The sequence below is a fragment of the Paraburkholderia steynii genome (assembly GCF_900100565.1).
GTDB lineage: Bacteria > Pseudomonadota > Gammaproteobacteria > Burkholderiales > Burkholderiaceae > Paraburkholderia > Paraburkholderia terrae.
The window spans coordinates 57672-114190 of record NZ_FNDI01000011.1; the positions used below are offsets into that span (position 1 = coordinate 57672).

Sequence of the window (56519 nt, forward strand, 5' to 3'; positions counted from 1 at the left end):
CGCATGGCGTACTGAACGCACGGCGCGGCTGACGAAAGCGACAAGTAAGCGGGAAAGCGAAAGGCGGAAAGCGCCTGGCGACATGGCGCGAACGGACGGAGGGTGCCCCTGTCAAACCAGCATCATCCGATCCGCCATAGAATAGAAGTAGCGGGCGGCGTTCCACGGTAACATCCCCGGTTTCAGACGTGGACATCGCAGATGACGCGCCTGCGCGGCCGCTCACGTGGCAAAGCGACGGCAAAGCGAGGTGCATGGCGGCCTCGCGCCGCGTCATCATTTCCTGGACCATGGCGCGCGTGCGCCTCGAAGCGAAGGCTCGACATGACTACTGCACTCGATCAACTCAAGCAATACACCACGGTCGTCGCGGACACCGGCGACTTCCAGCAACTCGCGCAATACAAGCCGCAGGACGCGACGACGAACCCGTCGCTGGTCCTGAAGGCCGTGCAGAAGGACGAGTACAAGCCGCTGCTCGAAAAGACCGTGCGCGATCACGCGTCGAAGCCCGTCAGCACGATCATCGACAACCTGCTGATCGCCTTCGGCACCGAAATCCTCAAGATCGTGCCGGGCCGTGTATCGACGGAAGTCGACGCACGTTTGTCGTTCGACACGAAGGCGTCGATCGAGAAAGGACATGAACTCATCAAGATGTACGAGGCGAAGGGCATTGGCCGCGAGCGCGTGCTGATCAAGCTTGCTTCGACGTGGGAAGGCATCCGCGCCGCCGAAGTGCTGCAGAAGGACGGCATCCGCTGCAACATGACGCTGCTGTTCTCGCTGGCGCAGGCTGTCGCCGCCGCGGAAGCGGGCGCGCAACTGATTTCGCCGTTCGTCGGCCGCATCTACGACTGGTACAAGAAGAACGCCGGCAGCAACTGGGACGAGGCGCGCGACGGCGGCGCGAACGATCCGGGCGTGCAATCGGTGCGCCGCATCTACGCGTACTACAAGAAGTTCGGCTACAAGACGGAAGTGATGGGCGCGAGCTTCCGCACCACCAGCCAGATTCTCGAACTGGCCGGCTGCGATCTGCTGACCATCAGCCCCGATCTGCTGCAAAAGCTGCAGGACAGCACCGACAAGGTCGAGCGCAAGCTGGTGCCGGAAGCGTCCAAAGACGCCGACATTGCCCGCGTGCCGACGGACGAAGCGTCATTCCGCTTCCTCGTCAACGACGAGGCAATGGCCACCGAGAAGCTCTCCGAAGGCATTCGCGTATTCGCAGCGGATGCCGTCAAGCTCGAGAAGGTGATCGAAGGTCTGCGTTAAGACCGGCTCGCCTGATTCACTGCGCAAGCAAGGCGCGCGGGGCCCGCAAGGCCCCGCGCGCTTTTTTGTTTGTCGCCCGTTTTGCGCCGCTTTTCTCTACCGCTTCGCGCGCATTCTTTTCCCAATGTGTAAGCGCACTGTCTGCGCTTCGGCACGTTTTACTTCGGTCAACACAGTTTCACATTCGACGCTGCAGCGGCGACTACAATCGTTGGCACGCGTGCGTTCAGTCGCACTCCGTCACTGCGCGTCCGCGCGAAACGACGTCTCAATTCCATTGACAGGAGACAACGATGCAAGTCCAGCCCTATCTGTTTTTCAATGGCCGTTGTGAAGAAGCGCTGAAGTTCTACGGCGAGAAGCTCGGCGCACAAGTGCTGTTCCAGATGCGTTTCCGGGACGCGCCGCCGAACCCGCAGCAACCCATCCGCCCCGGCACCGAAGACAAGATCATGCACGCGTCGGTCAAGATCGGTGCGACGGAACTGATGGCGTCGGACGGCAACTGTGACGACACGCCCGGCTCCGGCACGCACACGGGCTACGGCCTGTCGATCACCGTCGACGATCCGTTGCAAGGCGAAAAGACCTTCAACGCGATGTGCGAAGGCGGCAATGTCGTGATGCCGTGGCAAGCGACGTTCTGGAGCACGGGCTTCGGCATGGTCGTCGACAAGTTCGGCGTGATGTGGATGGTCACCAACCCGCACGAAGGCGACAAGCACGCAAGCTGATTCGTCATTGCCGCGCGGACGCATCGCTCGCGCCGCGTTCGATGTTCCAGTTCGGCTCGCTCGCCGCGAGCAGCGCGCGCAAGCGTTCCACCTGCTCGGCGAAGCGCTGCGCGAGCCAGTATGGCCCCTGTAAATCAGGGGCCATTTCTTCGCACGGAGTCTGCGCGCCCTGCTTCGCTTCCGGCGTCGATGATGTCGCCGCGTCCGGCATCCGGAACTGTGTCGCACCTGCGAAGCGCAACGCACGCGCCGCAGCGAGCAGCGTCAGGCGCACCGCGTTCGCCTCTTCGCCGCAGCGTTGCGCGAACGCGTCGCGCCGATCCGGATGCGCGAGCGTGCCCGTCGACAGCATTTCGAGCGCGCTCAGCATCGAACGATGCAAGCGCTGGATCTCATCTAGCTTCCCAATGGGCAGATCGATTTCCTTGGCCACCGACGGCATCAGCGATCGCAACTGCACCAGCCGCTTGCCCATGCGAATGAACGTGGCAATCTGCTCGTCGCTGCCGACGGGTACGCCCGTCGTCATCCGCGTGTAGATGCGCGCGCATTCGCGCAGATTGTCGGCGAGCAGATAGCGCCATGAGTACGTCGCGTGCAACGGCAGCGCAAACGAAAACGCCAGCGCGATCGCAATGCCGATCAGCACGTTCAGCGTGCGCCAGAGCCCCGTTTCGATCATGTTGTCGCCGTGTCCCGCGACGATGCACATCGTGATCGCCGTCAGCAGCGCGACGTAACCCGCGCTGCCGATCGCAAACCACGCGCAAACGGCGGCAATCACCGACATCAGCACGTAGGTAAGCGTCAGCGAATCGAACAGGTTCTGCTGCAGGATCAGCGCAAGACCGAGCGTCGCGCCGAGCAGCGTGCCCGCCGCGCGCTCCGCCGCTTTCTTGCGGATGTTGCCGTGATGCTGCAAGCCGCCGATCACCACCAGCAGCGTCACCGACGACCAGATGCCGTGCGGAATATCGATGCCCGTCGTCGCGAGGATCGACACGAGCATCGCGAGGCCGACGCGCAGGCTGTGGAAGAACTTGGCGTGGCGATAACGGTAATAAGGCGACGTGACCGCGCGCACGAGCCGGCCGATGCGCGTGCGACGCGGCGCAAGACGCGCGGCGACGGCGTCGTTCGTTCCCGGCGGCGTGCCGGTGACCGGCTTGCCCGGCGGCTTCGGTTGCGGGTCGGCGAGAGCCATCGGTCATCCCAGTTTGGGGTTGCGCGGCAAAGACAGCGACCACACGAGCATAAACGATGTCGGCCCAGGACCGCACTGGCATCCGGCCATTCGCGTCCACAGATCCCGCGCGCCGCGCCAGAAAAAAAGCCCGCAGCATTCGCTGCGGGCTTTCCTGTCAGGCAATCAACCGACGCAAGATCAGGCTTCGTGTACGTCCAGATAATCCTCCGGACGCGTGCGGTCTTCGGCGTGCTTCATGCCGATTCCGCGCACCACGAGGCTGGCGACGACCGACACCACCAGATTGACGATCAACGACCACACAGCCGCATAACCCGGAATCGCGAGGCCACCGACATGGATCGTGTAGATCGAGCCCGCGAGCTTCAGCGAAATCGCCATCCACGTGCCGACGGCGATGCCCACCGCCCAGCCGAGCAGCAGTCCGCGATAGTCGAGCACGCGCGTGTAGAGACCGAGCACGATGGCGGGCAGCGTCTGAATGATCCAGATGCCGCCGAGCAGTTGCAACTGGATCGCATACGTCAGCGGCAAACCGAGAATGAACGCGACGGCGCCGACCTTCACGATCAGCGACACGAGCTTGGCGATGTTGGTCTCCTGCTCGTGCGACATGTTGCGGTTAACGAACTCCTTGTGGATGTTGCGCGTGTACAGGTTCGCGGCAGCAATCGACATGATCGCGGCGGGCACCAGCGCGCCGATGCCGATCGCCGCGAACGCGACGCCGACGAACCACGACGGGAAGAAGTGCAGGAACAGCGCGGGCACCGCGAAGTTCGGGCCGAAGGCCTTGAAGTACGGCGCGAACTCCGGCATGTCCTTCACGCCCGCAGCGAGTGCCATGAAGCCGAGCAGCGCGAGCAGACCGAGCACTAGCGAGTACGCGGGCAACATCGCCATGTTGCGGCGGATCGTGTTGCCCGACGACGACGACAGAACGGCCGTGATCGAGTGCGGGTACAGGAACAGCGCGAGCGCCGATCCCATCGCCAATGTCGCGTACGCGCTATAGCCGTTCAGACTCGACACGTCCGGTGCCTTGAGCAGCAGCTTGGCAGGCGGCACGGCGCTGAAGATATGCCCGAAGCCGCCCAGTTGCGGCGGAATCACGATGATTGCCGCAGCGATCGTGATGTAGATCAGCACGTCCTTGACGACGGCGATCATGGCCGGCGCGCGCAGACCCGACGTGTACGTGTACGCGGCGAGGATCGCGAAGGCGATGATCAGCGGCAGATCGCCGACGAAGCCCTTCGTATCGAAGCCGAGCGCGCCGATCACCACTTCGATGCCGACCAGTTGCAGCGCGATGTACGGCATCGTCGCGACGATGCCCGTCACGGCGACGGCAAGCGCGAGCATGCGGCTGCCGTAGCGCGCGCTGACGAAGTCGGCGGAGGTCACGTAGCCTTGACGCTTCGAGATGCTCCACAGCTTTGGGAACACGACGAACGCGAACGGATAGATCAGGATCGTATAAGGCAGCGCGAAGAAACCCGTTGCGCCTGCGCCGAACACGAGTGCGGGGACGGCGATGAACGTGTAGGCGGTGTACAGGTCGCCGCCCAGCAGGAACCACGTGACGACCGTGCCGAAGCGCCGGCCGCCGAGGCCCCACTCTTCCAGATGCGCGAGATCGCCTTTACGCCAATGCGCGGCGATGAAGCCGAGAATCGTGACACCGATGAAGAACAGAACGAAGACGAAGGTTGCGGTGGCGTTCATCGAGCACCTCCCTTCGAGCGGTTTTTCGTTTTGAAGTACACGACGGCCGTAATCACCGCGCTGATCAGCACCCACAGGAGCTGATACCAGTAGAAGAACGGGAAGTCGAATAGCACGGGTTCGATCTTGTTGTATGACGGCACCCAGATCATCGCGATCCAGGGTAACAGCAACAGCCACAGCCAGTGCTTGCTGGCCTTGTTGGCGTCGGCGTCGTGAGCCATGACGTCTCCTCTTACCTTTTATTGAATTGTGTCCCGCGTCTGGCGGGCAGATGGACCCGGCTGCGGATAGCAGACTGGGCGCCCCGAAAGCCCCGAAAGAGTATCGGAGTGGCGAACGACCGGTCAAGCAGGGGTGACCCTAAACGCAACGGTGTTGTCAATACACGAAACGTCGCAGAGTGTGAGATCGGATACGAAAGCAGACATCTCCGCTGCTTCGTTGAGACGCGCGGCGCGATGCCGGCTGAATGAATGTCGAGGCCGCCGTGCCGGGCGAGGCACGGCGGTTGCGCGAGCGCACGCACTGGCGTGGCACCCGCGCGGGGATTGTCAGATCGCGAACGTGTCGTTCTGGCCCGTCGATTCCTGCAGGCCCTTGACCCACTTGCGTGCGGGCAATGCGAGCTTTGCCTCGATCAGCTTCGCGCGCTCCTGCAACTGCGCGAACGGCACGTCGATTGCCGGGCCCGAGAATGCGATCGCGATGCGGTTGCCATCGTGTACTTCGGGCAGCGCGATCACGCGTCCATCGAAGGCTTCGTTCAGGCGCTTCATATTGCGCACGAAGCTCGGATGATCGCCGAACAGGTTGACGGTGACGACGCCCGCTTGCGTGAGACACGCGCGCGCGGCGCGATAGAAAGCGACGCTGTCGAGCACGGGGCCACGCGCGGTCGCGTCGTACAGATCGATCTGCAATGCGCCGATCGTGTCGTGGTTCGCGCGGTCGTTGACGAATTCCCATGCGTCGGTTTCACGCACGGTGAGGCGCGCGTCGTCGGCAGGCAGGCTGAACATCGTGCGCGCCGCAATCACGACGGCGGGATTCAGTTCGACGGCTTCGACCTGTGCGCGCTTCAGGTAGCGGTGCGCGAACTTTGTCAACGAGCCGGTGCCGAGGCCTAGCTGCACGATACGATTCGGCGTTTCGAGGAACAGCAGCCAGGCCATCATCTGCTGCGCGTATTCGAGTTCGATATGATCGGGCTTTGACAGACGCATCGCGCCTTGCACCCATTCCGTGCCGAAGTGCAGGTAGCGCACGCCGCCTTCTTCCGAGAACGTCACGGGCGCGAAGCGCGGCTTGCGCGGGGCTTCGATCACCGACGCTTTCGCGACGTCGCTGAAGTCGTCTTCGTCGCGCGACGCGCGGGTTTTTGCGCGCGAAATGCGTTGCTTAGGCGCAGCGGATTGATTGTTGCGGAAAGCACGCGCCTCGGCCGAAGCACGCTTGATCAGTTTCGTCATGTGAGGATCTCGCGCCACAGGCGCAATTTTTGGTCGAACGAGAGCATAGCATTGGCGGGGCTGGAGGACGGGAGGACCAGCGTCTCGTAGCCCGCCTCCGCGATCACAGGCGCAAAGCGCCCCGCCGTCTTGCCGTTGAAGCAAACCTTCTTCAGCTTCGGCGCGTACTCGCGAAACGAAGCGAAGTCGTTTGGCGTCGCGTTGCGGATCGCCACATCGAGACTACCCTCACGCGTACATGCGGCCAGCACGTCCCACACGCCGATGCCATGCTTCAACACGCGCTCGAGACGCGTCGGGTAATCGAGTTCGTGCAGCGGTTCGCCGATCACCGCGCCGAGCAAACGCCAGAACTGGTTACGCGGATGCGCGTAATACTGTGTCGCCACCAGCGACGCTTCACCGGGAAAGCTGCCGAGTATCAGCGTATGTGTACACTCGGCGACGACGGGTGGAAAGCCGCGCAGCATCAGCGCACCTCGCCCTGCTTGCCGGCACGTTTCGCGTTGACATCAGCACGCGATGCCGTGTGGTCGAGCGCCTGTCCATGATCGCGCGGCACCGGTTGCGCCGCCGCGTGCTTGTGATCGCGCATCGCGAGACGCGTCCACAGCGCGGGCAGCATGACTTCCGTGACCATCAATGGCTCGCCGTAGCGCTCGAATACGGAACGTCGCGCGAGCAACGCGTGGATATGCGCGTCACCCATTTCTCGCAAAGCAAGACGATGCAGCGGATGCCGCGCCGTCAAGCGTCGGCTGACCAGCGACGAACGCGACACACTGCTGTCGCTATACAACAGTTCCGCAAGCGGACGCGTGCGCAGACGGCGCATCGCCTGCCACACGCCCGTGCTCGCCGCGAGCGGCACGATGCTGTGCGCGGCGACGAACGGCTTTCCATCGACCGATAACACCACCTCACGCACCCACACGGGCGTGCGCGGCGCGATGGCGAGCGCGGTGGTTTCGTCGTCGAAGGGCAAATCGACGGCCTCGCGCGTCACGCGCACCGTGACGGCGCCGAGCGTGCGCAAGTGCGCCGTCAGCGAACCGCCACGTGTGAGCCAGTCTTTTTGATCAGGCGAGAACACTGGAAGGGGCGCGACGCGCCAATGCGCGTCGGCAGCATCGAAACGGATAGGCATGGGCCGCATTATAGGATGCGCGGCACATCCGCTCCTTTCAGCTAGAAATCTCCTTACTCACGCGCAGACTAATCCGGTATGCAGTTCAGAACGGTCTGCTACCCATGCGAAAAGCCGCCGTTGAAGATAAGGGCGAGTCGATCCATCCCGTCGATGGCAATCGCTCACTCAACCCACTTGCACTACGGAGGTTCGTATGACCCCTCACGACAAAGCCACATCGGATCGCATTGCGCATCTCGCCGCTATCGTGTTGAAACGCGCGAACGTATTGGAGACAGAAAAAGAACTCGCGGGCTCTGCGCTCGCGCAGCATCACACAAGCAAACATACGAGCGCCCGGATCGGCAAGGTTGCCGGACACGTGCTCGGCGATCCGCACGCGTGCGCCGAGGCGAAGGAACTGGCGGGTTCGGTACTCGCTCAGGTGCGGCAGCGTGAGCGCGCTTCGATGGAGCGCTGACCTGGTCGGACGCGAAACCGCAGGCAAAAAAATGCGCTGCCGAAGCAGCGCATTTTTATCATAGCGAGCCGGTTAGTCGGCCACGTCTATCACCGCGCCAACAACAACGCATTCGTCCGCTTTACAAAACTCGCCGGATCTTCCAGCGAACCGCCTTCCGCCAGCAGCGCCTGATCGAACAACAGATGACACCAGTCATCGAAGTTCGCGTTATCGGTGCTCAGGTTCTTAACCAGCGCATGCTCCGGATTCACTTCAAGAATCGGATGAAACGCCGGCGCATTCTGCCCTGCCGCCTTCAGCATGCGCTGCAGATAGCCGCTCATATCACCTTCATCAGCGACGAGGCAAGACGGCGAATCCGTCAGGCGGAACGTCAGACGCACGTCCTTCGCCTTGTCCTTGAGCGCTTCCTTCATGCGCTCGACGAGCGGCTTCAGTTCTTCGCCGACCTTTTCCTGCACCTGCTTTTCTTCATCGTTCAACTGGCCCAGATCGAGGTCGCCGCGCGCGACGCTTTGCAGCGGCTTGCCGTCGAACTCGTTGAGGAACGACAGCATCCATTCGTCGACGCGATCCGTCAGCAGCAGCACTTCGACGCCCTTCTTGCGGAACACTTCGAGGTGCGGGCTGTTCTTCGCGGCCTGATACGTATCGGCCGTGACGTAGTAGATCTTCGACTGCTCGGGCTTCATGCGCGCGACGTAATCGGCCAGCGACACCGTCTGCTCTGACGAGTCGTTATGCGTCGACGCGAAACGCGCGAGCTTCGCAATACGCTCCTTGTTCGAGAAGTCCTCGCCGATGCCTTCCTTCAGCACCTGGCCAAACTCCTTCCAGAACCCCGTGTACTTTTCCTTTTCGGCAGTTTCTTCCGAGTTCGCCAGTTCTTCGAGCATCGACAGCGCGCGCTTGGTCACGCCTTCGCGGATCGCCTTCACGTCGCGGCTTTCCTGCAGCAGTTCGCGCGACACGTTCAGCGGCAGATCGGCCGAATCGACCACGCCCTTCACGAAACGCAGATACGCGGGCAGCAATTGCTCGGCGTCGTCCATGATGAACACGCGCTTCACGTACAGCTTCAGGCCGCCGCGATGATCGCGATTCCACATGTCGAACGGCGCGTGCGACGGCACATACAACAGTTGCGTGTACTCGCTGCGGCCTTCGACGCGGTTGTGCGTCCACGTCAGCGGGTCTTGATGATCGTGCGAAAGATGCTGGTAGAACTGCTTGTACTGCTCTTCGGTGATGTCGCTCTTCGCGCGCGTCCACAGCGCGCTCGCCTGGTTGACGGTCTCGTCTTCGTCCTTCGCGACCATCTCGCCCTTCTCGGCGTCCCACTCTTCCTTTTGCATCAGGATGGGCAGCGCGACGTGATCCGAATACTTCTGGATGATCGACTTCAGCTTGTGCGAAGACAGCAGTTCGTCTTCATCGGCGCGCAGATGCAGCGTGATCGTGGTGCCGCGTGGCGCGCGCTCGATCGTGTCGACCGAGAAATCGCCCTCGCCCGCGCTCGTCCAGCGCACGCCTTCCGACGCCGGCAGACCGGCGCGGCGCGTTTCCACCGTGATCTTGTCCGCGACGATGAAGCCCGAATAGAACCCGACACCGAACTGGCCGATCAGCGCCGCGTCCTTCTGCTGGTCGCCCGACAGCTTGCCGAAGAATTCCTTGGTGCCCGAGCGCGCGATCGTGCCGAGGTTCGCGACCGCTTCGTCGCGGCTCATGCCGATGCCGTTGTCGTCGATGCTGATAGTGCGCGCGGCCTTGTCGACCGACACGCGGATGCGCAGGTTCGGATCGTTCTCGTACAGCGCGTTGTTTTCGATCGCTTCGAAGCGCAGCTTGTCCGCCGCGTCCGATGCGTTCGAGATCAGTTCGCGCAGGAAGATTTCCTTGTTGCTGTACAGCGAATGGATCATCAGGTGCAGAAGCTGTTTCACTTCTGCCTGAAAGCTCATGGTTTCTTGTGCCATGGTCAGTTTTCCTCTTCTAGTGCAGGTTGATTCGGGGATTCGAAGCTGAATGTGTCTGGAAGCGCGGCGCGCCTTCGGACGTTGCCGGGTCAAATGGGGGCGTGCGCCGCCAATTCAAGAGGCTGCATGTGGCCCTCATGCGACCCTCAGGAAGCCCGCCGCGCGACGCCGTCCAGATAGCGGCACAGGAATGCGGGCAGCGCCGGGTCGCCGCAATTCGCGACGTTGAAGCGCATCCAGGTAGTCGGCGACTGCTGCGGCGAGAACAGGCTTCCCGGTGTCAGCAAAAAGCCTTCCTCGTGGCCGGCGGCCGCCAGCGCGTCGGCGTCGACGCCCGTATCCGCCCACACGAACATGCCCGCCGCGGGCGTCTGGAACATGCGCAAGCCCGTCTTTTCGAGCATCCGCACGGATTTGTCGCGCACGCTGTCGAGCCGCGCGCGCAGCCGCTCGACGTGCCGCCGGTAGTGCCCTTCCGTCAGAATCTTGTAGAGCACGCGCTCGTTCAGTTCGGGCGTCGTCATGCCGACCAGCATCTTCTGATCGGTGACGGCTTTGGCGACGTCCAGCGACGAAGCGATGAAACCGACCCTCAGATTCGCCGCCAGCGTCTTCGAGAAGCTGCCCAGATAGATCACCCGCTTCAACTGGTCGAGGCTCGCGAGGCGCGTCGCGGGAAAGCCGGGCGGGCACAGATCGCCGTAGATATCGTCTTCGACGACGATGAAGTCGTACTCCTCCGCGAGCCGCAGGATGCGGAACGCCTGCGCCGCCGTCAGCGACGTGCCCGTCGGGTTCTGCAGCACGGAGTTCAACACGAGCATTTTCGGCCGCCACGTCTGCACAAGCGTTTCCAGTGCGTCGAGATCGGGGCCGTCCGGCGTGTACGGCATGCCGACGAGGCGCGCGCCCTGCGATGCGAAGCGCCCGAACATCTGAAACCAGGCGGGATCGCCGACGATCACGGAATCGCCCGGCTGTACGTAGAGCCGCGCGATCAGGTCGATGGCCTGCGTGATGCCCGACACGAGCACGATCTGCTCCGGTGACGCGCCGATCTCCAGTTCTTCGAGCCGCGTCTGCAACTGCTGGCGAAGCGGCAGGAAGCCTTGCGGCGTGCCGAAGCCGAGCATCTGCGCGCCGCTTTGCCGGCCGAGCGTGCGCAGCGCGCCCGTGATCAGCTCGCCGTCGAGCCAGCGCGCTGGCAGATAACCGAGGCCGGGGCCGCGCTCGGGACGCGTCGACGTGTGCAGCATGTTGCGCAACAGCCAGACGACGTCGATCGTGCTTGGCGCGGGCGCCGCGTCGGGCGTGGCGGCGCGGCGCTCGACGGGCAGCGGGCCGGACGCCAGCCGCTCGCGCACGTAAAAGCCCGAGCCGCGACGCGAATCCAGATAACCCTGCGCGACCAGCCGCTCATACGCCTCGACGACCGTGAAGCGCGAAACACCTTTGTCCAGCGCCAATTTGCGGATCGACGGCATGCGCATGCCGGGGCGGAACACGCGCTCCTCGATGCGGCGGCGCGCCCACTGCACGAGCTGATCGACGAGCGTCAGCGCCGAAGCGTCGTGAGGAGCGGGAATCAGGTCGAGCGGGACAGACATGGCGAACTCCAGCGGGTGCTGCAAGGGCAACGTCGGGAACGGCGCGCAGCGGGCTCTACCCGTTGCGATGACAGAAGTCCATCAGACGCACGGACAACTGTACCGAATAGTATCGAAGCGATTGTACCGTTACTGTGCCGGTCACTGTCGGTACATTTGAATCGACGCTCAGGCTTTTCCGACCCGCTTTTTACCCGTTTCCGATCCGTTTTAGCCCCATTTGCGCGCTCCATCCGACGCGCCGCAAAGCCCGCTGATACTGGCCGTGCCGCACTGCGCATGGTCCGGCCGCAAGCCAAACGGTATTCTTACGGATTCGCCTTGACCGCCGGCACGCGACAGACAGTTGCCTGCCGCAGCGGCCTTCAGCAGAACGACCGTCCACTTGCAGCCATGACCGCACAAACGCTACGCATCGATCACCTCGTTGTTTCCGCCCGCACCCTCGACGAAGGCACGCAATATGTCGCCGATACCCTCGGCATTGCGCCGTCGGGCGGCGGCGCGCATCCGTCGATGCGCACGCACAACCGGCTGCTCAACCTGTGGGGCGGCGCGTACCTGGAAGTGATCGCAATCGATCCCGACGCGGCGCAATCCGCAGACGCCCGCCCTCGCCTCTTCGCGCTCGACGATCCCGCCGTGCATGAGCGCCTCGCGAAGGGTCCGTATCTGTCGCACTGGGTTGCGCGCGTCGAGCGGCCGAAAAATCTGGCGCTGTGGCAACAGCAGTATCCCGAGCGCATTTCGACCGTCGTGCCGATGACGCGTGGCGATTTCACCTGGAGCCTGACGGTCGCCGACGACGGCGCATTCCCGTCGTGGCAAGGCGTGGGCGACGGTGTCGTGCCGTCGCTGATCCAGTGGGACACGCCGCGCCATCCGTCGGACTTGCTGCCGGAAACCGGCCTCGCGTTGAAGACGCTGAAGGGCTGGCATCCGCAGTCCGAGGTCGTCGCGCAGCAGTTGCAATGGCTCGGCGCGGCTCATCTGATCGCGCTGGAAAGCACGGACGGCGCGCCCGCGTTGGCAGCTGAAATCGAGACCCCGAGCGGACTGCGTACGCTCAAATAACCCTAAACATAGAGAGACAGAAGCAATGAAGCGTGAAACCCAGGGCATGTTGCTCGGCCTGATCGGCGTGGTGATTTTCAGTCTGACGCTGCCGATGACCCGCATCGTCGTCGCCGAATTCAGCCCGCTGCTGAATGGCCTGGGCCGCGCGCTCGCCGCTGCTGTTCCCGCCGCCGTGTTGCTCGCAGTCCGCCGCGAAAAGCTGCCGACGTGGCCGCAACTGAAAAGCCTCGCCGTCGTGTCACTGGGCGTGATCGTCGCGTTTCCGGTGTTTTCCGCTTGGGCGATGAAGACCGTGCCGGCTTCGCACGGTGCCGTCGTCAATGGCTTGCAGCCGCTGTGCGTCGCCATCTATGCGGCCTGGCTGTCGCACGAGCGTCCCTCGAAAGCGTTCTGGGCGAGTGCCATCGCGGGCAGCGCGATAGTCATCGCGTTTGCGTTGCAGGCGGGCGGCGGCGCGCTTCAGGCGGGCGATCTGCTGATGCTGGTCGCCGTCGGCATTGGCGCGCTCGGCTATGCGGAAGGCGCGCGGCTCGCGCGGCAGATCGGCGGCTGGCAGGTTATCTGCTGGGCGCTCGTCGTGTCCGCGCCGTTCCTGCTCGCTCCCGTAGCGTGGCTCGGCTGGGAGCAGCACGTCACGCATCCCGGCCCCGTCGCGCTAAAAACGTGGCTCGCGTTCGGCTATGTCACGGTGTTCTCGCAGTTCATCGGCTTTTTCGCGTGGTACGCGGGGCTCGCCATGGGCGGGACGGCGCGCGTCGGCCAGGTGCAACTGCTGCAGATCTTCTTCACGATGGCGTTCTCCGCGCTCTTTTTCGGCGAGACCGTCGCGCCCATCACGTGGATTTTCGCGGCGGCCGTGATCGCCACTGTCGTGCTGGGCCGCAAGGCCACCGTGCATACGGCCGTGCGGCCGGTTCGCGCCGCCTGACGAGTTCGCGCGATAATCCTTCTTTTGACCGACCACCTGTTCCTGCTACAACGACGAGGAGACCATGAATCAAAGCGACCTCAATGCCCCGACCTGGCAATTGTCCGAACGCGCTCGCAAGCTGACCAGCTCGGCGATTCGCGAAATCCTGAAGGTCACCGAGCGTCCCGAGGTCATTTCGTTCGCGGGCGGTCTGCCGTCGCCGGCCACCTTCCCGGCGGAAGAAATGCGCGTGGCCTCCGACCGCATCCTGCGCGATTCGCCCGCTGCCGCGCTCCAGTACAGCGCGACGGAAGGCTATCTGCCGCTGCGCGAATGGGTTGCGCAACGCTATTCGGTGAATGGCGCGCAGATCCGTCCTTCGCAGGTGCTGATCACGACGGGCTCGCAACAGGCGCTCGATCTGCTCGGCAAGGTGCTGGTCTGCCCGGAAAGCCCGGTGCTCGTCGAAACGCCGACCTATCTCGGCGCGCTGCAATCGTTCTCGATGTACGAGCCGCACTACGTTCAGGTCCCGACGGACGATAACGGCCTGATCCCCGAAAGCCTCACGCCCGAGCTGACCAAGGGCGCGCGCCTGCTGTACGCGCAGCCGAACTTCCAGAATCCGACGGGACGCCGCCTGCCCATCGAGCGCCGCCGCGCACTCGCCGAATTCGCAAAGTCGGCGCCCTTCCCCGTCATCGAAGACGATCCGTACGGCGCGCTCGACTATCGCGGCGAGCCGCTGCCGACCATGCTGTCGATGTCGCCCGATCACATCGTGCATCTCGGCTCGTTCTCGAAGGTGCTGGCGCCCGGCCTGCGCATCGGCTACATCATTGCGCCCGAGGAACTGCACTTCAAGCTCGTGCAAGCCAAGCAGGCCACGGATCTCCACACGCCGAGCTTCACGCAGCGCATCGTGCATGAAGTCGTGAAAGACGGCTTCCTCGATACGCACGTGCCGAAAATCCGCGCGCTCTATCGCGACCAGTGCGAAGCGATGCTCGGCTCGCTCGAACGCTACATGCCCGAAGGCGTGACGTGGAACCGGCCGGAAGGCGGCATGTTCATCTGGGTGACGCTGCCGAAGCACATCGACACGATGAAGCTGCTCGAACAAGCCGTCGCGCAGAACGTCGCGTTCGTGCCGGGCGGTCCGTTCTTCGCGAACGAAGCGCAGCACAACACGCTGCGCCTGTCGTTCGTGACCGTGCCGCCCGCGAAAATCGACGAAGGCGTTGCGCGTCTCGCGGAACTCATCCGCGCGCGCGTCTGAACACCCGCTGTAAGATGCGCCATCGCGCGCCTCTCACGGCGCGAGCGCGCGGCCAATATCGAATCGCTATTGGTCGCGCGCACGCTTCACGATTCTTTCCATTCATCGACGAGGACACGTCATGGCTCAATCGAATGTGTATGACAAGCTGAAGGAACTGGGCATCGAGTTGCCCGTCGCGGGCGCGCCCGCTGCCGCGTATGTGATGAGCGCGCAAAGCGGCAACACGGTGTACCTGTCGGGTCACATCGCGAAGAAGGACGGCAAGGTGTGGGCCGGCAAGCTCGGCGACAACGTCAGCACGGAAGAAGGCAAGACGGCCGCACGTTCAGTCGCGATCGATCTGCTCGCGACATTGCACACGCATGTCGGCGACCTGAACCGTGTGACGCGCATCGTCAAGGTGATGAGCCTCGTGAACTCGACGCTCGATTTCACCGAGCAGCACATCGTCACGAACGGCGCATCGGAACTGATCGCCGACGTGTTCGGCGAGCGCGGCAAGCACGCGCGTTCGGCATTCGGCGTCGCGCAGATTCCGCTTGGCGCATGCGTCGAGATCGAACTGATTGCCGAGGTGCAATAAGCGGCGCGGAACCACGCGTGAGGCGTTCCTTGTTGCGAGCGCCTTCGTCGCGAATCAGTACCGACGCTAACGCGCCGTCGATGATGTGAAAGCGTCATCGGCGGCGTTTTTTTATCTGCGTTTTTTATCTACGTTCGACCTCGCATGCGCCTCGACGTTGTGCCGTCACAACACGGCACGCGAACATCGCACTGCGCACAAACCCCAGGTCAGACATCGAACAGGGACACACGATGCAAGAGCAAACCGTCCGTTTCAAACAGGTCGATGTATTCTCGTCCGTGCCGTTCAAAGGCAATCCGCTCGCGGTGGTTTTCGATGCGGACACACTCGACACCGAACAGATGCAGGCCATTGCGCGCTGGACGAATCTGTCGGAGACGACGTTCCTGCTAAAGCCGACCGACCCGTCGGCCGATTACCGGGTGCGCATCTTCACGACGGGAGGCGAGTTGCCGTTCGCTGGTCATCCGACGCTCGGCAGTGCGCACGCCTGGCGCGAAGCGGGCAATCAGCCGAAGCAGCCGGGCCGCCTCGTCCAGCAATGCGCGGCGGGCCTGATCGAACTGACGGAAGACGATAGCGCGCGCAACGTGTGGGCATTCGCTGCGCCGCCCGCGCGCGTCAAGCCGCTGGCGCAGAGCGAATACGCTGCGCTCGCCGGCGCGTTGCGTAGCGATGCAATCGATTACACGGCGCAGCCGTGCGGTGTCGACAATGGTCCCAAATGGCTCATCGTCCGTATGAAATCGGCGGACGCATGTCTCGCGCTCGATCCCGATGCGGCGGCACTCCGGCGCGTCGCGCAAACGGCAGGCGCGCTAGGCCTTGCGGCTTACGGCCCTCATGACGCAAATGGCCCGGCAACTTTCGAGTTGCGCTGCCTGCTATTGGGCGGCAACCTCGGTGTAGGGGAAGACCCTGTCACGGGCAGCGCGAACGCCGCGGTCGCGGGGCTGCTGACCACGCAGAACATGCGGCCCGGCAATCAGTACAGCGTGCGCCAGGGCACCGCGCTCGGCCGCGCCGGCGACGTCTATGTCCGCTACGACGATGCGGCAGGCAAGACCTGGATAGGCGGCGCGTCGGTGACGATTATCGACGGCACATTCCGTCTGCCGTGAAACTGCAAGCGTAATTAATGGGAATAAGCGGCGACTGAATTGACATTTGCGCGTCACCTGGATGTTCTAAAAATCCACTCGATGCGCACCGATAAAATGCCCCAATCCAACGCAAATGCGGCCATTCATGCACACTGCATGAATGGCCGCATTGCCATGATGGCTGTCGAACTGTCATTGCGGCAATCGATCGTGCTTGCCGCGGTTTCGACAAAATCTTTCAAACGCCCGCCTGATGAGCCTGTTCGGGCAATGCACGCGATTGGCGCAAACGTTGCCCCGTTTGCCCGCCAGGGACAGCGTATACCCGATGCGCCAGCCCTTCCTTAATTATTGCCCATTCAGTAATATCAAATCGTAACCGATGACCAATGGGTGGTCTGGCTCGCCACCACGCCCCTGCTCCCACGTCGCGACTGCGGCGTGTCAATCGTCAAAGCAGCCGGTTGCTTTAACATTCGCGCAGTCAACCGAAACGCAAACACCGCAACACAAGCACAGCCGCAAGGCACAGGGTCACGGTCTAGCCGATGAATCAGTTCCGCCACGCTTCCGCCCGCGACGTCAGGCACCGCCTCGATCCGGCGGGAACCCGCCGACGCGCGCTGCTCGCGATTCCCGCGCTCGGCGTGCTGGTGCTCGTGCTGCTGTGGACCGTTATCTTTGCGCGACTGTCGGTTGAGAAGGAAACGACGTATCGCGAAGCGATGGCGTCGGCGGCGATCTTGTCGGCGGCACTCGAACAGCACACGGTGAAGGCGATTCACCAGGTCGATCAGATCACGCGCTTTGTCAAATTCGAATTCGAAAAAACGCCGGGACATTTCGATCTCGGCAGTACGGTTGAAAAAGGCGTCGTGCAAAGCGAAACACTCGTGCAGGTTTCGCTGATCGACGAGCATGGCAAGCTCATCGCGAACACGGCAGACCCCAATCCGAAACCGATCGACCTGTCGGACCGCGAGCACTTCAAGGTACACGAGCACGAGAACGACGACCAACTGTTCATCAGCAAGCCCGTGCTCGGCCGCGTCTCGGGCCATTGGACCTTGCAGATGACGCGCCGTTTGAATCACCCCGATGGTTCGTTCGCGGGCGTCGTGGTGGTGTCGGAAGACCCGAGCTATTTCACGAGCGACTTCTACAACAACGCGGCTATCGGACGTGAAGGCGTAATCGCGGTGATCTCCGACAGCGGCGCGGTGCTCGCACGGCGCACGGGCAACGCCGACCATACGCAAGGCGTGTTCACGGCGACGGGCGTCTATCCGACCTCGGAGCATGTGTCGGGCACCTACGTCGATTCGATCGACAATGTCACGCGCATCGTTTCGTACCGGCATATCGACGGCTATCCGCTCGGCGTGCTGGTCGGTCTGTCGCAGGCCGAAGAATTCGCCGACTACAACCACACGCGCAACGTCTACTTGCTGATGGCGAGCTTTATCTCACTCGCGATGCTCGGCTTCTTCGCCGTCGCCACGGGTCTGATCGGCAAGCTGCTGGGACGCGAGCGCGAGATGACGCATCTCGTCGAGTTCGATCTGCTCACGGGCCTGCGCAACCGTTATTCGACGCTGCAGAGTCTGCGTCACGACGTGGCGCAGCCGGTCAACCTCGGGCATCTCGCGATTCTCTTCATCGACCTCGACAACTTCAAGACCGTCAACGACACGCTCGGCCACAACGCCGGCGACATCGTGCTGCAGATGACGGCCGCGCGTCTCGCGGATGCTGTCGCCGACGCGGGCGCGTTGTCGCGCATCGGTGGCGACGAGTTCGTCGTCGTGATCAAGGGCGAAGATGTCGAGAAACGCTCGGTGACGCTCGCGGAAGCGATCGCCGACGTGTTCGCGAAACCGTTCGAAGTACGCGGCAGTTCGTTCGTACTGCATGCGAGCATCGGCATCGCGCTCTACTCGGTTGCGAACGAAAGCGAAATCGACCTGCTGAAAAAAGCCGACCTCGCGATGTACAGCGCGAAGGACGCGGGCAAGAACTGCTATCAGTTCTACTCGCCGCATCTGTCGCATCGCGCGGACCATCTGATGAAGTGGGAACAGCAGCTACGCGTCGCGCTCGCCGACCAGCAACTGTTCCTTGCCTATCAGCCGAAGATCGATCTCGCGCGCCGCTGCATCACGGGCTTCGAAGCGCTCGTGCGCTGGAATCATCCGCAGCACGGCCTGATTCCCGCAAACGAATTCATCCCGGTTGCCGAATCGACGGGCCTGATCGTGCCCATCGGCGACTTCGTGATCCGCACCGCGTGCCGGCAGCTCGCGCAATGGCAGCAACAGGGTTACGACACGCTGTCACTCGCCGTGAACATTTCGGCCGTACAGTTCTGGCGCGGCGATCTGTTCGAGACGATCTCGCAAGCCATCGAGGAAACGGGTATCTCCGCGCGCCGCCTCGAACTCGAAATCACCGAGACGGCGATGATGGAGTATCCCGATCTCGTCTCCGAAAAGATCTTCGCGTTGAAGCGGCTCGGCGTGCGCATCGCGCTCGACGACTTCGGCACCGGCTATTCGTCGCTGTCGTATCTGAACCGCTTCTCGGTCGATACGCTGAAGGTCGACCGCTCGTTCGTGCAGGCCATTCCCGGCGACCGCAGCGTGTGCGTGATGGTGACGGCCATCGTCAATCTGGCGCGCTCGCTGGGGCTGACGGTGGTGGTCGAAGGCACGGAGACGGAAGAACAGATTGCGTGGCTCGCGGCGTTGGGGCACATCGAAGCGCAGGGTTTTCTGTTCTCGCGACCCGTGCCCGCTGACGCCATTCCGGCGTTGCTCGAACGCTTCGGCGTATGCGGCACCACGCGTCATGCTCACGCGAGCGACGTTGACAACAGCGACGCCGCGAGCACCAGCACGAGCAACGAATCGGCCTGAGCCGAGAGCGGCTCGTTTCCGCGCGGCGGCGCCGCTGCCAGGCTTTACGCAGGCGGACGACAAGCGGTATCGACACACATCGGGCGACCGCGCTCGACCTCGCATGACCTTAGCGCGCGCGGTCGCGGCCATCGGCAGTGCGCGCCGGATAAGAAACCAGCCCAACAGGTGTTCACATGCAGCCAGCCCGGCAGATGACGGCGCTCCATGCGCCGACTGGAGACGAAGCCACGCGATGCCACGAGCGCGAGCCGCTCTGGACGCTCTTTCGCGTGGTGTTCGGTTTGTCCGCGCTATCGTGGGGCGGACTCGCGTTGATGGCGCAACTGGAGAACCACTACGTCGAGCGTGAGGAACGCCTCACGCGTCTCGCGTACTCCGACATCGTCGCCCTGGCGTGGATGGTACCGGGTCCCGTCGGCTGCAACGTCGCGGTCCAGCTCGGCCATGTGCTGCGCGGGCGCGCGGGCGCGTGGGTCGCGGGCATCGCCAGCGTCCTGCCCTTCTTCATGCTGATGATGGCGTTCGCGATCTTCTATCGCACGCCGATCGTGCGCGAAGTCGCCTCGCAGACGCTGCTCAATCATTTCAGCGTCGTGCTCGCCACGCTGATCGGCGTCACCTGGTACAAGCAGACCCGCGCGCTCGTGCGCGGACGGCTCGAATGGACGGCAGCCGTGCTCGGCAGCATCGCGCTGGTCGGCGCGCATACGCCTGCCGCGTATATCGGCATTCTCGGTGCGGCGTTCATGTCGGGCTGGGTGCGCAGCGACGCGCGCGGCGCACGCCTCTCGACGACGCTCAGTGCCGGCGACTGGCGGCTGCTGATCGGCCTGTGCGTGTTGCTGCTGATCTTCGCGGTGCCGCTGCCGCATCGCTATGAGCTTGCGCTGTTGTGGCCGCGTCTCGCGGGCGCGGGACTGACGTTGTTCGGCGGTGGCTTCTCCGCGCTGCCCGTGTTGAAGACGCTGTTCGTTACGCCCGCGGTCGGCGTGACCAACAACGACTTCACGTTGGCGTTTTCGCTATCGCCCTTGTCGCCGGGGCCGCTCTTGAACGTCGTGCCGTTCTTCGGCTATCTGGTCGAAGGATGGCGCGGCGCGCTAATCGCGACGGTCGCGCTCTTCGTACCGTCGGGCTGTCTGGTCGTGCTTGCCCAGCGCCATCTGCATCAATTGAAAACGAACCCGCGTTTCGAGCACGGCATGCGCGTGCTGCGCGCGGTGACGACGGCGTTTCTGGCCGTCGCGGTGCTGCGTATCGTGCGCAATGTGCCGTTCGAACCAGCGTATCTCGTGACGGCGCTGTTCTCGGGCGTGTGCTTCGCAAAGCTGAAGCTGCCCGTGTACGCGGTGTATGGGACGGTTGCTATCGTGTGCGGCGTGTGGCTGTACTTCATGCCAGCAGGTTGATGAGGCGTTGCCCGTCGCCAATAGAAAAGCGCCGCATCAGCGGCGCTTTCGTTTGAAACGTCGTGCGTGTTGCAACCGCGCTTAAAACCCGCGCGACAACGCTGCCACACCAATCGTCACGACGCCCAGCACCAGATTGACGACGACGAGCCGCCGCACGGTCGCGACGGCGCGCGCGCCATCGGGCCATTTCTGTGCCTGCACCGCGCGACGGATACGCGGAAAAACTGCGAAGCGGATATGCCCGAAAATCAGCATCATCACGATGCCGATACCGGCCATCGCGTGAAGCTGCCAGGTGGCGTGGCCACCGCCGAACTGCATCAGCAGGAAGCCGCCCGTCAGCAGAATGACCAGCACCGATACGCCGACCCAGTTGAAGAACCGGCCAAATACCGATTCCCACAGCGGCAGCCGCAATTGCGGCGAGAGATCTTCGAGTGCCGGACGCAGGCAGAAATGCGCGAATACCATGCCGCCGATCCACACGGCGACACCCAGCAGATGCAGAAAGAGCGCGACTTCAATCGCCTTGTTCATAGTTGTTTTCCTTTGCCGATGTAGCGCGCTGCCGTTATGTCCTGTCGAAACACGCGGCACTGACATGCGCCAATGACCGCGTTCGACTCGTGACATTATGCGCAGTTCATTCGCTGCGCTGTTTTCTTCGTTGTTTTTGTGTTGCGCCGTGAGACACCCCGCTCACGGCGTTTGCCTGCGGCGTTTGCGTGCGTTACGCGCCCAACACCGGACGCAGCGACGTCACCTCTTTCAGCTTCGTATCCGGCGCACGACCCTTGCGGGCACGCTTGCCGACATTCGGAGCCAGCGCGGCACCCGACAACTGCTCTTCGGTTGGCTTGTTGCGGTACATGCCTTCCAGCACGACGCCTGCCTTGGTGATGGCGAGCGCCTGCGTCAGCGATTCGTTCGGATCGAGCGCCATCAGGATCACGCCACGTCCGCCGCCAGAGAGCGTCTTCATCTCGTCGAGGCCGAACACCAACAGACGCCCGCCGCCCGACAGACACGCCACTTGCGTCGCATCGGGCAGCATCGGCATCGGCGCGAGCGGCGTCGCGCCCTCGTCGATCGTCATGAACGCCTTGCCCGCCTTCACGCGGCTGACCATGTCGCCAACCTTCGCGATAAAGCCAAAGCCGTTCGACGACGCCAGCAACAGCGCCTGCTCCGCCGTCGCCGCGTAGTAATGCATCAGATGCGTGCCCGATTCGAGCTCGATCAGCGACGTGACGGGAACGCCGTCGCCACGGCCGCCCGGCAACTGCGAAACCGCGACGGAATACACGCGGCCCTTGCTACCCCACGCGATCAGCATGTCGGGCGTGCGGCACTGGAACGCGGCGTAGAGACCGTCGCCCGCCTTGAACGTGAAGCCGGCGGGATCGAGCCCGTGGCCCTTCAACGCGCGCACCCAACCCTTCTGCGACACAACCACCGTCACCGGCTCGTCGACGACGCGCACTTCGAACGTTGCGCGCTTTTCCTGCTGGATCAGCGTGCGGCGATCGTCGCCATATTGCTTTGCGTCTGCTTCGATTTCCTTGATGATCAGGCGCTTCATCGCCGATTCGCTGCCGAGCAGTTCTTCGAGCTTGGCCTTCTCGTCGCGCAGTTCCGATAGTTCCTTCTCGATCTTGATCTTCTCGAGGCGCGCCAATTGACGCAGCCGGATTTCAAGAATGTCCTCAGCCTGACGCTCAGACAGACCAAAGGCTTCGATCAGCGCCGTCTTGGGTTCGTCGGATTCGCGAATGATGCGGATGACTTCGTCGATATTCAAAAAGACGATCATCCGGCCTTCGAGGATGTGAATCCGGTCGTTGACCTTGGCGAGACGATGCTGCGTGCGGCGCGTGACCGTCGTGAAACGGAAGCCGACCCATTCGCGCAGGATCTCGCCGAGACCCTTCTGACGCGGCCGGCCATCCGCGCCGACCATCACGAGGTTCAACGTCGCGTTCGATTCGAGGCTCGTATGCGCGAGCAGCGTGGTGACGAACTCGGTTTGATCGATGGTGCGCGACTTAGGCTCGAACACGAGACGCACGGGCGCATCCTTGCCCGACTCGTCGCGCACCGCGTCGAGCAGACCGAGAAGCGTCTGTTTCGTCTGCAACTGTTCCGGCGTCAGCGACTTCTTGCCAAGCTTGATCTTCGGATTCGTCTGTTCCTCGATCTCTTCGAGCACCTTCTGGCCGGACGTATTCGGCGGCAACTCGGTAATGACGAGCTGCCACTGCCCGCGTGCGAGATCTTCGATCTTCCAGCGCGCGCGGACCTTGAGACTGCCACGGCCCGTTTCGTACGCCTGCGAGATTTCCGTGTCGCTCGAAATGATCTGACCGCCGCCCGGGAAATCCGGGCCGGGCACATGCTGCATCAACTCGGCGTGCGTAATGTGCGGATGACGGATCATCGCGACGGCGGCCGCAGCGACTTCGCGCAGGTTGTGCGACGGGATTTCCGTCGCCAGACCGACCGCGATGCCCGACGCGCCGTTCAACAGCACGAACGGCAGACGCGCGGGCAGCAGCTTCGGCTCTTCGAACGAGCCGTCGTAGTTCGCCATGAAATCGACCGTGCCCTGATCGATTTCGTCGAGCAGCAGTTTCGCGATCGGCGTGAGACGCGCTTCCGTGTATCGCATCGCCGCTGCGCCGTCGCCGTCGCGCGAACCGAAGTTGCCCTGGCCGTCGATCAGCGGATAGCGCATCGAGAAGTCTTGCGCGAGACGCACGAGCGCGTCGTACGCCGACTGGTCGCCGTGCGGGTGGTATTTACCCAGCACGTCGCCGACCACACGGGCCGATTTCACGGGCTTCGCGTTGTCGGCGAGACCCATCTCGTTCATCGCAAACAGGATGCGGCGCTGTACGGGCTTCTGGCCGTCGCAGACGTCGGGCAGCGCGCGGCCCTTCACCACGCTCACCGCGTATTCGAGGTACGCGCTTTCAGCGTAGTCGCCAAGCGTCAGCACGTCGCCTTCGGGCGCGGCCGGCTCGGTGAAAAGATCGGGAGTGTTGTCGTCCATCTAGATTCCGTGTCCTTGTTCGGCGGCGCGCGCTTCGTGCTTCTCATGCATTGCATGGGTTCGCTGGCACGAAGCGCGGCGGCGCTCAGATATCCGCTTCGACCTGGTTGCCCTTGTCCTCGAGCCAGCTGCGGCGCGACGCCGCTTCGCCCTTGCCCATCAGCATCGTCATTCGCGCGACGGTCGCGTCGAAGTCGAGCTGGCCGAGCGCGACGGGCGACAGGCGCCGCGTGTCCGGGTTCATCGTCGTGTCCCACAGCTGCTCGGCGCTCATTTCACCCAGGCCCTTGAAGCGGCTGATCGACCACTGCGATTCACGCACGCCGTCCTTGCGTAGCTTGTCGAGGATCGCTTCGAGTTCGCCTTCATCCAGCGCGTACAGCTTCTGCGCGGGCTTCTTGCCGCGCGCGGGCGCATCGACGCGAAACAGCGGCGGACGCGCGACATGCACGTGACCACGCTCGATCAGTTGCGGGAAGTGCTTGAAGAACAAAGTAAGCAGCAGCACCTGGATGTGCGAGCCGTCGACGTCCGCATCGGACAAGATACAGATCTTGCCGTAGCGCAAATTGGACAGATCGACGTTGTCGTCCGGGCTGTGGGGATCGACGCCGATCGCCACAGAAATGTCATGCACTTCGTTGTTGGCGAACAGACGATCACGCTCGGTTTCCCAAGTGTTCAGCACCTTGCCGCGCAACGGCAGGATGGCCTGATACTCCTTGTCGCGGCCCATCTTCGCGGAGCCGCCGGCAGAATCGCCCTCGACGAGGAACAGCTCATTGCGGCCGATTTCCGTCGATTCGCAATCGGTCAGCTTGCCCGGCAGCACGGCGACGCCAGAACTCTTGCGCTTCTCGACCTTCTGGCCGGCGCGCGTACGCGCCTGCGCCTGCTTGATGACGAGATCGGCGAGCTTCTTGCCATGCTCCACATGCTGGTTGAGCCACAGTTCGAGCGCAGGACGCGCGAACGACGACACCAGCTTCACGGCATCGCGGCTATTCAGACGTTCCTTGATTTGCCCCTGGAACTGCGGGTCGAGCACCTTCGCGGACAGCACGAACGACACGCGCGCGAACACGTCCTCCGCGAGCAGCTTCACGCCCTTTGGCTGCAGGTTGTGCAGTTCGACGAAGCTCTTCACGGCCTGGAACAGACCGTCGCGCAAGCCCGATTCGTGCGTGCCGCCAGCGGGCGTCGGAATCAGATTGACGTAGGACTCGCGCGTGAGTGACCCTTCTTCGCTCCACGCGACGACCCACGCCGCGCCCTCGCCTTCGGCGAATGTCTCTTCGTTGGAGCGCGAGCTTTCCGCGTAGCGCTCGCCTTCGAAGAGCGGGATCAGCAGGTCGCTGCCCGCCATGCCCTCCATCAGATAGCCGCGCAGGCCGTCTTCGTATTTCCAGCTCTGACGTTCACCCGTCTTTTCGTTGACGAGTACGACTTCGACGCCCGGCAGCAGCACGGCCTTCGAGCGCAACAGGCGCTGCAACTCGCCGAGCGGCAGGTTCGGCGAATCGAAATATTTCGCATCGGCCCACGCGGTCACGCGCGTGCCGGACTTCTTCTCGCTCTTCGCCGCGGCGCGCACCTGTAGCGGCTTGACGACGTCGCCATGCGAGAAGCTCAGTTCGGCGACCTTGCCGTCGCGCCACACAGTGACGTCAAGGCGCGTGGACAGCGCATTCGTCACCGAAACGCCGACGCCATGCAGGCCGCCGGAGAAGGTATACGCGCCGCCTGCCGCCTTGTCGAACTTGCCGCCCGCGTGCAGGCGCGTGAAAACAATTTCGACGACGGGCACGCCTTCTTCCGGATGCATGCCGAACGGAATGCCGCGCCCGTCGTCTTCGACGGACACGGACTGGTCGGCATGCAGTGTGACGGTGATCTGACGGCCGTAGCCGCCGAGCGCTTCGTCGGATGCGTTGTCGATGACTTCCTGGATGATGTGCAGCGGATTTTCGGTGCGCGTGTACATGCCGGGCCGCTGCTTGACCGGCTCCAGGCCCTTGAGCACCTTGATCGATGCTTCGCTATACGCGGCGTTAGGCTTTTTCGTTGACATGGCTTGCTCGGGTCCGTCGGTTCATCGTTGTCCACGTGTCCTGTGGACAGGTGCGTGGACAATGCGTTGAGTTTTCAAAAAAAGCGAAACGAAACAACGGAGTGTGTGCGCTGCGCGACTTGCGTGCAGCAGTTATCGGTTTGCCTTGTCTGCTTTCCGCGGTTTTCCTTCGACACCGGTTGCAGGTGATTCGCTGAAAGGACCGTGGGAAGCAGGTTCGCGGGTATTTTACTGATTTCGATGCGCGGGGCAATTTAGATGAAGGGTGTAGGACGGTTGGTCGGGAAAGCGTCCTACACCCCGATGGGTGGTCTACTTCCGCTTACTCTCCAACTCATCCCACCGTTCAATCGCCACGAGCAGTTCCTCATCGATCGCCGCGTAGCGCTGGGTCAGCCGCGTGCCTTCTTGCGCGTCCTTCACGAAAATGGAACCGTCCTCGATCTGCGCGCCGATCGCCTTCTGCTCCGCTTCGAGCGAGGCAATCTTCTCGGGCAGCGCCTCCAGCTCGCGCTGTTCCTTGAATGAAAGCTTCACCGTACGCTGCGCGTTGCGGCCTGCCGCGCTGTCCTTGGCCGCGGTTTCCTTCGGCGCCTCTTTCAACACATCCTGCTGCGCGATCTGCTCGGAACGCTCGCGCTGGATCTGCCAGTCGGAAAAGCCGCCGACATATTCGCGCCACTTGCCCTCGCCCTCCGACGCAATCACCGACGTCACCACGTTGTCCAAAAACGCGCGGTCGTGGCTCACCAGCAGCACCGTGCCGTCGTAGTCCGTCAGCAGTTCTTCGAGCAGTTCGAGCGTCGGGATGTCGAGGTCGTTGGTCGGTTCGTCGAGCACCAGCACGTTCGCCGGACGCGCAAAGAGACGCGCGAGCAGCAGACGGTTGCGCTCGCCGCCCGACAGCGACTTCACTGGCGAACGCGCGCGCTCGGGCGCGAACAGAAAGTCGCCGAGATAGCTCATCACGTGCTTTCGCTGGCCATTGATCTCGACCCAGTCGCTGCCGGGGCTGATCGTATCGCCGAGGCTCTTGTCCAGATCGAGCTGGGCGCGCATCTGGTCGAAGTAAGCGACTTGCAGGTTGGTGCCGATGCGCACCTTGCCGTCGTCCGGCTGCAGTTCGCCGAGAATCAGCTTGAGCAGTGTCGTCTTGCCCGCGCCGTTCGGACCGATGAAGCCGATCTTGTCGCCGCGCATCACCGTTGCGGAAAAGCGATCGACCACCGTGCGCTCGCCATACCGCTTCGTCACGTCCGTCAGTTCGGCGACGATCTTGCCGGACTTTTCGCCCTGCCCGACGTCGAGCTTCACGTTGCCTTGCACATTGCGGCGTTCTGCGCGGTCATTGCGCATCTGCACGAGCCGCGCGATGCGCCCGACGCTGCGCGTGCGCCGCGCCTCGACGCCCTTGCGAATCCACACTTCTTCCTGCGCGAGCAGCTTGTCGAACTTCTCGTTTTCGACGCGCTCCACTTCCAGTTGCTGCTCCTTGCGCGTCTGATAAGCGGAGAAATTGCCCGGATACGACAACAACCGCCCGCGATCCAGTTCGACGATACGCGTCGCGACGCGATCGAGAAACGCGCGGTCGTGGGTGATGAACAGCAAACCGGCACGCTGCGAGATCAGCAATTCTTCCAGCCAGCGAATGCCGTCGAAGTCCAGATGGTTGGTCGGCTCGTCCAGCAGCAGCACGTCCGGCTGCACGACGAGCGCCCGCGCCAGCGCGACGCGCTTTTGCATGCCGCCCGACAGCGAGCCGACCCGCGCGTCGCCATCGAGGCCGATCTGCGCGAGCGTCGTGGCGACGCGCGTGCGCCAGTTCCACGCGTCGGTGGTATCGAGCGACGATTGCAGCGCGTTCATGCGCGCAAGCAACGCGTCGTGCTGCGCGCCTTCCGGCGTTTCCGCCAGCTCGTGCGCGACCGTGTTGTATTCGTCGAGCAGCGCGCTCGCATGCGTGAGGCCCGCCGCAACCGCGTCGAACACCGTCACGTCCGCGTCGAACTCGGGCTCTTGCGGCACGTACACGGTGACGAGATCCTGCTGGCGCGTGACGAGGCCATCGTCCGGTCTGGCGAGTTCAGCGACGATCTTCAGCAGCGACGACTTGCCCGCGCCGTTGCGGCCGATCAGCCCGACGCGCTCGCCGGCTTCGAGAGAGAAATCCGCGTGATCGAGCAGCGCGACGTGGCCGAACGCCAGTTGCGCGCCCGTGATGGTGTAAAGCGACATGGGAAAGGAGGAACCAGCGATGAGTCGGAAGCGCTCATTGTACCGGTCGGCGGCGCGAATACTGACGGGATGCGGCCCGGCAGGATGGCATAGGACGAATGACACATGCAGCGCGCGCCCACGCCGCTGGAACCGGTGGGTCGGCATGAGCAGGCGCTCAGGACGCGCACGGACGGGAGAGAACGCGAACGCCCGTCCCCGCGTAGGCGTTCGCAGCGGCAAGCCGTTCCGTGAATTGAAGGTGAGCGAAAAAAGGCGCGGCAAGCGCGCCTTTGCTTACTTCACGTGAATCGTGATCGTCTTGCTCATCTCCGGGCCATACGAACGGTGCGCGCCGTCGCCGAAATCGAGCGTCAGCGTGTGATCGCCCGGCGGCAGCGTGATCTCCGTTTCCGTCTGGCCCTTGCCGAAATGCAGCGACTTGTCGTTGGCGGGAATGACTTCGCCCTTCGGCAGCGGCTGCCCATCGATGATCAGATGATGATGCCCCGTGCCTTCCGTCATCGTGCCTGCAGGAACGACCTTCATGCCGTCGACGGCAAACTTCACGTGAATGGGGTTGCTCACGGTCGCGCCGTCCTTCGGCTCGACGAACGAGACGCCCGCGGCATGCGCCGCGCCCGACAAGACCAGCATGCCTGCGCACGCTGCGCCGGCCAACCATCTGTTATTCAGCATCGTTTTTCTCCTTGGCTAAAGCGGCTCGATGGGCACGGCGTACATAGGCGTTCGCGCGCGGCCGCATCGTACTGAAAGAATACACGTTGGCGCCAGGCCCGCCGGACGTCGGATCGCCGGGATGCACACTGCTTCGCGTTGATCTGAAACGGTAAACGGAACGGGCGGCGTGGGTCTTCCGGCGAATTCCGGTAATATTGCGGGTCGCCGCCGCATGCACTAAAAAGGGGCAGATTGGCGGATTTTGCATTGAATCAATGAAGAGCGTGTGTCGTGAGTGAAGTGATCGAATATAAGAGCTGGGTCTGTCTGATTTGCGGCTGGATCTATAACGAAGAGGAAGGTTTGCCCGAGGAAGGTATCGAAGCGGGTACGCGTTTCGCCGATATCCCCGTGGACTGGCGCTGCCCGCTGTGCGATGTGGGCAAGGCTGAATTTGCTGTAGTCGAGTTCTGATCGGCGGTTCTGTTAGAGAAACGTCGTTCGTTTAGAGCGGTCCGCGGGTTCAATGCCTGCGGACCGCTTTGCTTTTGGCGGTCCGCCCGCTTCCGTCAGTCGCGCCTTGCGACGGTGATCAGTTCGCGGCTCGCGTGATCGACGGGCGATCGGGTCCAGTCGCCGAACCATTCCTGGTCGCTGAAACCCGCCTTGACGAGCGCTTCGCTCAGCGCGGCCTGCGTGCGAAAGCGCAGCTGGCTGGGCGCGACGACGGTGTCGCCGTCTCGAAGGAATCGATAGTGGGTGTCGAAGCGGACGCGGTCATTGTTTGCTTCGATGAGTTGCTGCCAGATTTCGACGGCGCCGTAGCGCGGGTCGTCGATCACGCGGCGCGACCGTTCAGGCGTCCACGCCATCCACGGCGACACGGAGGGATTGCGGCTTTCGAAAGCGAGCCGGCCGCCGGGACGCAACGTGGCTTGTGCAGCGGCTAGCGTGGCGTCGAAGCTCGCGTCGTCAAGAAAAATCTGCGCGACGTGGCCCGTCATCACGGCGAGATCGGCGGACTTTGCGCCCAGCTGCGCCGCGTCGCCTTCGATCCATTCCACCCGATCGCCGCCCGGCCGTTGGCGGGCGATATCGAGCATCGCCGGTGACGGATCGACGCCCGTCACCGTATGGCCGCGCCGGGCCAGTTCACAGGCAAGCAGCCCCGTGCCGCAGCCGATATCGACGATGCGCGAAGCTTCCGTGCGTGCGGCGAGGTCGATATAGAAGCGCGTGTCGGCGGCGAACGGGTTGAGCGCGTCGTAGAGCGCGACGAGACGCGGATCGGTGTAGTGAGCATCGGTCATCGGCCGATGTTAGCCGTGCGGCGCGCCAGCCGCCACCGCGTCGACGCGTGCGGTTGCCCGCATCGAAAGCCGCTTTGGCAAACGGGCGATTTGCTATACTCTGCGCTCGTCGGCGGCCCCTCCCCGTAGTTCAATGGATAGAACAAGTGCCTCCTAAGCGCTAGATACAGGTTCGATTCCTGTCGGGGGGACCACATCGGCGACGGACGACGCTACAAAAAAACCCGCAATAGCTCACGCTTTGCGGGTTTTTTGTTTGCTACAGCCCCATTGCTATGCAACGCGACGAACAGCCACAACGATCAAACGTTCACCGATGCCGGCGCACCACCACCTGAATCTTGGCCAGTTGCTGGTCGCGCTGATCGAAGAATTTGGCGAGCGCAAACAGCGACGCAGCGGCAAACGGCCAGAGCACAAAGAAGGTAGCGAGCATGATCGACTCCAGAGCGAAAACGTTTGAGTCGAGTGTACGCCCGCGCTAAACAAAGAAAACTATCGGAATTGCCAAAACACAGTTCCCTTTTTTGGAAGGGAATGGAGAACGAGCCCGCGTGGCGCGGCTGGACGACCTTTTCCCGAGCCGACTTGGTCCGACCAACCTCGCCCGGCCGTGACAAAATCACGCACTTCACGCAACACACGCCAGCACAATCGAAGGACAACCCATGGATATCAACAAGCAACTCGCCGCTCTCACCACTTCCGAACTGCAAACGGCAGGCGCCAGTCAGGCGACGGCCATCGCCGTCAGCGTGCTGCTGCGCCATTTGAACTCGCCGGAGCTGTCGAAGCTGCTGAACACCGCATTCGAGAATCACCAGGCGGTCATGCTGCAAACACCGTGGCCGGACCAGATGCTGCAATCGTTCGAAGCGACGCGTCGTTTTCTCGAAGGCGCGGCCAACCCGGCCCCTAGCCCCGATCAGCCCGCCTGACACGGCACGCGTCGCGCCGTGTACATCGCGCGACGCAAAAAAGCCACACGCGCCAACGTCCCGGCATGCGCCGGAAGCCCACCCGGCGGGGCTTGCGCGCGAGCGCCGCAAGCCAGTGTGCGCTCTCCCACCTAACGCACCATTTGTCTGCGGACGGAGTCGCGGCGTCCTTTTATTATCTCGTCACTCCTTGGATACGTCAGTAGGTTGACAGATGCCCTACCCGTACAACCTTGCAGTCGCGGCTGGCCTGATGATCGTCGTGCTCACCTGCAGCCTGGCGCTCGCGCTGACATGAACCGACCCGCACACGGCCCTCGAAACACCGGCCACTCGCCCGCTGCCCGCGTCGACATCGCCCGATTCCGATCCGCATAAAGCTCGTCGCGGCGCAAAATATTTTCAAGCTGACCCTAAAGTTTTCCAAACCCCTGCCGTAGTGGGGGCATGGACCATTACCTCACTTCGTCGGCGGGATCGTTCAAATCGACTCTGATCGATCAGGACATCGCGCACATTGCCCGCGTCATGCGGCCTTCGATGCATGGCGACCTGGGTGGGGCCATCCTCCCCGCCACCTACTGGCGCAAACGCCTCTTCGATTTGCTCGACGCCGACCATTTGACCAATTCGCAGCTCTGCTCGATCGACGATCTGCTGTTGCAGCTCGACGAGCTATGCACGAAGGATCTGACGCCGCTGCCCGTGACGATCACGCGGCCCGCAGCCTCGCGCGATGCAAACCGCCATCGCGTACGCCGCAAGCGCTGAGCGAACCCGCGGAGCCTCTGCGGCGCCGCTGCGCTGCGCGGATCGAGGCGCACCGCGCATTTAACATTCATTGACCCGCCGCGCTTCATTCCACGATGCTGCACCCAGCAGCGCGAACACCCGGCGACACAGCGACAGGATGATCTGGCGCGTCGCCGGGGCTGCCTTCCCTCTCCCTTCACACGCTCACGCCCTCCGGCGCAGGAAAATTTGTCTGCGGAACACGCCGCAATCGCGAATTAGGGACATTCGTAGGTCATAATGTCCGCAAAAATTCCCAGCAAGGATTCCTGTGACTCAGGCTTCACCGCTTGACCTGCTGAAGCAGGCGCGCACCCGCTTCACACAAAAAGAAATCGCCGCGCATGTCGGCAAGGACATCAAGACGGTGCGCCGCTGGGAAAAAGGCGAAACGCCTTGCCCCGCGATGCTCGAACCTGCACTGCACGCGATGCTGTATCCCGCCACGGCGCGCAACGTCGGTGCGCATGCAGGCAACGGAACGAGCACACGCATCATCGATCTGTTCGCCGGCATCGGCGGCATCCGCATGGGCTTCGAGACGCACGGCGGCCAGTGCGTGTTCACCAGCGAGTGGAACGACTTCTCGCAGAAAACGTATCAGGAGAACTTCCGTGACGGCGACGCGCAGCACGCGCTGATCGGCGACATCGTCACGTTTCCCGCCGAAGCCGTCCCCGAGCACGACATTCTGCTCGGCGGCTTTCCGTGTCAGCCGTTTTCGATTGCAGGCGTCAGCAAGAAGAATGCGCTCGGCCGCCCGCACGGTTTCGAATGCGCGACGCAGGGCACGCTGTTCTTCGATGTCGCGCGCATCATCGCCACGCGCCGCCCGGCCGCGTTCCTGCTGGAGAACGTGAAGAACCTGCTGTCGCACGACAAGGGCCGCACGTTCGACGTGATCCTTCAGACACTGCGCGACGAACTCGGCTACGAGGTGCATTACCGCGTGATCGACGGCGCGCATTTCACGCCGCAGCATCGCGAGCGGATCATCATTGTCGGCTTTCGCGGCAAGACGTCGTTCTCGTGGGACGATCTGCGGCTGCCGGAAGAAGGCCCGCGGCTCGCGTCGATTTTGCATCGGACGGACGGCAGCGAGCCCGTCCTGCCGTGGGACGGCGACCGCTTCTTCGATCACGCCGCGCGCCAGGTGCAGCCCAAATACACGCTGACGCCGAAGCTCTGGACCTACCTGCAGAACTACGCGGAGAAGCATCGCGCGGCGGGCAACGGCTTCGGCTATGGAATGGCCTATCCGCAAAGCGTGACGCGCACGTTATCGGCGCGCTATCACAAGGATGGCTCGGAGATTCTCGTCTATCAGGGCGAGAAAAAGCGGCCGCGCCGTCTGACGCCGCGCGAATGCGCGCGGCTGATGGGCTTTCCCGACACGTTCCGCATCCCCGTCAGCGATACCCAGGCGTATCGCCAGTTCGGCAATAGCGTCGTGGTGCCCGTGATGCGCGAAGTCGCGCGCATCATGCTGCCGCATGTGCGCGCGCTCACGCACGCAGCGCAAGCGGAAAGCGCGGCGGAGCTCGCGCACTGATGGTCGATATCGTCGACGCGGCCACGCGCAGCCGGATGATGTCCGGCATTCGCGGCCGCAACACGAAACCTGAAATCCTGATCCGCAGCCTGCTGCATCGGCGCGGCTTCCGCTTCCGGCTCGACGCGCGCGATCTGGCCGGCCGGCCCGACATCGTGTTGCCGCGGTATCGCGCGGTGATCTTCGTGCATGGCTGCTTCTGGCACGGCCACGACTGTCATCTCTTCAAATGGCCGCAGACGCGCCCGGAGTTCTGGCGCGACAAGATCGGCCGCAATCGCGCCAACGATGCGAAGGCCCAAGCCGCGCTGCTCGAAGCCGGCTGGCGCGTCGCGACGGTGTGGGAATGCGCCTTGCGCGGGGCGAACCGGGACATCGACGGCGTATTGCAACGGCTGATCGACTGGCTGCACGGCGATGCGCCGCTGCATGAAGAGCGCGCATAAGGACCGCACATGAGGTTGCGTCTTCAAGCGACGCGGCGAATTTTGCAAGATGCCGGTGCTACACTCGATTAGCTAACTGGGAGTCTCCAGGCTATCTTCCGAGCGGTCTTTCAACGGCTCCCGCCTATCCTGGAACCATCCACTGAAGGAGGCGCATGATGGCTGATTTTCGAATCTGGTCGGACGACTTCCCCGCGAACGGCTTTATGCCGAAGGCACAGGAGATGAACGACAAATCGTTCGGCGTCTCAGGCGATGGCGAGAACGTGTCGCCCGCGCTGCAATGGGACGCGCCGCCCGCCGACACGCAAAGCCTGGCGCTCACCGTCTACGATCCCGACGCGCCCACGGGCAGCGGTTTCTGGCACTGGGTCGTCGTCAACATTCCCGCCGATGCACGCTCGCTGCCGCGCAACGCAGGCAAAGCCGACGGCAGCCTGTTACCGTCGGGCGCGCTGCAGTTTCGCAACGACTACGGCTCGGTCGGGTTTGGCGGCGCAGCGCCGACGCGCGGCGACAAGCCGCATCGCTTCATCTTCCGCGTGCATGCGCTGAAGGTGGCGACCCTGCCGCTCACCGCCGACACGACGAACGCCGTCGCGCGCTACATGACGCATCTGAACGAAATCGATTCGGCCACGTACACGGGCCTGTACGAACTGAAGTAACGGCGGCGCTCCGATCTCCACGGGCCGGCATGGCCACCGCGCGATGCGCGTGTCATGCCGGCCCGAATCGGTTGCCCGCTGTCACGACCGCTGTCGCAGGAAGCACAATCCTGGACACGACTGCCGGCGGGCATCGACCGCCTCGCCGCTCATCACAACAACACAATGCAAGCTTCTTCGTCGACCGACAACCGCCATCCACCGGGCGCTTCCAACCCCGCTGCTCCCTCTCCCGCCGCCGCGCCGGAACCCGAACTGGGGCTGCCGATCCCGCAGCGCTACTGGGCGATCCTCGTCGTCGCGCTGGGCATCACGCTCGCCGTGCTCGACAGCGCGATCGCCAACGTCGCGCTGCCGACCATCGCGCGAAACCTGCGCGCGAGCGCCGCAAGCTCGATCTGGGTAGTGAACGCGTATCAGCTGTCGGTGACGATTTCGCTGCTGCCGCTGTCGTCGCTGGGCGATCGCATCGGCTACCGGCGCGTCTATATGGGCGGACTGGTGCTGTTCACGATCGCGTCGCTCGGTTGCGCGCTCGCCACGTCGCTGCCAACGCTCGCGCTCGCCCGCGTGATCCAGGGCTTCGGCGCGGCAGGCATCATGAGCGTCAACACCGCGCTCGTGCGCATGATCTATCCGCCCACGCAACTCGGGCGCGGCGTCGCGATCAACGCGATGGTGGTCGCCGTCTCGTCCGCCGTCGGACCGACGGTGGCATCCGCCGTACTCGCCGTCGCGGCGTGGCCGTGGCTCTTCGCGATCAACGTGCCGATCGGCATTGCCGCCATCGCAGTGGGCTGGCGCGCGCTACCGCGCAACGAAGGCCATCCGTCGCCGTACGACTATCCGGGCGCCGTGATGAACGCGTTCGTGTTCGGGCTTCTGATCTTCGCCGTCGATGGCTTCGGTCACGGCGAGCGCTACGGCTTCGTCGCCGCCGAATTGATCGCCGCGATCGTGATCGGCTACTTTTTCGTGCGGCGGCAACTCACGCAGTCCGCGCCGCTGTTGCCCGTCGATCTGTTGCGCATTCCTATCTTCGCGTTGTCGGTGGGCACGTCGGTGTGTTCGTTCTGCGCGCAAATGCTCGCGTTCGTGTCGCTGCCGTTCTTGTTGCAAAACAATCTGGGCCTATCCCAGGTCGAGACAGGGCTGCTGATGACGCCGTGGCCGCTCGTGATCGTCGGCGCGGCGCCGCTGTCGGGCGTGCTGTCGGACCGGATCTCGGCGGGCTGGCTCGGCGGCCTCGGGCTCGCGACGCTGGCGCTCGGCCTGTTGCTGCTGGCCACGCTCGGCCCGCACCCCACGGCATTCGATATCGTGTGGCGCATGGCACTGTGCGGCGCGGGCTTCGGCATTTTCCAGTCGCCGAACAACCGGACGATGCTGTCGGCGGCGCCGCGCCACCGCAGCGGCGGGGCGAGCGGCATGCTCGGCACCGCGCGCCTGACGGGGCAAACGCTCGGCTCGGCGCTCGTCGCGCTGATCTTCGGCATCGCGCCGCAGCACGGCCCCGTGCTCACGCTCTACGTGGCGGCGTGCTTCGCGGGCGCGGGCGCGCTCGTCAGCACGATGCGCGTCCGGCACAGCGCGCCGACGGCCGCGTAACGCATACCTTCCAACGCTCCGCTTTCCGCCTATTCTTGTAGACGAAGCCTCAACCGCCGATGTCCGTCGCGACGTGCGGTGCGGGTTTCGCTCTGGCCTTCGAACCTCGGCCTTTGAACGATAGGGGGCACCATGTCACTCATCGTCGCTGGACGTTTCACCACTTTCCCCGCCGCCGAAGACGCCGCGCAAAAGCTCTTCGACAACGGTTTTCCCGGTGAAGACGTCACGCTGTTTTTCGTCAATCCGCGCGGCCAGCATGCGCGCCATCCACTCGACGAACACGCCGCCGCCCCGCCCACGATCTCCTCCGCGCCGCCGACGTCCCCTCGCCATCACCACGCGGTGACGATCGGCGCTGTCGCGGGCGCCGTGATCGGTGTCGCGGTGTTCACCGCGTTTTCGGCGTCGATGCCCGTCGTCGTGATCGCGGCAGGCGTCGGTGCGTATCTCGGGTTGGTGGTGGGCAAGATGGCCCAGGCGCGCAGTGGACCGCATGAGCATCACGACGTCGTGCATCACGAGATGCGCAACTCGGGCGTGCTCGTCGCCGTGCATGTGTGTCCGGAGAACCAGATGGAAGCGGCGCGGATTCTGCGCGAGGCGGGCGGCGCCGATATCGAGCGCGCAACCGGTCACTGGCAACGCGGCAAATGGGCAGATTTCGATCCGCGTCAGACACCCGTGCCACTCACCGAGTTGAACCAGCAGCAGGCGTGACGGGCTCGACGGCTCGAAAATCGCCTGGCTGGAAACGAAAACGGCAGCCTGCAAGGGCTGCCGTTCGTGAACCTGCGCGCCCTACGAGGCCGCGCAATCTTACTCATCTCACGTTAGCTCAGACCGTGACGTCTGCGCGCTTGACGGCCTTCTCCGTCACCGACGAAGCCGTCGCGACATTCCGCAAATCGGCAAGGAACGTATCGCGCCATACCGACAGGTTGTTCTCGCGCAGCGGCGCCATCATGTCCGCGTGACGTGCCTGGCGCTCGGCGAGCGGCATCGACAGCGCGCGCTCCAACGCCTCGGCCATCTGCGACAGGTCGAACGGATTGACGACCAGCGCGCCGGGCAACTGCTCGGCCGCGCCCGCGAATTGCGAGAGCACCAGCACGCCAGGATCGGCCGGGTCCTGCGACGCGACGTATTCCTTTGCGACGAGGTTCATCCCGTCGCGCAGCGGCGTCACATAGCCGACCTGTGACTGACGGAACAGCGCCATCAGCAGATTGCGTTCATACTTGCGGTTCAGGTACTGGATAGGCGTCCAGTCCAGCTGCGCGAAGCGGCCATTGATACGCCCCGCCTCGCCTTCCAGCGTCTGTCGAATGCGCTGGTAGGTCTGCACATCGGCGCGGGTCGGCGGTGCGATCTGCACGAGCGACACGCGGCCATGCCAACCGGGCGCGCTCTGCAACAGACGCTCGAATGCCTGGAAGCGCTCGACCAGCCCTTTCGAATAGTCGAGCCGGTCCACGCTCATGATCAGCTTGCGGCCGCGCATGCCGTCGCGCAGGCTACGCACCGGCTTGCGGTCGGTGAACTGCTCGGCGGCCTTGGCGATCGCATCGGGATAGATGCCGATCGGATACGCCCCCACCTTCAGGAACCGGCCGTATGCGTGAATCATGTTCTCGTCGCTCGACGTGCCGTGATGCCCGCGCTCGATGTAATCGACGAACGACTGCCGGTCCGCGTCTGTCTGAAAACCGACCACGTCATAGCTGCACATGCACTTCACGAGTTCCTCGTGCGGCGGCACGGTGCGCATCACCTCCGGCACGGGAAACGGAATATGCAGAAAGAAGCCGATCGGATTCTTCACGCCCAGATCGCGCAGGCAGCGCGCGAACGGCAACAGGTGATAGTCGTGAACCCAGATGATGTCGTCGGGCTTGAGCAATTCCTTCAACTGCTTCGCGAGCGTCACGTTCACTCGCAGATAGCCGGCATATTCCTGCCGGTCGTAGCGCGACAGGTCATTGCGGTAGTGGAACGTCGGCCATAGCGTCGAATTCGAGAAACCGCGGTAGTACTGGTCGTAGTCGCGCTTGGTCAGCCCCACGGTGGCGTAGGTCACGTTGCCCTGCTTCTCGATGACGGGCGGGGACGACTCGGCGACGGTCTCGCCGCTCCAGCCGAACCACACTCCTCCCGTTTCCTTCAGGGCGTCCAGCACTCCGATTGCGAGACCGCCCGCTGCGGGGCGTCCTTCCTGAGTCGGCGCGACGCGGTTTGAAACGACGATCAATCTGCTCATTGCGGCTCCACCTCATTCAGTTGACTGTACATGCGGTGATACTCCGCCTTACGGCACGCAAGTCCTATGCCGTAAGGCGCGAAAAGACGGAATAAAAATGTATGTAAATGTGACGGGCGAGCAAAAACTAGCTGCGCCCGGGCACCCGCGCAGCAGATTTTTCGCTCGACGATCTAACCGGAACCGGCCGGAAAAATGGCTTCAGGCGTCCTGCTCGGAGCCCAGGTCGCGCTGGTATTCCAGCCCTTCCTGACGCGTGCCACCCTGGTTGTGATCCCCGTCTGGCGGCGCGCCGGGCGCCGGGCGGTTCTGCTGCGCCGGGTCCGGCCCGACGGGTGGATTGCCCGAGCCGCCGGCTGGGCGCTGGTCGCGCTTCGAATGACGCGCGGAGCGCCGCAATGCGGGATGTCTCATGATGGACGCCTCCAGGGGAAGGCCAGTACCCGGACAGGGTTTGCCCGGGACGCATCCCCTTAGTCTAGGCCGATGAACGTAAATTGCCGGTAAAAAGTTCGGCGGTTTTGTAACGCGTACAGGGCGCGGGCCCGCCAATTGCGTCGATGCGCCAAATCCGCGTGCGCCCCTTCGAGAGGCCGCCGCTGCTGTGTGAAGGCAGGCGTCAGAACTCCGGCAGCAGCGTCATGCGGGCAATCGTATGAGGTGTTTGCGAAGGTTGCGACGGCGGATCGCCGATCGGCGGTGTATCGGGTTCGACGGGTTCGCGCGTCGGGTCGGGTATCGTATCCGGCTGGTTCGGCTCGGGCGGCGTCGTAGGTTCAGGACGGTGCGCGTAGATACCGTGGACGGCGTCATGTTCCGGCATGGTTTGGCTCCCTGTTTTCGTTCGATGTCGTCTTCGCTTGATGCGCCGGCGACTGTTGAACTCAAATCAGCAAGGCATGTGCCGTTGATGCCGCTGTCCGCCGTGGCGGACAGCGGCAAGTCCAGCTATTTCGCCGACGCGCTCACGCGTCCGCCTTGCCGAGAGCCTGCGGCTCGTCGCTGACGTCGTCGACATCGGCACGTCCGGCATCGTTGCCGTATTCGACGAGCCGGTTATACAGCGTCTTCAGGCTGATGCCGAGAATCTCGGCCGCGCGCGTCTTCACGCCGCCGCACTGTTCGAGCGTTGCCAGAATCAGCTGACGATCGGCCTCGGCGAGCGACGTGCCGAACGGAATCGTGATCGCCGTGCCCGCCGTCGGCTTCGACAGCGAGATTTGCAGCGGCACCGTGGCCGTGCTGTCCGAATCCGTGCCGGCCATGATGTGCGCGCGCTGCACGTAGTTCTTCAGCTCGCGCACGTTGCCGGGCCACGGGTACGACAGCAGCATCTCCTTCACCGCGGGCGGGAAGTGCTTCTTGGTGGTGTGCTGCTCGTTGAGATCATCCAGGAACGCCTGCGCGAGCAACTCGACATCCTTGCCGCGCTCGCGCAGCGGCGGCAGGCTGATCGGGAACACGTTCAGACGGTGATACAGGTCGAGGCGCAGCTTGCCTTCGAGCACGGCCTGCTCCGGATCGCGGTTCGTCGCGGCGATCAGGCGCACGTCGGTTTCGATTTCCTTCGTCGTGCCGACTCGCATGAACATGCCCGTCTCCAGCACGCGCAGCAGCTTCACCTGCAACTCGATCGGCATTTCGGTGATTTCGTCGAGGAATAGCGTGCCGCCGTTCGCACGTTCGAAATAGCCCTTGTGCTGACGGTCGGCGCCCGTGAACGCACCGCGCTCGTGGCCGAACATCTCCGATTCGATCAGGTTCGGCGAGATCGCGCCGCAATTGACGGCAAGAAACGCGTGCTTGCGACGCAGGCTCAACTGATGCAGCGTCTGCGCGGCGACTTCCTTGCCCGTGCCCGATTCGCCGACCAGCATCACGGAAGCGGCCGTCGGCGCGACGCGGCTGATCTGGTCGTACACCTGCTGCATGATGGGTGAATTGCCGAGCATCAGGCCGAAGCGGCCCATGCGACGCAACTCGCCGCGCAGCGTGCCGATTTCCGCCTTCAGGTCGCCCGCGCGCGGCAGGCGGCTCAAGATGGCCTTCACGCGCTGCATGTTGATCGGCTTCACGAGGTAATCGGCGGCGCCCATCTTCAGCGCGCTCACAGCCGACTCGACCGTCGCATGCCCCGTGATCACGACGAATTCCACGCCCGAGCGCGGATCGAGATCCTCGAACAGATCGACGCCCGAGCCATCGGGCAGCTTCAGATCGGTGAACACGACGTCAGGCGTTTGCCGCACCAGCTGGATGCGGGCCTCGCGCAGATCACCCGCCGTCGCCGTGGTCAGCCCGTCTTCCGCGATGATGGCCGCCAGCGCTTCGCGGGTACTCGGATCGTCATCGACAATCAATACATGTGGCATCGCGTATGGAAAGCTCGTAAGTGCTGGTCATGGATACGCGCAGCCTGCGTCTCGCCGGAAAGTTGCGAACGACGAAAGCGCCCGCGCGCTGCGATTTTCAAGCATACGCTTGCATCGCAGCGACGAACGCCTCGACCGGAAAAACTTTCCGAATTAACTCATCTACGCAACAATTACCGCAAGTTTTGCTGTAAAAAGCACTTATTGTTGTGCTTTTTGCTCATTATAAGGCCTCGGGTCGAAAAAACATCAACGCGCATATGACGCGGCGCACGATCGTGTTAAATCGCATTCCGCCGTGCGCGCCACCCGGTTTAGCTGCGCGGAAACGGCCAGGCGTCGCCGTGATCCGCGCCATTACCGTTGCGCAGATGCTTGGCGGGCGTGGGCGCGACGTGCGCGCCCGGCGCGCCCGGCGCTCCCTGCGTGGGTTGCACCGGCTCCGTCACGGCGCCGCCCTCGCCTTCCCAGCGCGTCAGATCGCGCGCGAGCGGTTGCTGCGCGGCGCGCTGCTTTTGCACCCAGCGCCATGCCAGTACGCTGCCCACGGCGAACACGGCGCCGAATATGCCGATCTTGGGTCGTGCCATGTTGAACTCCTTGTTGTCGCGAATGGAAATGGCAGCGGCCACGCGGCCGCCATGCCGGATTAGCGCCCTCAGCGCGCGGCGAGCATGCCCAGCACGAAGCCGACACCGGCCGCGATGCCCAGCGACTGCCACGGATTCTGGCGCACGTATCGCTCAGTCTGGACGGTGGCGCTGCGGTAGCGCCGCTGGGCCGAGGTCTGCGCGTCGGCGAGCGCGTTCTGCACGGAATCGACGTGCGTGCGCAGCCGCTCACGCAGCGCGTCGAGGCCTTCGCCCGGCACGGCTGCCGCGAGCCGCAGCATTTCTTCTGAATCGGTCAACAGCACGCTGAGATCCTGGACAAATTTTTGTCGGCCCAACGCGAGCTGTTCAGTGGTTTCCGTCATTGCAATCTCCTGTTCCGGCGCGGGGACCGGATTTGTCCCGTCTGTCGATGGGCGGTTCCGGTGTCATGCGTCATCTCCCGTCTGTCGCAACGGTCGTTCCCGGCATCCTCGTGCGATCTACGGGTTCTCATCGAGTTCCGCAAAACGCGGCGCGATCGAAGACCGCGCGCACGCATACGCGATGCAGACAAAGTTGCCGACCTGCATCGCGCGCCGCGCAACTTTTTCCGGCAACGCGTGTCGATCGTACGTTAACGTTTGCGAACTGCCAGCGAACGGCAAACTTGCATGCGCCTTGCCGGATATGGCGCGTGAGTGGTTAAATTGCCTTTTGTGAGATAGTGGACCACTCTTACAAGGCAATCCACGCTCTCGATACTGGCCTGCGCCATTCACGACACCCACCCGAAATTGCACAGGACACCCTTGCCTATGTCGTCAACCGATCTGGACTCGCCCGCCACCGAAGCCGATGGCGGCGGTGCGTCTCCGGCGAAGCAACGCGCGGCGGAAAACGTCCCGGGACTGAAGTCGTACGGCACGCTGTACGGCTCATCGCCCGTCATGCTGGATCTTTACGAACAGATCGACCGCGTGGCCGCCACCGATGCGACGGCACTCATCATCGGCGAATCGGGCACGGGCAAGGAGCTGATCGCCCGCACGATTCACGACCATAGCGCGCGCAAGGGCGGCGCGTTCGTCGCCGTCAACTGCGGCGCGATACCCGACGAACTGATCGAAGCCGAACTGTTCGGCCATGAAAAAGGCAGCTTCACGGGCGCGGTCCAGGGCCGCATCGGCTACTTCGAGCATGCGAACGGCGGCACGCTGTTTCTCGACGAAGTCACCGAAATGGCGCCCGTGCGGCAGGTGAAACTGTTGCGCGCGCTGGAGACGGGCACGTTCTATCGCGTCGGCGGCACCGAGCTGATTCGCGGCGACGTGCGCGTGATCGCCGCGACCAATCGTGACCCCGCTGTCGCGGTGAAAGAAAACGGCCTGCGCGAAGACCTGATGTACCGGCTCGCCGTGTTCCCGCTACGCGCGCCGCCGCTGCGCGAGCGCGAAGGCGACCGCGAACTGCTGGCGGTGCATTTCCTCAACGAGCTCAACCGCCAGGAAGGCACGAACAAGGTGTTCAGCAAGCGTTCGATGGAAACGCTGCGCACCTGGTCGTGGCCCGGCAACGTGCGCGAGCTGAAGAACGCGGTGTATCGCGCGTTCATTCTGGCCGAGAAGGCGGTGGAGTTGCCGCATCCGCATCTGATGTCGCGCGTGAAGAAGCCCGTGACAGTCGGCGACTCGATGAGCGTGTGGATCGGCACGCCGCTCGCCGATGCGCAGAAGCAGATCATTCTCGGCACGCTCAAGTATTGCGGCGGCGACAAGCGGCGCGCGGCGAAAGCGCTCGGCGTGAGTTTGAAGACGCTGTACAACCGGCTCAGCACCTACGGCGACGAAGAGTCGAATCACGACGACAACTGATTCGCAGCGACGCGCGCAGCCTATTGCGCGCTGATCGCTTTTGCGGTTTTTGCGGTTTCAACAAGCCCTTCTTCGCGGCATTTTCTCCACTCGCGTTCGCGGCTTCCAGTCAAGCCGCGTCTCTTCTTCCGCCGCGCCGCGCTGCACGCAAGCGCTAGCGCCAGCCGTGCCCCATGCCTTGCTCAGGCATGCCAACTGCTCCTCACGCCAAACAGAAAGACCCCGGCCTCGCAGCATCTTTTGCAATTGCTTGCATTTTCCCTATGCCAATTACAAAACGCATCCTGCACAATGCCGCAGCGAAAAAATCAGATGTATCTGCCTTCGCGCTGGCGCGCTCCACGCGTCGAAGGCACGAGCAGGAGCGATGACGAAGAAATGCAAAAAGCAATGCACCGTGACAAACACGCCGCGCCAGCCAGCGCCATGCGGCGATCGATCTTCCCGAGCGCCACGCTAATTGCAGCCCTGGCCGTCGCCGTCACCACGACATTGAGCGGATGCGGATCGCTTTATTCGGAAGGTGCCACGGCGGGCGCCGGTATCGCAGGCGCAGCCATTGCCGGGAAAGTAACGAACAACGCCGCCGTCGCCACGGGTATCGGCCTTGGCGCCGTCGCCGCGGCGCGCGCAGGCGTGCAGTACTCCGAACGCGTGATCCATCGCAACACCCAGGACAGCATCGCCGTGGTCGCCGGCCCGCTCGCGGTTGGCGCGGTTGCGCCGTGGAGCATCACGCATTCGGTGCCGCTCGAAGAAGACGAGCATGGCCGCGTGACTGTCAGCCGCACGATCAGCGCGGGCGAACTCGACTGCAAGGAGATCGTCTTCTCCGTCGATAAAACTGCGACCAAGAACGTGCCCGCGTCGAGCGCGTTCTATGTCGCGTCGATCTGCCGCGACGGCGCGGCGTGGAAGTGGGCATCGGCCGAGCCCGCGACGGAACGCTGGGGCTCGCTGCAATGAGCGCGCGTCCGTCAACCGGAAGCCTGAGGGCGGCGACGGCTGTGCGGCTCGCGCTCGTCGGCGCGTTGTGCATCGGTACGGGCGCGATCGTCAGTGGCTGCAGTTCGGCTTCCGTCGGCGCGGCAGCGGGCGCCGGCGCCGGCGCCGCGACGGGTATCTTCACCGCGAATCCCGCTGTGGGCATCGGCGTGGGCATTGCCGTGCAAGCCGCCACCGACGAAGCCGTCGCGCGCTACATGCGCGTGATGCACTCGGATCAGCAGAACGTGATCGCGGCGCTTGCGGGCGCGATGCCTGTCGGCGAGACGCGCGACTGGAGCGTCAAACACTCGCTGCCCATCGAGAACGGCCACGGCCAGGTGCGCGTGACGCGCGCGTTCGCGTCGTCGCTCGCGATCTGCAAGGAGTTCGTGTTTTCGGTCGTCGACGGCGACAAGCCAGACGCGAAGGTCGACTGGTACATGGCGAGCGCCTGCCAGCAGGACAACAAGGGTTACTGGAAATGGGCATCGGCGGAACCGGCTGTCGAGCGCTGGGGCAATCTGCAGTAACGTCGCTCGTTGCGCGTAGCATCGGGACCAAAACGAAGGGGAGCCGCGCGGCTCCCCTTCTTTCTTCGCTCACGCAAATCGCGCGCTGCCGTCAGGACTCGACGTCCTCGAGACTGAAAATTTCCGTCTGGTCGTTATACGAGAAAATTTCGGCATAACGGCCCCAGTTGATAACGGCGTCAAGCGTCTCTTCTGCAGCGCTGTCCGACAGGAAGTCTTCCAGTTCCTGCTCGAAGCGCACGCGCGGCGCGCGGTGTCCCGGGCGCTCGTTCAGCACCTTCTTGATTCGCGCCGCGAGCGGCACGTGCTTGAGCAGATGGTCGGCGAACATCAGCTTGCGCTCCTGCGTGCCGAACTCGGCGAACACGCGCGCGGGCGGCGTCAGGAAAATATCGCCCTCACGCACGTCCGCGAAGCCCAGATGCTGCAGCACTTCGGCGATCGGGAACAGGTCGTCCACCTCCAGATGCAGCGAGCGCGCGATTTCCGGCATGTCCGCGCGGCCGTGATACGGCGCGGCCGCGAGCGTTTCGATCAGACCCGCCATCAGGTTGGTCGACACATGCGGCAGCCAGCTGTGCAACTCCAGCCCCTTCTTCGTCGATTCGTCCTTTTGACGCGCCGTCATCTTCGCGTAGATGTCGTCGACCAGCCGCCGGAATGCCGGATCGAGACGGTTGCGCGGATGCTTGAACGGCACCTTGATCTCGGCGATCACGCGGCCCGGATTCGAGGACAGCACGAGGATGCGGTCGCACATGAACACGGCTTCCTCGATGTTGTGCGTGACGATCAGCACCGACTTGATCGGCATGCGCCCTTGCGTCCACAGATCGAGCAGGTCGGTACGCAGCGTCTCGGCCGTCAGCACGTCGAGCGCGGAGAACGGTTCGTCCATCAGCAGCAGCGTCGGATCGACGACCAGCGCGCGCGCAAAGCCGACGCGCTGGCGCATGCCGCCCGACAGCTCGCGCGGATACGCGTTCTCGAAGCCGTCGAGACCGATCAGGTCGATCGCCGCAAGCGCGCGTTCGCGGCGCGCACGCGCACCGACGCCGAGCGCCTCGAGACCCGCTTCCACGTTCTGCAGCACGGTCAGCCACGGAAACAACGCGAAGGTCTGGAACACCATCGCAACGCCATCGGCGGGCCCTTTGAGCGGCTTGCCCATGTAGGTGACTTCGCCGCCCGTCGGCTCGATCAGGCCGGCGATGATACGCAGCAGCGTCGACTTGCCCGAGCCCGAGCGGCCAAGCAACCCGACGATCTCGCCTTCGCGCAACGACAGGTTGGCGTCGTCGAGCACCAGCAGTTCGCCCTGGGTCTTGTTGAACCCGCGGCACACGTCCTTGACGCGCAGGATTTCTTCGCCGAGGCGCGGCGGCATCGGCGGCGTCTGGATCGGCGCGGCGGTTACGGTTTTCGGATTTTGCATCGCGTTATGCCTTCAATGAATCTCAATCGAGCCGCAGGCGGCTTTCGGCGTAGGCGTACAGCGGACGCCACAACGCGCGATTGAAGAGGGACACGAACAGGGACATCACCGCGATGCCCAGAATGATCTTCGGATAGTCGCCCGCGGCCGTGTACTGCGCGATATACGCGCCGAGCCCGTGCGCGGCGAGTTTGGTATCGCCCCACTGCACGGCTTCCGCGACGATGCTCGCGTTCCACGCGCCGCCCGAGGCGGTGATCGCGCCCGTCACGTAGTACGGGAACACGCCCGGCAGCATGACCTGGCGCCACCATTGCCAGCCGCGGATGCGGAAATTCTTCGCGGCTTCCTTGTAGTCGTTCGGATAGGCGCTCGCGCCCGCAATCACGTTGAACAGGATATACCACTGCGTGCCGAGCACGATCAGCGGCGACAGCCAGATGTCCGGGTTCAGATTGAACTTGACGATCACGATCACGAAGACGGGGAACAGCAGGTTCGCCGGGAACGCCGCGAGGAACTGCGCGACCGGCTGGATCTTCTCGGCGAGCGAGGGGCGCAGCCCGATCAGCACGCCGATGGGCAGCCACACCACCGACGCGAGCGCGATCAGCAGCGTCACGCGCAGCAGCGTGATGAGACCCAGCACGAACACATGGCCGACTTCATCGAGCGTCACGCCCGTGCGTACATACTCGACGACGCGATATACGACGAATGCCGTCACCAGCACGACGATCACGGCCCACACGATGTCGCCCGTCCTGGACGGCTTGAGCACGGCCGGCTTCGCGAACTTCACGGCCCCGACACGCGGCAAGCGGATCGGCACGCGCGCGGCCTTCGCGAACATCCAGCCGATGGGCACGAGCAGACGGTGAATCAGCCGCGTGCGGCGGATCAGGTCGAGCAGCCACGATTCCGGCGCGTCGCCGGAACTCGTGTTCTCCATGCGGAACTTGTCGGACCATGCGACCAGCGGACGGAACAGGAACTGGTCGTACGCGAGAATCACGACCGTCATCGTCAGGATCACCCAGCCGATCGCGTGCAGGTTCTTCTCGGAGATCGCCGCCGCCAGATACGCGCCGATGCCCGGCAGCGTGATGGTGTGATTGCCGACCGTGATGGCCTCGGAGGCGACCACGAAGAACCAGCCGCCCGACATCGACATCATCATGTTCCAGATGAGGCCCGGCATCGAGAACGGCACTTCGAGCTTCCAGAAGCGCTGCCACGACGTCAGATGGAAGCCCTTCGACACCTCGTCCAGATCGCGCGGCACGGTGCGCAGCGACTGGTAGAAGCTGAAGGTCATGTTCCACGCCTGGCTCGTGAAGATCGCGAAGATCGCGGCCAGCTCGGCGCCCAGCACCCGCGACGGAAAGAGCGCGAGGAAGAAAGTCACCGTGAACGAGATGTAGCCGAGCACGGGCACCGACTGCAGGATGTCGAGAATCGGCACCAGCACCTGGCCCGCGCGGCGGCTCTTCGCGGCGAGCGTGCCATAGACCAGCGTGAAGGTCAGCGACGCGACCATCGCGGCGAGCATGCGCAGCGTGGTACGCAGCGCGTACTCAGGCAGGTTCGCCGGGTCGAGCGAGATCGGCTCGCTTTGCAGCGTCGAGATGGGCGCCAACGTCTCGTGGAAACCGACCACGGCCATCGCGATCACGCAGATGATGAGCGGAAACGCGACGAAATCCCAACGATTGGGGAGCACCCGCCACGCCGAAGCGTTGGCAGTGCGGTTCAGGGTGAAGCTGAACAGATCCATCAGGCGGCCCTCCCTTCGCGGCGGAATGCAGGCATGCCGCCGGCCATGATGGCTACACGCGCGCCGGCATGGCTGGCGGCGACGCGACGGTCCGAGGATCGATCCGGAAAGCGGAAATCAGGCATGGCAAAACGCTAATGCGCGGTAAATCGTTGGCGTTCAATACGCATTGGCCGGCGACGGATACATCGCGCGGCGCCCCGTGCGGGCCTGCACTTACGGCCGGCGCAATCGTGTTGCGCGAGCCGCCGCCGGCAGGCCAGCGAGCTTTCCTCATTTTGGACGGCACGACACTACTACAACCTGTGTGACAGAAACAACCGTTGACACTCAAATGTCACGCTGAATGGTTACCGGAATGGATCTGTAAGCGGCAGGCCGCGTGCATCAACAGGCCGGGCTTGCGCCCGCTTCTGGCGAACCGTCGCGTGCTAGCCACAATCCGATGGCCGTGCCGCTATTCAGAAAGTCCCGCTGGAGGCCGTTAATACCCCACACGGGACTTCCGCGCGCGCAAATCCTGGCTAGCGCCGGGCCGTGCGGCGGTTAAAATCGGGATGCGGCGAAACCTGCTGGCCGACGGCGACGAGGACGGTGGCGCGGCACATTTATCCTGGCTCCGTGCGAAGCACGGTGAAAATCGGCAGGAACGGCCCAGCGCCAGCGCGTTGCAACGAAAGACGTTGTTGCATGAATCAGTCAGACGGATCAGAGGGTCGATGAAAAGGACAACCTTGCGCCAGGCATTGGGACCGGCCAGTTTCGTACTGGTCGTGCTCGCATGCTGGTTCGCCTCCGGCCTGGTCGCGGACCGGATGGTACAGCAAGAACTGGATACCGCCTTGCGCCAGCAGCGGCAAATGTCCGCCTCGATCGTCTACAACATGGCCGAAGTGATCGCGAGCGACCTGGCGATGTCGCGGGCGATACCCGCCACCATGGCCGAACTCGGCGTGATCCAGCAGGCGCTGACGCACTCGCAGAATTATGCCGCGTCAGGCGTCGACCTGGAACCCGCCCATCGCGAAGATCTGCTGAAGTCGCCCGAACTGGCGGGCATCAACGGTTTCCTGCGCGACGCCCAGGGCTTCTCAGGCCTCGACATCATCTGGCTGGTCAACGCGAACGGGCTATGCGTCGCGGCGAGCAACGCGCAAAACGCGCATTCGTTCGTCGGGCTCGACATGCGCTCGCGCAGCTACCTGACCAACGCCCTGCTCGGCGCGTTCGGCGAGGCATACGGCGTGGGCCGCATGAGCGGCGAGCCGGGCATCTTCATCTCGGCGCCCGTCTACGACGACGGCCTGCTGGTCGGCGCGATCGTCGCCAAGGTCGGCATCGCGCGGCTGCGCCACTGGGTTGCGCACGCCGGCACCTTCGTCACCGACGACAACGGCGTGGTCATCATGGCGCACAATGCGGCGCTCGAAGGCCAGGCCATGCCGAACTCGCGCGTCACGCAGATGAACGCGGTCGAGCGCATGGGCACCTATCATCGCGACCAGTTTGCAACCATCCAGATCCAGCCCGTCAAGAGCCAGGTGCGCAGCGATGCGCCGTGGGTACCGACGGCGATCGCCGATCAGCTGTTCGACATGCCCGGCCAGCCGATCCCGACGCTCTACCAGTCGCGCGGCGGATTGAACTCGGGCCTGTCCGCGCATCTCGTCGATCCGCTCGTCGCGTGGCCCGAGCTGATGCGCAATCACAAACGGGATCATCTGCTGGTGTTCCTGACGCTCGCGGGCACGGTGGCGCTCGCCTGGGTGATTACCGTGTCGTATCTGCGCGAGCGGCGTCATCACCGCGCCACCCGCGTGTTGGCCGAGCAGTTGCAGTCCGCGAACACGCTGCTGTCCGCGGAAGCGCGTCACGACGCGCTGACGGGCGCGCTGTCGCGCCGCTATTTCCTCGATCTGCTCCGTCATGAGATCGACCGTGCGCGCGCGACGGGCGAGCCGCTGTGCATGGCGATCGCCGACCTCGATCACTTCAAGCAGATCAACGACCGCTTCGGCCACGCTGCCGGCGACCGCGCGCTCGAACACTTCGTCGACACCTGCCGCGCCGAGCTGCGCGGCAGCGACGCGATCGGCCGGCTGGGCGGCGAGGAATTCGGCATTCTGCTGCCGTCGACGCCGCTCGGCACCGGACTCGAAGTGGTCGAGCGCCTGCGCGTGCGCCTGAAGGCGACGCCGTCGGCGAAGCTGCCGCAGTCGGTTGGCTTGAGCGTGAGTATCGGCATTACCGAACTGTCGGCGGAAGATCTGCCCGAGCGCATCATCAGCCGCGCCGACCAGGCGCTCTATGCCGCGAAACAGGGCGGACGCGACCGCAGCGAGGCCGTGCCGCCCGACGATACCGCGCCGCCCACGCGCACGCCCGCCAATGCCTGGTGACGCCCGCTCGTAGAGTTTGGTGATGTCCGGTAAGCAGGCGAAACGCTCTCTGACCGGTCAGCGATGCGCCCTGCATCGCGCATGTCGAAGCCGCCGGGCAAGCGGAGCTTAAGCAGGTATCATCGACTGTCATCCGAAAGTTGTGATCACCGCTTTACGCTCCCCCGGAGGTTCGCATGAAGGGAAATCTGGTCATCGTCTGCCGCGATCAGGACGCTGACGCCTTCGATCATCTGCTCGCAGAGTACGGCGCGTTTCAGACGCGCCTGTCGTCGACCGCGTGGTATCTGAAGCTGGAAGTCGCGCCTGAAGTGATACAGGAAGAAATCCTCACGCGTCTTGGCAAGTACACGACGCACTACATCTTCGAGGCGGATACGGTGACGTGGAATACCGTGGATAGCGAAGCCGCCGCCGCGCTCAACACGCTCTTCACCGAATAGGCAGGCTGCCTGTCTGATCGAACGGTATGGACGGCGCATTTGCAATCCCTCAGCGCCAGGCCCGTTTCTGAATGCCGCGCAGCCGAAGCGCGCGGCGCATCACACTCACCAGACGATTTCCGACGCCGCCACCGTGCGCGACACCGCTTCCAGCGGGAACGTCATCTGCACGCGCAAGCCCCGCCCGCCATTAGGCGCATCGTTGTTGCCGATCTGCCATTCGCCGCCCGCGCGCCGCACGAGCCGCTCGACGATCGCGAGGCCCAGGCCGCTGTGGCCATTGCCGCCGCGCGCCGGATCGAGCCGCACGAAGGGCCGGCTTGCGTTGATCAGATCTTGCGCGGCGATGCCGCTGCCGTTGTCCGTGACCGTCAGCGTGAAGCCTTGCGACGTGCGCGCCGTCGCGACGGTGACGGGCGGTGCGCCGTACGCATGCGCGTTGTCGAGCAGGTTGGACAGGATGCGATCGAGCGTCGCGGCAGGCAGCATGAAGCCCGGACCAGCGCGCAAATCCGTCTGCACCGTCGGCGCACCGCCCGACACCGCGCGATAGCTGCGCACCACGCGTTCGCACTGCGCGTCGACTTCGACGGGTTCGCTGCGGTCGCCGCCGTCGTGCGCGAACACGAGAAACTGCTCGACGATATGCGTCATCGAATCGACGTCGCGCACGACGCCGTCGCGCGTCTTCGCATCGTCCATCATCTCGGCGCGCAGCCGCAGACGCGCAAGCGGCGTCTTCAGATCATGAGCAACACCAGCCAGCATCACCGCGCGATCATGCTCGGTGCGCGCGACCTCCTGCACCATCTGGTTGAAGCCGTGCGTCAGTTGCCGCAGTTCACGCGGGCCGCGCTCGCGCACGGGTGGCACGGGCAGGCCGCGCCCGAAGCGCGTCACCGCCTGCGCCAGCGAGCGCAACGGCTGCTGCAGCTGCCACGCGGCAAAGAGCGCCGCCATCACGCCCGCCGAGAAAATGATGCCGAGCCACAGGACCATCCGGTCGAGCGAGCGCGGCGGCCGCAGCGGCTGCACGGGCACGACGATCCAGCTTGGATCGCTCGCCGCGCGAACCCACAGCGCGGGCGGCTTGCCCGGCGTGCCGACGCGCACCTGCGTCGAGGTGGGCAGACGGTCGCGCACGTCGTCAACGAAACGATCGAGCGGCGCGGGCAAATTCGATACATCGGGTGGAACGTCGGCACTCGCGGGATCGACGAGCCGCACGCGCGAAGGCAGCGGCTGATCCGGCTCGCGCCTGACGTGGTCGCGCACCGCGTCGACGAGGAACACGGCCTCTTCGACGGCATAGCGTGTCTGCGACTGGTTGCGCTCGAAGCGCACTAGCAGATACCACGCGAAATGCGACACCAGCAATACACAGACGACGAGCAGCGCGAGCCGCCCGAACAACGAATCAATTGGACGCCGCATGTTGCTCGCCATCGGGGACGAACACGTACCCGCGCCCGCGTACGGTCTGAATGAAGCGCGGCACGGACGGATCGGTTTCGAGAATACGGCGCAGGCGCCACACCTGCACGTCGATGCCGCGGTCGGTGCCGTCGTACTCGGGACCGTGCAGCAGTTCGAGCAGGCGCTCGCGCGTGAGCGTGCGCATCGGGTGATTGACGAAGATCTTCAGCAGCGCGAACTCGCTGCCCGACAAGGTGAGCGGCTTGCCTTCCTGATGCAGCGTGCGCGACTGGAAGTCGAGCGTGAAGCGGCCGAACGAGAACGGCTCGCGCTGCTCGGGCGCAGCCGCCGACGGCAGCGTCTTGCGGCGGCGCAACACCGCCTGCACGCGCGCGAGCAGTTCGCGCGGGTTGAACGGCTTGCCGAGGTAATCGTCCGCACCGAGTTCCAGGCCGACGATGCGGTCCACGTCGTCCGCGCGCGCCGTCAGCATGATGACGGGGATATCGTCGCCCGACGCGCGCAGCTTGCGCAGCGCCGTGAGACCGTCGACGCCCGGCATCATCAGGTCGAGCACGATCAGGTCGGGCCGTTCGCGCTCGATGCGGCGTTCCAGTGAGCTGGCGTCGTGCAGCACCGACACTTCGATGCCTTGCCGGGCCAGATAATCGCGCAGCAGATCGCGCAGTTCGACGTCGTCATCGACGACCAGAATTTGAGTAGCCATGGTTTGAAGTGTAACGCGCGCCCCGCTGCGTTTCCGCCCCTACTGACCCCGAAAGGGTTACCGGGTGTTACCGCGAAAGGCACACGTAATGTCACGTAACTTCCGCAAGGATACGCGTAACACGACGGGCATTCGATCCCTCTACGCTGTGCCTTACCGAATGCGCGCTGGTCCACCTTCGAGACGGGCGGCATCGTCGGCTAGTTGATCAAGGAGCACAGTAATGTCCAAAAAAACATCACGCTTTCTCGCCGTTGCCGCTGCATCGCTTGCACTGAGTCTCGGGGCCGCGTTCGCCGCGCAACCCCAAGGCGGTCCCGGCATGGGCCATGGCGGCCCGGGCTGGCACCACGGCGGCTTCATGAAGGAACTGAACCAGTTGCACGGGCAACTGAAACTGAACGCGGATCAGGAAAAGGCATGGCAGGCCGCGCTCGACACGATGAAGCAAAGCCATGAAGCCGAGCGCGCGAACCATGAGCAGATGCGCCAGCAGTTCAAGCAGATGCAGCAGCAGCCGATTCTCGACCTGAACGCGATGCACGCCGCGCATCAGCAGATCGAGCAGAAGGACGCGCAGCTGCGCGAGCAGACGTCGACGGCATGGCTGAACTTCTATAACGGCTTGAACGACCAGCAGAAGACCACCGTCAGCACCGCGCTCAAGCAGCACTTCGCAAAGATGGAGCAGCGTCATCAGAAGATGCGCGAGCGTTGGGAAAAGCATCAGGGCGACGCAGCGGCTTCGGCGGTGAAGCCTTAAGCGAGGTCAGCCGCGTTGCCTCGCGCGCGCCGGCGTGTCGATGAACGCCCTTCGCCGGGCGTGACACGTGTAAAAGAAAACGCCACGGAAGGCAGCTTCCGTGGCGTTGTTTCATTGGCTGACCAACAGACTAATAGACGACATGAACGAAAGCGCAGCCTCGCTCAACGCAACTGACCGAGGTCGAACAGCAGCACTTCCGCGCCCTCGCCGTTTTCGACCGTGACGCTCGCGGCATCGGTGATCATCGCGGCGTCGCCCGCCTTCAGCGCCTCGCCATTGACCGTGACGGCGCCACGCGCAACATGCACGTACGCCTGGCGTCCCGCCCCGAGTGCGAGCTCGTCACGCTCCGCGCCGTCGAAGAGACCGGCGTAGATCGACGCATCGGCGTGGATCGTCACCGCGCCGTCGCGGCCGTCCGGCGCGGCCACGACGCGCAGCCGCCCGCGCTTGTCGGCATCGGTGAAGCGCTTTTCCTCGTAGCCCGGCGCGTCGCCTGCGCGTTTCGGGATGATCCAGATCTGCAGCAGATGCAGCGAGTCTTCCTGCGATCCATTGAACTCGCTGTGCATCACGCCCGTACCGGCGCTCATGCGCTGCACGTCGCCGGGACGGATCGTCGAGCCGTTGCCGAGGCTGTCGCGATGCGACAACGCGCCCTCTAGCACATAGGTGACGATCTCCATGTCGCGATGCCCGTGCGTGCCGAAGCCCTGCCCAGCGGCGATTCGATCCTCGTTGATCACGCGCAGCGGACCGAAGTGCATGTGCTCGGGATCGTGGTAATCGGCAAACGAGAAGCTGTGTTTGGCGTTCAGCCAGCCGTGGTTGGCGTGGCCGCGCTCGTCGGAACGACGAATCCTGATCATCTGGGTCTCCCGTGAAAAATTTCCGATGACGGGAATGTATGGGCTGCGCCCGCGAGGGACAATCCGCGCCGCCGCACCGGATCGTTTCATAAATGATGGCAATGCCCGGAAGCCGCGCGATGCCCGTTGCATCGGCCGCCACGACGCGGCCAGAACGCGCGGCGGCCTGCCGCGACCACGTGTCGCGCGTGCATGTCTCTGGCGGCAAAGGGCTTTTTCCTTGCCTCGAGGACTGGCACCGCGGGCGGGTTCGGGTAAAATACCGCGCTTTTTGGAATCGGTCGACGCGTGTACCGCGTCCGGACGGCGCGCCCGGCAGCGCGGGCTCGGCCGGAACGCGCGGTAGCAGGCGCAGAGCGCGCGAAGCGGACAGAGTAAAAGCGCCATCGGGCGACGTGGAACAGGCCTCCGGGCCAAAACAATCCACCGCCAGAACGGGCAGCCTATTTTTGTCCGCCTAGAATGGCGACGGCCGGCCGCACGCGGGCTGCCGTCACCGCAAGAAGGCACGCGGCGACCGGGAAGTCAGGAGAAACATGAAGAAGTACGCACTGTGCGTGGCGCTCGCCGTCATGGCTTCGGGGGCCGCGGCAAAAGAATGGAAAACCGTGCGTATCGGGGTCGACGCCAGCTATCCGCCGTTCGAATCCGTGGCGCCCAGCGGCCAGATGGTCGGTTTCGACGTCGATCTGACCCGCGCGCTGTGCGCGAAGATGAACGTCAGGTGCGTATGGATTCCGCAGGATCTCGACGGCATCATTCCGGCGCTGAAGGCGAAGAAGTTCGACATCATCGTGTCGTCGCTGACGGTGACCGACAAGCGCCGCGAGCAGATCGACTTCTCCGACCGGCTGTTCGACGCGCCCGCGCGCATGATCGCGAAGAAGGGCTCGCCGCTGCTGCCGACGGTTGAATCCCTGAAAGGCAAGCACGTCGGCGTCGAACAGGGCTCGACGCAGGAAGCGTACGCGAAGGCGTACTGGGAGCCGAAAGGCGTGACGATCGTGCCTTACCAGAACCAGGATCAGGTCTACGCGGATCTGGCGACGGGGCGTCTCGACGCCGCGCTGCAGGACGAGTTGCAAGCCGACGCCGGCTTCCTGAAGACGCCGCGCGGCAAGGATTTCGCGTGGGCGGGCCCGGAAGTGAAGGACCCGAAGACGCTCGGCGAAGGCACGGCCATCGGCGTGCGCAAGGAAGACGGCGAGCTGAAGGCGAAGCTGAACAAGGCGCTTGCCGAGGTTCACCAGGACGGCACGTTCACGAAGCTCGAAAAGCAGTATTTCGACGTCGATATTGATCAGAGCCGATAACAGGCACTGAAAAGCCGCCGCATCGCGTCAGATGCGGCGAAAGCTCGGGGCTGGCCCGGATGGGCCGGTCCACGGGCTTCGTAATAAAGTCGGACCGAGAGTAGCAACGCAGTAGAACAAGGCAGGAAAACGCGCTGCCGGCCAGCCAGTTAGTAACGGCCAGGCAGTCATGATTCGCACAGCGGCATGCTGTGCGCCGCACGGGAGACATCGAAGGCATCCGCCTTCGGACCAACCGCCGCAGCGTACGGATTGCCGCGTCTTTCGCGGCGCTCGGGAGCGTCGTCAAGGACCCACTATGCTCTTTCAAGGCTACGGCCCGATCATCTTTGCCGGCACGGTGCAGACCGTGAAGCTGGCAATCCTGTCGCTCGCATTCGCTTTCGTGCTCGGTCTGCTCGGCGCGGCCGCGAAGCTGTCGAAGAACCGGATCACACAGGGCGCGGGCACGGTCTACACGACGCTCATTCGCGGCGTGCCCGATCTCGTGCTGATGCTGCTGCTCTTCTACAGTATCCAG

Annotated in this window: 54 protein-coding genes and 1 tRNA gene (2 of these 55 cut by a window edge); 29 read left to right on the forward strand and 26 right to left on the reverse strand. The window is 63.8% G+C overall.

Annotated features, from left to right (window positions below; translation table 11 throughout):
• The 3 genes from BLT65_RS20485 to BLT65_RS20495 all read left to right on the forward strand — a co-directional run.
• Positions 1 to 32, forward strand: partial view of a benzoate/H(+) symporter BenE family transporter gene (locus tag BLT65_RS20485; protein ID WP_091780320.1) — the 3' end only. 1180 nt of this gene lie to the left of the window's left edge; the window shows 32 of its 1212 coding nt (coding positions 1181-1212); the start codon falls outside the window, past its left edge; it ends in the stop codon at positions 30 to 32.
• Between the two features lie 292 nt (positions 33 to 324).
• Positions 325 to 1278 (forward strand): transaldolase, encoded by a 954-nt coding sequence (tal, locus tag BLT65_RS20490; protein ID WP_042310290.1) that lies wholly within the window; start codon positions 325 to 327, stop codon positions 1276 to 1278.
• A 293-nt stretch (positions 1279 to 1571) separates the two neighbouring features.
• Positions 1572 to 2012, forward strand: coding sequence for a VOC family protein (locus BLT65_RS20495; RefSeq protein ID WP_091780323.1), 441 nt, complete (start codon positions 1572 to 1574; stop codon positions 2010 to 2012).
• 4 nt (positions 2013 to 2016) lie between these two features.
• On the opposite strand, the gene BLT65_RS20500 is transcribed toward BLT65_RS20495, so the two are convergent.
• From BLT65_RS20500 to BLT65_RS20525, 6 genes are all read right to left on the reverse strand, one after another.
• Positions 2017 to 3216 (reverse strand): FUSC family protein, encoded by a 1200-nt coding sequence (locus BLT65_RS20500; RefSeq protein WP_091780325.1) that lies wholly within the window; start codon positions 3214 to 3216, stop codon positions 2017 to 2019.
• 180 nt (positions 3217 to 3396) lie between these two features.
• Positions 3397 to 4947: a monocarboxylate uptake permease MctP gene (gene mctP / locus BLT65_RS20505; protein WP_091780328.1), complete on the reverse strand. Its 1551-nt coding sequence runs from the start codon at positions 4945 to 4947 to the stop codon at positions 3397 to 3399.
• Complete coding sequence (locus BLT65_RS20510) at positions 4944 to 5171, reverse strand: DUF3311 domain-containing protein (RefSeq protein ID WP_042310297.1); 228 nt, start codon at positions 5169 to 5171, stop codon at positions 4944 to 4946. The genes mctP and BLT65_RS20510 overlap by 4 nt, the downstream gene beginning before the upstream one ends.
• Before the next feature lie 330 nt (positions 5172 to 5501).
• On the reverse strand, positions 5502 to 6419 hold the full coding sequence (locus BLT65_RS20515; protein ID WP_091780330.1) for a class I SAM-dependent methyltransferase: 918 nt from the start codon (positions 6417 to 6419) through the stop codon (positions 5502 to 5504).
• Positions 6416 to 6889, reverse strand: a complete 474-nt coding sequence (locus BLT65_RS20520; protein ID WP_042310302.1) for a DNA-deoxyinosine glycosylase — start codon at positions 6887 to 6889, stop codon at positions 6416 to 6418. The genes BLT65_RS20515 and BLT65_RS20520 overlap by 4 nt, the downstream gene beginning before the upstream one ends.
• Entirely contained in the window at positions 6889 to 7566 is a 678-nt protein-coding gene (locus BLT65_RS20525; RefSeq protein WP_091780333.1) for a chorismate--pyruvate lyase family protein, read from the reverse strand. Before BLT65_RS20525 ends, BLT65_RS20520 begins: the two co-directional genes overlap by 1 nt.
• A 196-nt stretch (positions 7567 to 7762) precedes the next feature.
• Here BLT65_RS20525 and BLT65_RS20530 point away from each other — a divergent pair, with 196 nt between their 5' ends.
• On the forward strand, positions 7763 to 8029 hold the full coding sequence (locus tag BLT65_RS20530; protein WP_091780336.1) for a hypothetical protein: 267 nt from the start codon (positions 7763 to 7765) through the stop codon (positions 8027 to 8029).
• Between the two features lie 89 nt (positions 8030 to 8118).
• Here BLT65_RS20530 and htpG read toward each other — a convergent pair whose 3' ends face one another.
• Positions 8119 to 10011, reverse strand: coding sequence for a molecular chaperone HtpG (gene htpG, locus BLT65_RS20535; protein WP_091780339.1), 1893 nt, complete (start codon positions 10009 to 10011; stop codon positions 8119 to 8121).
• Between the two features lie 146 nt (positions 10012 to 10157).
• Positions 10158 to 11618 (reverse strand): aminotransferase-like domain-containing protein, encoded by a 1461-nt coding sequence (locus BLT65_RS20540; RefSeq protein ID WP_091780342.1) that lies wholly within the window; start codon positions 11616 to 11618, stop codon positions 10158 to 10160.
• A gap of 393 nt (positions 11619 to 12011) precedes the next feature.
• Here BLT65_RS20540 and BLT65_RS20545 point away from each other — a divergent pair, with 393 nt between their 5' ends.
• The 8 genes from BLT65_RS20545 (at position 12012) to BLT65_RS20575 (ending at position 20903) form a co-directional block, all read left to right on the forward strand.
• Positions 12012 to 12692 (forward strand): VOC family protein, encoded by a 681-nt coding sequence (locus BLT65_RS20545; RefSeq protein WP_091780345.1) that lies wholly within the window; start codon positions 12012 to 12014, stop codon positions 12690 to 12692.
• A 25-nt stretch (positions 12693 to 12717) separates the two neighbouring features.
• Positions 12718 to 13623 (forward strand): DMT family transporter, encoded by a 906-nt coding sequence (locus BLT65_RS20550; protein ID WP_091780348.1) that lies wholly within the window; start codon positions 12718 to 12720, stop codon positions 13621 to 13623.
• A gap of 64 nt (positions 13624 to 13687) precedes the next feature.
• Positions 13688 to 14884 (forward strand): aminotransferase-like domain-containing protein, encoded by a 1197-nt coding sequence (locus tag BLT65_RS20555; protein ID WP_042310317.1) that lies wholly within the window; start codon positions 13688 to 13690, stop codon positions 14882 to 14884.
• A gap of 121 nt (positions 14885 to 15005) precedes the next feature.
• A complete protein-coding gene (locus tag BLT65_RS20560; RefSeq protein WP_007587888.1) occupies positions 15006 to 15470 on the forward strand; it encodes a RidA family protein in 465 nt (154 codons plus the stop codon).
• Positions 15471 to 15703: 233 nt separating this feature from the next.
• On the forward strand, positions 15704 to 16594 hold the full coding sequence (locus BLT65_RS20565; protein WP_091780352.1) for a PhzF family phenazine biosynthesis protein: 891 nt from the start codon (positions 15704 to 15706) through the stop codon (positions 16592 to 16594).
• A gap of 39 nt (positions 16595 to 16633) precedes the next feature.
• The gene (locus BLT65_RS46510; protein WP_143036531.1) at positions 16634 to 16924 is read left to right on the forward strand and encodes a hypothetical protein; all 291 of its coding nucleotides are present in this window, start codon (positions 16634 to 16636) and stop codon (positions 16922 to 16924) included.
• 200 nt (positions 16925 to 17124) lie between these two features.
• Positions 17125 to 19491: a bifunctional diguanylate cyclase/phosphodiesterase gene (locus tag BLT65_RS20570; RefSeq protein ID WP_042310321.1), complete on the forward strand. Its 2367-nt coding sequence runs from the start codon at positions 17125 to 17127 to the stop codon at positions 19489 to 19491.
• Between the two features lie 176 nt (positions 19492 to 19667).
• The gene (locus BLT65_RS20575) at positions 19668 to 20903 is read left to right on the forward strand and encodes a chromate transporter (RefSeq protein WP_425273137.1); all 1236 of its coding nucleotides are present in this window, start codon (positions 19668 to 19670) and stop codon (positions 20901 to 20903) included.
• A gap of 81 nt (positions 20904 to 20984) precedes the next feature.
• Here BLT65_RS20575 and BLT65_RS20580 read toward each other — a convergent pair whose 3' ends face one another.
• From BLT65_RS20580 to BLT65_RS20600, 5 genes are all read right to left on the reverse strand, one after another.
• Positions 20985 to 21443: a CopD family protein gene (locus BLT65_RS20580; protein ID WP_007587898.1), complete on the reverse strand. Its 459-nt coding sequence runs from the start codon at positions 21441 to 21443 to the stop codon at positions 20985 to 20987.
• A 193-nt stretch (positions 21444 to 21636) separates the two neighbouring features.
• Entirely contained in the window at positions 21637 to 23958 is a 2322-nt protein-coding gene (parC, locus tag BLT65_RS20585) for a DNA topoisomerase IV subunit A (RefSeq protein ID WP_091780358.1), read from the reverse strand.
• 85 nt (positions 23959 to 24043) lie between these two features.
• The gene (locus BLT65_RS20590) at positions 24044 to 26029 is read right to left on the reverse strand and encodes a DNA topoisomerase IV subunit B (protein ID WP_091780361.1); all 1986 of its coding nucleotides are present in this window, start codon (positions 26027 to 26029) and stop codon (positions 24044 to 24046) included.
• A 312-nt stretch (positions 26030 to 26341) separates the two neighbouring features.
• Positions 26342 to 28267: an ATP-binding cassette domain-containing protein gene (locus tag BLT65_RS20595; RefSeq protein WP_091780364.1), complete on the reverse strand. Its 1926-nt coding sequence runs from the start codon at positions 28265 to 28267 to the stop codon at positions 26342 to 26344.
• Between the two features lie 276 nt (positions 28268 to 28543).
• A complete protein-coding gene (locus tag BLT65_RS20600; protein ID WP_042310332.1) occupies positions 28544 to 28945 on the reverse strand; it encodes a DUF4399 domain-containing protein in 402 nt (133 codons plus the stop codon).
• A gap of 273 nt (positions 28946 to 29218) precedes the next feature.
• Between BLT65_RS20600 and BLT65_RS20605 the strand changes: the two genes are divergently transcribed.
• Entirely contained in the window at positions 29219 to 29401 is a 183-nt protein-coding gene (locus BLT65_RS20605) for a rubredoxin (protein ID WP_007587908.1), read from the forward strand.
• Between the two features lie 95 nt (positions 29402 to 29496).
• Here BLT65_RS20605 and BLT65_RS20610 read toward each other — a convergent pair whose 3' ends face one another.
• Positions 29497 to 30237 carry a class I SAM-dependent methyltransferase gene (locus BLT65_RS20610; protein ID WP_167306510.1) on the reverse strand — a complete coding sequence of 247 codons (741 nt, stop codon included), beginning with the start codon at positions 30235 to 30237 and terminating at the stop codon, positions 29497 to 29499.
• 119 nt (positions 30238 to 30356) lie between these two features.
• On the opposite strand from BLT65_RS20610, the gene BLT65_RS20615 reads away from it, so the two are divergent.
• Positions 30357 to 30431: transfer RNA gene (locus BLT65_RS20615), tRNA-Arg, on the forward strand.
• A 116-nt stretch (positions 30432 to 30547) separates the two neighbouring features.
• On the opposite strand, the gene BLT65_RS48445 is transcribed toward BLT65_RS20615, so the two are convergent.
• The gene (locus BLT65_RS48445) at positions 30548 to 30673 is read right to left on the reverse strand and encodes a hypothetical protein (protein ID WP_007587913.1); all 126 of its coding nucleotides are present in this window, start codon (positions 30671 to 30673) and stop codon (positions 30548 to 30550) included.
• 232 nt (positions 30674 to 30905) lie between these two features.
• Here BLT65_RS48445 and BLT65_RS20620 point away from each other — a divergent pair, with 232 nt between their 5' ends.
• The 7 genes from BLT65_RS20620 (at position 30906) to BLT65_RS20650 (ending at position 36961) form a co-directional block, all read left to right on the forward strand.
• Positions 30906 to 31175, forward strand: coding sequence for a hypothetical protein (locus tag BLT65_RS20620; protein WP_091780367.1), 270 nt, complete (start codon positions 30906 to 30908; stop codon positions 31173 to 31175).
• A gap of 447 nt (positions 31176 to 31622) precedes the next feature.
• A complete protein-coding gene (locus BLT65_RS20625) occupies positions 31623 to 31946 on the forward strand; it encodes a hypothetical protein (protein WP_091780370.1) in 324 nt (107 codons plus the stop codon).
• Between the two features lie 292 nt (positions 31947 to 32238).
• Positions 32239 to 33519, forward strand: a complete 1281-nt coding sequence (gene dcm, locus BLT65_RS20630) for a DNA (cytosine-5-)-methyltransferase (RefSeq protein WP_091780373.1) — start codon at positions 32239 to 32241, stop codon at positions 33517 to 33519.
• The gene (locus BLT65_RS20635; protein ID WP_091780377.1) at positions 33519 to 33965 is read left to right on the forward strand and encodes a very short patch repair endonuclease; all 447 of its coding nucleotides are present in this window, start codon (positions 33519 to 33521) and stop codon (positions 33963 to 33965) included. The genes dcm and BLT65_RS20635 overlap by 1 nt, the downstream gene beginning before the upstream one ends.
• A gap of 158 nt (positions 33966 to 34123) precedes the next feature.
• Positions 34124 to 34633 (forward strand): YbhB/YbcL family Raf kinase inhibitor-like protein, encoded by a 510-nt coding sequence (locus BLT65_RS20640; RefSeq protein ID WP_091780380.1) that lies wholly within the window; start codon positions 34124 to 34126, stop codon positions 34631 to 34633.
• Between the two features lie 165 nt (positions 34634 to 34798).
• On the forward strand, positions 34799 to 36241 hold the full coding sequence (locus BLT65_RS20645; RefSeq protein ID WP_091780665.1) for an MFS transporter: 1443 nt from the start codon (positions 34799 to 34801) through the stop codon (positions 36239 to 36241).
• A 132-nt stretch (positions 36242 to 36373) separates the two neighbouring features.
• Positions 36374 to 36961, forward strand: coding sequence for a glycine zipper 2TM domain-containing protein (locus BLT65_RS20650; RefSeq protein ID WP_091780383.1), 588 nt, complete (start codon positions 36374 to 36376; stop codon positions 36959 to 36961).
• 118 nt (positions 36962 to 37079) lie between these two features.
• Here BLT65_RS20650 and otsA read toward each other — a convergent pair whose 3' ends face one another.
• The 6 genes from otsA to BLT65_RS20680 form a co-directional block, all read right to left on the reverse strand.
• A complete protein-coding gene (otsA, locus tag BLT65_RS20655) occupies positions 37080 to 38501 on the reverse strand; it encodes an alpha,alpha-trehalose-phosphate synthase (UDP-forming) (protein ID WP_042310344.1) in 1422 nt (473 codons plus the stop codon).
• A 201-nt stretch (positions 38502 to 38702) separates the two neighbouring features.
• Positions 38703 to 38915 (reverse strand): hypothetical protein, encoded by a 213-nt coding sequence (locus tag BLT65_RS20660; RefSeq protein ID WP_007587923.1) that lies wholly within the window; start codon positions 38913 to 38915, stop codon positions 38703 to 38705.
• A gap of 205 nt (positions 38916 to 39120) precedes the next feature.
• Entirely contained in the window at positions 39121 to 39324 is a 204-nt protein-coding gene (locus BLT65_RS20665; protein ID WP_091780386.1) for a hypothetical protein, read from the reverse strand.
• Between the two features lie 142 nt (positions 39325 to 39466).
• A complete protein-coding gene (locus BLT65_RS20670; RefSeq protein ID WP_042310348.1) occupies positions 39467 to 40873 on the reverse strand; it encodes a sigma-54-dependent transcriptional regulator in 1407 nt (468 codons plus the stop codon).
• Positions 40874 to 41187: 314 nt separating this feature from the next.
• Complete coding sequence (locus tag BLT65_RS20675; RefSeq protein WP_091780668.1) at positions 41188 to 41463, reverse strand: hypothetical protein; 276 nt, start codon at positions 41461 to 41463, stop codon at positions 41188 to 41190.
• A 68-nt stretch (positions 41464 to 41531) separates the two neighbouring features.
• Positions 41532 to 41849 (reverse strand): ElaB/YgaM/YqjD family protein, encoded by a 318-nt coding sequence (locus BLT65_RS20680; protein ID WP_091780389.1) that lies wholly within the window; start codon positions 41847 to 41849, stop codon positions 41532 to 41534.
• Positions 41850 to 42281: 432 nt separating this feature from the next.
• Here BLT65_RS20680 and BLT65_RS20685 point away from each other — a divergent pair, with 432 nt between their 5' ends.
• The 3 genes from BLT65_RS20685 to BLT65_RS20695 all read left to right on the forward strand — a co-directional run bounded on the left by BLT65_RS20685 (position 42282) and on the right by BLT65_RS20695 (position 44854).
• Entirely contained in the window at positions 42282 to 43337 is a 1056-nt protein-coding gene (locus BLT65_RS20685) for a sigma-54 interaction domain-containing protein (RefSeq protein WP_042310352.1), read from the forward strand.
• Positions 43338 to 43763: 426 nt separating this feature from the next.
• Positions 43764 to 44303, forward strand: a complete 540-nt coding sequence (locus tag BLT65_RS20690) for a hypothetical protein (protein WP_229513468.1) — start codon at positions 43764 to 43766, stop codon at positions 44301 to 44303.
• The gene (locus BLT65_RS20695) at positions 44300 to 44854 is read left to right on the forward strand and encodes a hypothetical protein (RefSeq protein WP_091780391.1); all 555 of its coding nucleotides are present in this window, start codon (positions 44300 to 44302) and stop codon (positions 44852 to 44854) included. Before BLT65_RS20690 ends, BLT65_RS20695 begins: the two co-directional genes overlap by 4 nt.
• 91 nt (positions 44855 to 44945) lie before the next feature.
• Here the strand turns inward: BLT65_RS20695 and BLT65_RS20700 are convergent, their stop codons facing one another.
• Positions 44946 to 46289 (reverse strand): ABC transporter ATP-binding protein, encoded by a 1344-nt coding sequence (locus tag BLT65_RS20700; RefSeq protein ID WP_042310356.1) that lies wholly within the window; start codon positions 46287 to 46289, stop codon positions 44946 to 44948.
• Between the two features lie 22 nt (positions 46290 to 46311).
• Positions 46312 to 48066 (reverse strand): ABC transporter permease, encoded by a 1755-nt coding sequence (locus tag BLT65_RS20705; protein ID WP_091780394.1) that lies wholly within the window; start codon positions 48064 to 48066, stop codon positions 46312 to 46314.
• 719 nt (positions 48067 to 48785) lie between these two features.
• On the opposite strand from BLT65_RS20705, the gene BLT65_RS20710 reads away from it, so the two are divergent.
• Together BLT65_RS20710 and BLT65_RS20715 are read left to right on the forward strand one after the other, a co-directional pair.
• On the forward strand, positions 48786 to 50465 hold the full coding sequence (locus BLT65_RS20710) for a sensor domain-containing diguanylate cyclase (RefSeq protein WP_042310360.1): 1680 nt from the start codon (positions 48786 to 48788) through the stop codon (positions 50463 to 50465).
• Between the two features lie 176 nt (positions 50466 to 50641).
• Entirely contained in the window at positions 50642 to 50908 is a 267-nt protein-coding gene (locus BLT65_RS20715) for a double-stranded DNA-specific endonuclease (RefSeq protein WP_036003535.1), read from the forward strand.
• 105 nt (positions 50909 to 51013) lie between these two features.
• Here BLT65_RS20715 and BLT65_RS20720 read toward each other — a convergent pair whose 3' ends face one another.
• Both BLT65_RS20720 and BLT65_RS20725 read right to left on the reverse strand, forming a co-directional pair.
• Positions 51014 to 52342: an ATP-binding protein gene (locus BLT65_RS20720; protein ID WP_042310402.1), complete on the reverse strand. Its 1329-nt coding sequence runs from the start codon at positions 52340 to 52342 to the stop codon at positions 51014 to 51016.
• Positions 52326 to 53051, reverse strand: coding sequence for a response regulator (locus BLT65_RS20725; protein WP_007587938.1), 726 nt, complete (start codon positions 53049 to 53051; stop codon positions 52326 to 52328). Before BLT65_RS20725 ends, BLT65_RS20720 begins: the two co-directional genes overlap by 17 nt.
• 223 nt (positions 53052 to 53274) lie before the next feature.
• On the opposite strand from BLT65_RS20725, the gene BLT65_RS20730 reads away from it, so the two are divergent.
• A complete protein-coding gene (locus tag BLT65_RS20730; RefSeq protein WP_042310363.1) occupies positions 53275 to 53814 on the forward strand; it encodes a Spy/CpxP family protein refolding chaperone in 540 nt (179 codons plus the stop codon).
• A 164-nt stretch (positions 53815 to 53978) separates the two neighbouring features.
• Here BLT65_RS20730 and BLT65_RS20735 read toward each other — a convergent pair whose 3' ends face one another.
• The gene (locus tag BLT65_RS20735; RefSeq protein WP_091780396.1) at positions 53979 to 54686 is read right to left on the reverse strand and encodes a pirin family protein; all 708 of its coding nucleotides are present in this window, start codon (positions 54684 to 54686) and stop codon (positions 53979 to 53981) included.
• 536 nt (positions 54687 to 55222) lie between these two features.
• On the opposite strand from BLT65_RS20735, the gene BLT65_RS20740 reads away from it, so the two are divergent.
• Together BLT65_RS20740 and BLT65_RS20745 are read left to right on the forward strand one after the other, a co-directional pair.
• Entirely contained in the window at positions 55223 to 55999 is a 777-nt protein-coding gene (locus BLT65_RS20740) for an ABC transporter substrate-binding protein (protein ID WP_042310366.1), read from the forward strand.
• A 298-nt stretch (positions 56000 to 56297) separates the two neighbouring features.
• On the forward strand, positions 56298 to 56519 hold the start of the coding sequence (locus BLT65_RS20745) for an ABC transporter permease (RefSeq protein ID WP_042310369.1). Its footprint extends 468 nt past the window's final position; the window shows 222 of its 690 coding nt (coding positions 1-222); the start codon lies at positions 56298 to 56300; its stop codon lies beyond the right edge, outside the window.

Bases quoted from the DNA above. Each gene is read 5' to 3' on its own strand.
- tal (WP_042310290.1), top strand. From the start codon at position 325: ATGACTACTGCACTCGATCAACTCAAGCAATACACCACGGTCGTCGCG.
- BLT65_RS20495 (WP_091780323.1), top strand. From the start codon at position 1,572: ATGCAAGTCCAGCCCTATCTGTTTTTCAATGGCCGTTGTGAAGAAGCG.
- BLT65_RS20500 (WP_091780325.1), bottom strand. From the start codon at position 3,216: ATGGCTCTCGCCGACCCGCAACCGAAGCCGCCGGGCAAGCCGGTCACC.
- mctP (WP_091780328.1), bottom strand. From the start codon at position 4,947: ATGAACGCCACCGCAACCTTCGTCTTCGTTCTGTTCTTCATCGGTGTC.
- BLT65_RS20510 (WP_042310297.1), bottom strand. From the start codon at position 5,171: ATGGCTCACGACGCCGACGCCAACAAGGCCAGCAAGCACTGGCTGTGG.
- BLT65_RS20515 (WP_091780330.1), bottom strand. From the start codon at position 6,419: ATGACGAAACTGATCAAGCGTGCTTCGGCCGAGGCGCGTGCTTTCCGC.
- BLT65_RS20520 (WP_042310302.1), bottom strand. From the start codon at position 6,889: ATGCTGCGCGGCTTTCCACCCGTCGTCGCCGAGTGTACACATACGCTG.
- BLT65_RS20525 (WP_091780333.1), bottom strand. From the start codon at position 7,566: ATGCCTATCCGTTTCGATGCTGCCGACGCGCATTGGCGCGTCGCGCCC.
- BLT65_RS20530 (WP_091780336.1), top strand. From the start codon at position 7,763: ATGACCCCTCACGACAAAGCCACATCGGATCGCATTGCGCATCTCGCC.
- htpG (WP_091780339.1), bottom strand. From the start codon at position 10,011: ATGGCACAAGAAACCATGAGCTTTCAGGCAGAAGTGAAACAGCTTCTG.
- BLT65_RS20540 (WP_091780342.1), bottom strand. From the start codon at position 11,618: ATGTCTGTCCCGCTCGACCTGATTCCCGCTCCTCACGACGCTTCGGCG.
- BLT65_RS20545 (WP_091780345.1), top strand. From the start codon at position 12,012: ATGACCGCACAAACGCTACGCATCGATCACCTCGTTGTTTCCGCCCGC.
- BLT65_RS20550 (WP_091780348.1), top strand. From the start codon at position 12,718: ATGAAGCGTGAAACCCAGGGCATGTTGCTCGGCCTGATCGGCGTGGTG.
- BLT65_RS20555 (WP_042310317.1), top strand. From the start codon at position 13,688: ATGAATCAAAGCGACCTCAATGCCCCGACCTGGCAATTGTCCGAACGC.
- BLT65_RS20560 (WP_007587888.1), top strand. From the start codon at position 15,006: ATGGCTCAATCGAATGTGTATGACAAGCTGAAGGAACTGGGCATCGAG.
- BLT65_RS20565 (WP_091780352.1), top strand. From the start codon at position 15,704: ATGCAAGAGCAAACCGTCCGTTTCAAACAGGTCGATGTATTCTCGTCC.
- BLT65_RS20570 (WP_042310321.1), top strand. From the start codon at position 17,125: ATGAATCAGTTCCGCCACGCTTCCGCCCGCGACGTCAGGCACCGCCTC.
- BLT65_RS20575 (WP_425273137.1), top strand. From the start codon at position 19,668: ATGCAGCCAGCCCGGCAGATGACGGCGCTCCATGCGCCGACTGGAGAC.
- BLT65_RS20580 (WP_007587898.1), bottom strand. From the start codon at position 21,443: ATGAACAAGGCGATTGAAGTCGCGCTCTTTCTGCATCTGCTGGGTGTC.
- parC (WP_091780358.1), bottom strand. From the start codon at position 23,958: ATGGACGACAACACTCCCGATCTTTTCACCGAGCCGGCCGCGCCCGAA.
- BLT65_RS20590 (WP_091780361.1), bottom strand. From the start codon at position 26,029: ATGTCAACGAAAAAGCCTAACGCCGCGTATAGCGAAGCATCGATCAAG.
- BLT65_RS20595 (WP_091780364.1), bottom strand. From the start codon at position 28,267: ATGTCGCTTTACACCATCACGGGCGCGCAACTGGCGTTCGGCCACGTC.
- BLT65_RS20600 (WP_042310332.1), bottom strand. From the start codon at position 28,945: ATGCTGAATAACAGATGGTTGGCCGGCGCAGCGTGCGCAGGCATGCTG.
- BLT65_RS20610 (WP_167306510.1), bottom strand. From the start codon at position 30,237: ATGACCGATGCTCACTACACCGATCCGCGTCTCGTCGCGCTCTACGAC.
- BLT65_RS48445 (WP_007587913.1), bottom strand. From the start codon at position 30,673: ATGCTCGCTACCTTCTTTGTGCTCTGGCCGTTTGCCGCTGCGTCGCTG.
- BLT65_RS20620 (WP_091780367.1), top strand. From the start codon at position 30,906: ATGGATATCAACAAGCAACTCGCCGCTCTCACCACTTCCGAACTGCAA.
- BLT65_RS20625 (WP_091780370.1), top strand. From the start codon at position 31,623: ATGGACCATTACCTCACTTCGTCGGCGGGATCGTTCAAATCGACTCTG.
- BLT65_RS20635 (WP_091780377.1), top strand. From the start codon at position 33,519: ATGGTCGATATCGTCGACGCGGCCACGCGCAGCCGGATGATGTCCGGC.
- BLT65_RS20640 (WP_091780380.1), top strand. From the start codon at position 34,124: ATGGCTGATTTTCGAATCTGGTCGGACGACTTCCCCGCGAACGGCTTT.
- BLT65_RS20645 (WP_091780665.1), top strand. From the start codon at position 34,799: ATGCAAGCTTCTTCGTCGACCGACAACCGCCATCCACCGGGCGCTTCC.
- BLT65_RS20650 (WP_091780383.1), top strand. From the start codon at position 36,374: ATGTCACTCATCGTCGCTGGACGTTTCACCACTTTCCCCGCCGCCGAA.
- otsA (WP_042310344.1), bottom strand. From the start codon at position 38,501: ATGAGCAGATTGATCGTCGTTTCAAACCGCGTCGCGCCGACTCAGGAA.
- BLT65_RS20660 (WP_007587923.1), bottom strand. From the start codon at position 38,915: ATGAGACATCCCGCATTGCGGCGCTCCGCGCGTCATTCGAAGCGCGAC.
- BLT65_RS20665 (WP_091780386.1), bottom strand. From the start codon at position 39,324: ATGCCGGAACATGACGCCGTCCACGGTATCTACGCGCACCGTCCTGAA.
- BLT65_RS20670 (WP_042310348.1), bottom strand. From the start codon at position 40,873: ATGCCACATGTATTGATTGTCGATGACGATCCGAGTACCCGCGAAGCG.
- BLT65_RS20675 (WP_091780668.1), bottom strand. From the start codon at position 41,463: ATGGCACGACCCAAGATCGGCATATTCGGCGCCGTGTTCGCCGTGGGC.
- BLT65_RS20680 (WP_091780389.1), bottom strand. From the start codon at position 41,849: ATGACGGAAACCACTGAACAGCTCGCGTTGGGCCGACAAAAATTTGTC.
- BLT65_RS20685 (WP_042310352.1), top strand. From the start codon at position 42,282: ATGTCGTCAACCGATCTGGACTCGCCCGCCACCGAAGCCGATGGCGGC.
- BLT65_RS20690 (WP_229513468.1), top strand. From the start codon at position 43,764: ATGCGGCGATCGATCTTCCCGAGCGCCACGCTAATTGCAGCCCTGGCC.
- BLT65_RS20695 (WP_091780391.1), top strand. From the start codon at position 44,300: ATGAGCGCGCGTCCGTCAACCGGAAGCCTGAGGGCGGCGACGGCTGTG.
- BLT65_RS20700 (WP_042310356.1), bottom strand. From the start codon at position 46,289: ATGCAAAATCCGAAAACCGTAACCGCCGCGCCGATCCAGACGCCGCCG.
- BLT65_RS20705 (WP_091780394.1), bottom strand. From the start codon at position 48,066: ATGGATCTGTTCAGCTTCACCCTGAACCGCACTGCCAACGCTTCGGCG.
- BLT65_RS20710 (WP_042310360.1), top strand. From the start codon at position 48,786: ATGAAAAGGACAACCTTGCGCCAGGCATTGGGACCGGCCAGTTTCGTA.
- BLT65_RS20715 (WP_036003535.1), top strand. From the start codon at position 50,642: ATGAAGGGAAATCTGGTCATCGTCTGCCGCGATCAGGACGCTGACGCC.
- BLT65_RS20720 (WP_042310402.1), bottom strand. From the start codon at position 52,342: ATGCGGCGTCCAATTGATTCGTTGTTCGGGCGGCTCGCGCTGCTCGTC.
- BLT65_RS20725 (WP_007587938.1), bottom strand. From the start codon at position 53,051: ATGGCTACTCAAATTCTGGTCGTCGATGACGACGTCGAACTGCGCGAT.
- BLT65_RS20730 (WP_042310363.1), top strand. From the start codon at position 53,275: ATGTCCAAAAAAACATCACGCTTTCTCGCCGTTGCCGCTGCATCGCTT.
- BLT65_RS20735 (WP_091780396.1), bottom strand. From the start codon at position 54,686: ATGATCAGGATTCGTCGTTCCGACGAGCGCGGCCACGCCAACCACGGC.
- BLT65_RS20740 (WP_042310366.1), top strand. From the start codon at position 55,223: ATGAAGAAGTACGCACTGTGCGTGGCGCTCGCCGTCATGGCTTCGGGG.